Here is a 57,671-nt window from a genome sequence, read left to right as displayed (position 1 = left end):
GACAAATGATGTTAGGCGATTGAATGTTACCAATAAATCTTTTACATGCTTTTTCTATGATAAGGATATAGATAAAATATATATGGGTGGAGTCGATGAATTTGCCGTTCTATCGCCAGATATACAACAGGAGAATTTAGAGAATACACAACTTATACTTACTGCCCTTTATGTCAACGATGATCTATTTGAATCGAAATCAGATAACAGTATCCGTTATCTGGATGAAATAGAATTAAACTACGACCAGAATAATCTGACATTCGAATTCTCCGACCTCATATACTCCGAAGAGGAAGCCGGCAAATTTGTTTACAGGCTGGAAGGAGTTGATGCAGACTGGAATATACTTAGACACAACGCAAACCGCGTAAATTATACAAACCTGGAGTACGGGAAGTACAAGCTGATAATAAGCCGTCTGGATTCTTCGGGGAAACCGTCGGATATTTCACGTACTTTCTCCATACGGATAAATCCGCCGTGGTATTATACTATCTGGGCAAAATGTATATATGCGATTCTACTATTGGGTCTGATAGTGTGGATCATCAATTTCTTCAGGGTACGTCACAATCTGAGGATAGAACGGATAGAGAAAGAGAAGACTGTTGAACTGACAAACCTCAAAATAGATTTCTTCACTAATGTCTCCCACGAATTTAAGACACCGCTAAGTCTTATTATAGCACCTGTCAGTAAGTTGCTGTTGGAAACCAAAGACCCTTCGAAGAAACGATTGTTAGAGAATGTGCAGCACAATGCACTGAAGTTGAACTCCCTTATCCGACAGGTATTGGAATTTAACCGTACCGACAGTATTTCCAATGCCAGCCTGATGCTATCGAAAGTAGAGTTTGTCGAATTTGCCAAAAGTCTTTATTCTATCTATCAGGAAGGGTATAGAGACAAGAATCTGAACTTTTCTTTTCATGCTAACCAGGAGAAGATATTCGTTAGTATAGACGTTCTGAAAATAGAATCGGTGTTGAATAACCTGCTGTCCAATTCGTGTAAATACACAGAAGAAGGAGGCCATATAGATTTCATACTGAATTATAAAGAAGATGATAAGATATTGGATATCACTCTTTCCGATCAGGGAATCGGCATACCTGCTCACGAGATCCCATACATTTTCGAACGTTATTACCAGACAACCAAAACCGCGGGGAACAAGGAAGGAACAGGTATCGGCCTGTATCTGGCAAAAACCTATACCGAACAGCATGGCGGTAAAATACATATAGAGTCGGTAGAAGACAAAGGAACAAGCATTACCATTTCTTTGCCTGTTTTAGAAAAAGAAGAAAGCTATATCCGGGATGAGCAAGCCGGGAACTTTGTTGATGAGAGGAGTCCACTTATATTAATTGTAGACGATAATCCTGAGATAGCCGATTTTATCAGTCAGACATTATCCCGCAAATACAGATGCATAATTGCCCATAATGGTAAAATGGGACTGGAAATGGCAATAAGCAATACTCCCGACCTGATAGTCGCCGACATAATGATGCCGGTGATGGATGGTCTAGAAATGAGCCGGAGAATCCGAAAGAATGTACCGACCTCGACCATTCCTATTATCCTGCTGACCGCCAAAGATGATAAGAGTACCGAGCTGGAAAGTATAAACCTGAGTGTGGATGCATTCATCTCTAAACCGTTCGATCCTGAGTTATTACTTTCTCGTGTAGACCAGTTGCTGAGAAGCAAAGAACAGATAGAAACAAAATTAAGGATAGAATCGATAGATACCCCTAAAGCAATAGAAGCCACTTCTCCGGACGAAAGGTTCCTCTCTGAGATTATCCGGATAATTGAAAGTAAGATAGCCGACCCCGATTTGAATGTTAATGCCCTGAGTACGATTTCAGGAATCGGATCAAAGCAGATTTATCGTAAAATAAAACAACTTACAGGACTGTCACCGGTAGAATATATAAGGTCGATACGTCTGAAGAAAGCAGCCATGCTCCTGTCTCAAAATAAATTTACAGTGGCCGAAGTCATGTATATGGTAGGATTCTCCAATCACTCTTATTTCTCCAAATGTTTTCAGTCTGAGTTTGGCAAGACTCCACGGCAATTCATGGAAGATACTTAAACTCGACTGAATATCAGGTGAATAAATATGCAAAGTCCGATTTGTTAAACTTCTCGGATGTCTATTTTCTATCCATCTCTGTCCAATTTGTGCCATACATTTGGACTATTAATCGGTTAAATTTGTCTTATCCTTAATGATAGGAAAAACCAAATTAAACCGGAATCTGCCATGAGAGTTTTTATTACGACATTATGTTGTCTGTTGTTCACTTTTCCTATGTGGGCACAGAGATCACAAAATGTTCCCACTATCTATATTGACAAATCGGGCGTAATGCGCTGGTCGGACACAGGCCACGAAGCTTCTTTTTACGGAGTTAATTATACATTGCCGTTTGCTCATGCATACCGTGCGATGAATTATCTGGGAAAAGATCATAAAGAAGCCATAGATAAAGATGTATATCATATAGCACGTTTGGGATTCAACGCTTACCGTATCCATGTTTGGGATGTGGAAATATCGGATGGCAAAGGAAATCTGATAGAGAATGACCACCTCGATTTACTGGATTACCTTATAGCAAAGCTTAAAGAGCGCAATATAAGGGTATTGATAACCACTATGACCAACTTTGGGAATGGTTATCCCGAACGTAATCAGAATACAGGGGCGTTCTCCTATCTGTATGATAAATGTCAGGTAGATAGCGACGAGAATGCGATTGCCGCACAAGAAAATTATATCTCACAATTTGTAAAGCACACGAATCCTTATACACAGTTATCATATATTAACGATCCTTTTATTGTTGGCTTCGAAATCAATAACGAGCCGTGCCACGCCGATACACCTCAACAAACAGAAAGGTATATTAACCGGATGCTTGCCACCCTGAAAAAAGCAGGCAACTCTAAACCTGTATTCTATAATGTGAGCCATAATATGTGGCATGTACAGGCATATTTCAACACTACGGTACAAGGTACAACATATCAGTGGTATCCTATCGGGTTAGTTGCCGGACAAACACGCAAGGGTAATTTCCTGCCTTATGTCGATAATTACGATATCTCGTTTTCCAATGTGAAAGGTTTTGACAAAAAAGCAAAAGCTGTCTACGAATTCGATCCGGCCGACATCACTTATTCGTATATGTATCCGGCTATGGCTCGCACTTTCCGCTCGAATGGATTCCAGTGGATCACACAGTTTGCCTATGACCCGATAGATATGGCCTGGGCGAATACGGAATATCAGACGCACTACCTGAATCTGGCTTATACACCAAACAAAGCCATCAGCATGAAAATTGCAGCAGAAGTAGCCTACTCCGTGCCAATGAATAAACGACATCCTCAATATCCGAACGATACTATATTCGACAATTTCCGGGTAAGCTACACACAGGATTTAAGTGAACTGAATACTCCTGAAAAATTCTACTATTCAAATAATACATCAACAGTCCCGGTAAACGCTGACAAGCTACAATCTGTTGCCGGTTGCGGAAGTTCTCCAGTCGTTTCTTATGAAGGTACAGGAGCTTATTTTATTGACAGGCTTGAAACAGGATTATGGCGGCTCGAAGTAATGCCGGATGCCGTGCAGATAAACGATCCGTTTGCAAAGCCATCGTTAAGTAAAGAAGTGGTAACCATCGCATGGAACGAATGGAATATGAAGATAGACCTTCCCGGTTTAGGTGAAGATTTTATAATTAAAGCTACTAATAATGGGAACAGTCATAACGGGTTATCAAAAGGTATTGGCTTTCCTATAAAACCGGGAGTCTATCTTCTTTGTAACAAAGATTTTGAGCCAGCGAAAAACTGGGATGCATCAACAAAATGGGGCAATATCACACTAGGCGAATATGTGGCACCAAAAGCGCATGCTAACACATTTTCGGTGGTTCATCAACCTGCGAAAACAACGGAAAACAACCAGTCGCTTCAAATCGAAGCACAGATTGTAGGCCCTTCTTTTCCCGACTCTGTAATAATTTACACGGATAAGATATCTTTCTGGTCTCAGAGCAATCCTTATGTGAAAATGGAAAGGACACACGGCTACACTTATAAAGCCATAATTCCTGCTGATATGGTGAAAGAAGATAATTTGAGATACAATATCATTATATGCAAAGATGATAAAAACATTACATTCCCTGCGTCAATAGCTGGGAATCCACTGGATTGGGATTTTTACCAAAACAAATACTATGAAACTAAGGTCGTCAATCCCAAAACTCCTGTAGAACTGGTAAAAATAACAGATGGGTATAGCAATATTGAAACCTATGGTATACCGGAAAGCTCTTATGTAACCGGGAAACCAGCAGGAAATGATCTGATAGAAACTAACCGGATAAAATACTCTTTCTCTGTTAAAGATACTGATTCCCGTTTCTACTGGCGAAAATATATTAAAGATGAACTTATCTCTCGAAAAACGGCTTTACAGAATTCCAATGTCTTGTGTTTGAATATCAGAAACGCAGAAGGTATAAACAGGCTTAAAGCAGGCTTCGTAACTTCCGACGGCTTTACCTACACTTGTGTTCTAAACCTCAATGACAAAACAGATTTGTACAGAATATCATTAAAAGATCTTCAGCAGGATAAAACCGTATTGCTTCCTGCGCCCTATCCTGTATTTCTTGACCGTTACTTTACGCCGGAGATTCAAATTCCGTTCGATACAGGAAAAATAGAGATGATCATACTTTCTACACTGGATAACATGGATGAAAAAGCATCAGTCGAATTTGGAAATATGTGGCTGGAATAATACAATATTATATAAAAATAATTACCTTAATTAAATAATTTTAAGACATGGAAAAATACAAGAAGATTGTTCGATTCCCATTGTTGCTTTTACTGTTTCTTATTATGCCGTTGCTAGCAAACGCACAGTCCAGAAATGTAACGGGGATAGTAACAGATGAAACTGACGAGCCGATAATCGGAGCAGTAGTTAAAGTTCCCGACACGACCATAGGTATAACCACCGATCACGATGGACGATACACAATAGAAGTACCGGCTGGTAAGAATGAACTCGAGTTCTCGTTTCTGGGCTATGAGCCACAGCTTATCACTATCACCGGGAATGTCATCAATGTGAAACTGGTACCAACATCGATGGAACTCACCGATGTTGTGATCATCGGTTACGGAACACAGCGCAAAAGTGACCTGACAGGTTCTATAAGCAGTATCAGCAGTAAGGATTTCAACGAAGGACTTATCAGTTCGCCCGAACAGCTGATCAATGGTAAGGTGTCAGGAGTGCAGATCATGTCTAACAGCGGGTCGCCCACCGGAGGAAGTACAATCCGCATCCGTGGAGGTGCATCCCTCAACGCAAGTAACGATCCGCTCATCGTATTAGACGGTGTGCCATTGGAAAATGGTGGTATCAGCGGTAACAAAGACAATTTTCTCAGCCTTATCAATCCTTCGGATATAGAGAGTATGACAATCCTGAAAGATGCGTCATCTACCGCTATATATGGATCACGCGCATCTAACGGTGTTATAATCATCACCACAAAAAAAGGAACAGGGAGTGGGCTCAAAGTATCTTTCAGCACAACATCTTCGGTGCAGACCCGGACAAAGATGCCCGAAATGCTCAACCGCCAGGAATTCATCGATGTGATCAATTCCCAGGGAACAACAGCACAAAAAACTTTACTTGGTACAGCCTCTACCAATTGGAACGACCAGATATACCAGACAGCTTTCGGTACAGATAATAATTTTAGTGTAGCCGGCCGGATCGCTCCCAATTGGCCTATACGTGTATCGGTAGGATATTACGGACAAAACGGACTGTTAACCAGCGATTATTCAGAGCGTTTTACAGGAAATCTTTCGCTTACCCCGTCATTTTTCAACGATCATCTGAAAGTGAGCATCAATGGAAAAGGCTCTATCAACAATAATGATTTTGCCAACCATGATGCCATATGGGCAGCATCTACATTCAACCCTACACTTCCCGTATATTCCGGGAATGATCTCTATGGCGGATATTGGGAAGCAATCGACAGCGATGGCAAACCCGTGAACGCAGGCGTCCGCAATCCGAAAGGGCTAATTTACCAGAATACCTCGACAAGCAAGATCAAGCGTTTTATAGGTAATGCCGATGTAGACTATAAATTGCATTTCCTGCCCGATTTAAGGTTCCACCTCACACTCGGATATGATTATGCAGAAGGCAAAGGTACAGTGTACATACCTGCAGAAGCCGCCTCCAACTATACGACCGGAGGTGAGAATTATGCCTATGGCCCGCAAAAGAGTACAAACCGCCTTCTTACTACATATCTAAACTATAACAAGGATATCAAAAGTATTAAAAGCGTGATAGATGCTACTGCCGGATACGATTACCAGTTCTGGAAGAGCACAACTCCGGCATACAATGAATACAATACCAGAGGTGAAATACAATCGTCCATAGCGGCATACGACCAACGCCATGCATTGATTTCATATTATGCCCGTCTGAACTATACTTTCGACTCCCGTTATATGCTGACTGCGACAGTCCGTGGCGACGGTACTTCACGTTTCCACAAAGACAATCGCTGGGGCACATTCCCTTCAGTGGCTTTGGCATGGAGAATAAACGAAGAGGCATTCTTAAGGGATAGCCGTGTGTTAAGCAACCTGAAGCTACGCGCAAGTTATGGCGTTACAGGCCAGCAGGAAGGAATAGGCAACTATAACTACCTGCCTGTATATACTTTGAGTCAGGATGGCGCTAAGGTACAATTCGGGAATCAATGGTATAACTCTTACCGTCCCGAAGCTTATGTGGAAAACCTGAAATGGGAAACTACAACAGCATGGAATGCAGGATTGGATTTCGGATTCTTTAAAGACCGCATTAGCGGTTCGGTAGATTTCTATACCCGTAAGACAAAAGACTTGCTGGCTACCGTACCTTCACCTGCCGGATCAAACTTCGACAAGAATATACTTACCAATGTAGGTAATGTAGACAGCCATGGTATCGAATTCACATTGAACGCCACTCCGGTAGATTCGAAGGACTTCACATGGGATATAAGTTATAATATGACATGGCAAAAAATGAAAGTAAAGAACCTGTCGTTAGTAGACGGTGGCGCAGCTACTAATACCTTGGTCGGCCCGACTATCGATAGTTACCAGTTCCAGGTACTTTCGGAAGGTTATGCGCCATATATGTTCTATGTATATCATCAGCTTTATGACGAAAAGACAGGAAAACCTGTTGAAGGAGCTTACGCCGACCTGAATAACGATGGCGTTATCAATTCTTCCGACCTGTATCGTTACCATTCTCCTGCTCCCGATCTCATTTTCGGATTGAGTACTTCTCTTCGTTACAAAAAATGGAGTCTGGGTATGAGCTTCCGCGCCAATGTTGGCAATTATGTATATAATGGTACGGCAATGAATACAGGCGCATGGAATACAGTAAGCTACAATGACTTCCAGTTAAACAACCTGAATCGCAGTTATCTCGAAACAGGATTCAAATCACGCCAGTACCTCTCTGACTATTATGTAGAGAACGCTTCATTCCTGAAAATGGACAACCTGAGTTTGAGTTACAATTTCGGACGGATTGACGACTGGTTGGGTATCAATGTGAGCGCTATGGTACAGAATGTATTCTGTATCACCAAATATAAGGGAGTAGATCCTGAAGTGCCTGACGGAATGGATATGTCATTTTATCCGCGCCCGCGTATCTTCTCCATTGGTATAGGACTTGATTTCTAATAAACACTAAATAAGAACCACAATGAAAAAAATACTATATACACTCATTTGCGTAGGATTTATCTTGCTAAGTTCATGTCTCGATGATCTTGACCAGATGCCGCATGCCGAAGATACATCTAAAGATGTTTACGAAAGTGCTGCCAATTACAAGGCTGTACTGGCCAAACTCTATGCTGCTTTTTATACTGCCGGGCAGGAAAAAGGAGGGGATAAACCCGACCTGGACAGCAATAGTGGTCAGGACTATATGCGTTGTTACTTCAATCTGCAGGAGTGCGGGACTGACGAACTGGCTTCTACATGGCTCGAAGGAGATAAGGTAAGTGACCTGACATACCTTTCGTGGGATGCCAACGATCCGTGGGTATCGGATATGTATTACCGCATATTCTACAACATTGCCCTGTGCAATGAATTCCTTCGCAATGCCGGAGATGAACAGATAGCTAAATTTACAGAAAGTGAACAGGCCGATATACGTCATTATCGTGCAGAGGCACGTTTCCTACGTTCGTTTGCCTATTATCATGCAATGGATTTGTTCCGCAATATACCATTTGTTACAGAAAATGATCCGGTAGGGACATTTATACCTCCCAGATACGAAGCAAAACAGGTATTTGAGTTTATAGAAAACGAACTGGCACAGATTGATGACGATCTTCTATCGAGAAGTGAGTGTGAATACGGACGCGCGCCGAAAGCCGCCGCTTATGCCTTATTAGCTAAACTATACCTGAATGCAGATATATATATAAAAGAAGAACGTTATACCGATTGCATCACAAATTGTAAAAAAGTGATCGCTGAAGGCTATACGCTTGAAGATGAATATCAGAAACTATTCAATGCCGATAACGACAAACGCACCAATGAAATTATCTTTGCATTCCCTGTCGACGCTAAAGAAACAGTTACCTGGGGAACTACTACTTATATTGTCTGCGGCGCTGTCAGTAATACCTCCGACTATCAGAAACCTGGCGATTATGGTGTAACCAGCGGATGGGGATCGTTCCGTGTACGTGGCAATATACCTAAGCTTTTCAAGGCGGAAGATAAACGCGCATTGTTTTTCACAGAAGGTCAGACTCTTGAGGTAGAAGTTGTGGACAATCAGAGTAACGGTTATTTCGTAACAAAATGGACTAACCTGACCGATGCCGGAGAGCAGGCTTCCAACACTGCCGATGGAGGTGTAAATACCGATTATCCTGTTTTTCGTCTGGCGGATATATATCTGATGCTGGCAGAATCGGTAACACGGGGAGGCTCCGGCAGTTCTACAACTGAAGCTCTGAAATATGTGAATGAACTACGTGAGCGTGCTTTTGGAGATGCATATGAAACCAAAGGAAAAGTTAGCGAGAGCGAAATGGCGTTATCTGGGTTCTTCCTTGATGAACGTGCGATGGAACTATATTGGGAATGTACCCGTCGTACTGACCTTATACGCTTCGAAAGTTTTACGACTGCGGCATATCGTTGGGAATGGAAAGGCGGAGTGAAAGAAGGTAAAGCCGTGGATGCGAAATACGACATTTATCCTATTCCAACAACTGACCTTACGGCGAATCCGAATCTGTATAATGAAAATTACTAATTGACGTATAACTGTTTACATATGAAAGCAATAAACAATATATATAAAATTTTCTCATGGCTACTCTTATCGCTCATGCTGATGACCGCCTGTGAGAATGACGGGGATACCATGTATCTTTCCAGTATTGAAGGTAGCGATTTCGTTGTTACCGAAAGCAATGTGAAGCTATCCAAAGAGACTTCTACAGCTATCGTTCTTTCTTTGGCCTGGACTAAAAACTCATTTTTATCGACAAGTAACCCTTCCATGGGCACAACGGCCACAGTATCTTATTATATACAGATTTCGACGGATGCCGATTTCAAATACCGCTCGGATATTTATGAAGAATCCGCCAACGATTTCTCAAAAGCATACACAGGAGCAGAACTTAATACAATAGCTAAGACCCTGGGAATAGAGCCCGGCAATGAAACTCCGGTTTATTTCCGCATCAGATCTGTAACAGGTGCGAATATGGATGGCCCATACAGCAAAGTAGAGACTGTGAATATCACTTCTTATCTGATCGATATGTCTGTCGGTCATGTTCTCGATGCCGATAAAGTGGATACAGGAGTAACCCTATATTCTCCTGATACAGACGGTATATACAGAGGCTTTATGGGAGCTTCGGGATGGTATAACTACTATCTGCTCGAAGGAGACGGTACACTCTGGGGAAATGACGGAGTGAGCGGAACAGCTTTCCTTATGTCGTCAGAAAATGACAGTGACAAACGCTGGAACTTCTGGTTCCCTGGTATTACCGGATGTTACTATACAGAAGTGAATACAAACACAAAACAATGGTCTGCCTTATTGCTTCCTTCATTAACTGTAAGTGGCGATATCAATGCGGAAATGACTTTCGACCGTCCTAATGTAAAATGGACAGCTGTCTTTAACGCGACTAAAGCCACAACATTAACAGTAAAATTAAATACAGTCGGCAAGCAATATGATTATTCTACAGGCACGGATGACGCCGCTGCAAAAGATAGTCCTGTCACTTTCGCTCCGGATGGACAAAATATTGTACTTGCATCACAAGCCGGAGGTATAACCGTAACTGTACCCGAAGCAGGAACCTATACACTCGTTGTCGATCTCAGCAAGCCGGGCGCATGGACATGTACAGCTGTAAGCGGATCGGAAGAACCGGAACCTGTTATACAATATCTGTACCTGCCCGGAATAGATGATGGTATAACCGGTGGTGACTGGAACTTCAACCACTATATGAAACTTTATAATGAAGATGAACTCAGTTACGCAGGCGTATTCAATGTCAACTCTAAATGGGGATACAGTATCAATATAGAAAAAGACAATTGGGATGATAAATATACAATGGCCGAAGGAGGCACAGCATATGCCGGTTCACTGGAATTTAAAGGACAGAATAATATTCCCGCTCCTACGGCCGGATTATATCTGATTGAAACATCCCTGGTTCAATTTACATACAGCCTGACTTCTATAGGCAACCAGGTCTATGTGCTGGGATTGCATGATGTGTGGGACTTTAATACTCCACTGACTGCAACCGCCACAGCTGGTGTATATGAAGGGCCGATTACCATAAACAGTGCTTCGCCATGGGGCTTTGTTATCCATCTGGTAAACGGAGACTGGGATCGTAAATTCGGCGGTTCTGACGGGAAATTATATTATCGTGGAGAAAATATAAAAGACGATGCTTCCCTTGCTCCGGGTACTTACCAGTTGAAAGTAGATATCATCAATGAAACATATAGTATCACTCAATAACAGAATGACAATGAAACTGAAAAATATTATATTATCGATAGCAATAGCCTTATTTGGATTTACTTCATGTAGCGATGATGACGATAAGCCTGTGTTCCCCGAGCCACCTGTAGATGAATATGACATGACAGGTTTTGCGAAAGGTGCTGATGTAAGCTGGCTCACCGAAATGGAGAAAGCTGATAAGAAATTCTATAATGCGGACGGCGAAGAAATGGAATGTCTGACACTACTGCGTGATCTTGGTTTTAACTCTGTACGTCTACGTGTATGGGTCGATCCCACTGACGGTTGGTGTAATACGGGCGATATGCTTATAAAGGCATGGAGAGCAAAGAATCTGGGTATGCGTGTGATGGTCGATTTCCATTACAGCGATAGCTGGGCTGATCCGGGACAACAAACCAAACCAGCAGGATGGACAGACCTTAGCTTTGAAGACCTGAAAAAGGCACTGGCTAACCATACAACAGAAGTACTGACAGCTTTGAAAGAAATAGGCATTACCCCTGAATGGGTGCAAATAGGCAACGAAACGATGAATGGTATGCTTTGGGAAGACGGCAGTCTGCTTGCTAATGTGAAGAATTATGCTGAACTGAACAATGCGGGTTATGATGCTACCAAAGCTATTTTCCCCGAAGCCAAAGTAATCATCCACTTCGACCGTGGACACAGAAACGATATGTACCGCCCACGTTTCGATGCGCTGAAAAGTAATGATGCCAAATGGGATGTGATTGGCATGTCGCTTTACCCTACTGCTGACAATTGGGAAACGCTTGTAAACGATTGCTACAGCAATATGCTGGATATGGTAGAACGTTACGGGTCAGACGTAATGATATGCGAAATCGGTATGGACTGGGAGCAAGCCGAAGCAGCTAAATCGATGCTTACTGCACTGATAGAGAATACTAAAGCCGTGCCTAACAACAAAGGTCTGGGTGTTTTCTACTGGGAGCCACAATCGTATGGAAGCTGGAGCGGTTATACAATGGGCGCTTTCGATAATTCGGGAAAACCTACGGTTGCCCTAGATGCTTTTAAATAATTAATAGTTAAAACCTGCATTTTTATTTTGAAACTTTATCTATAAGAGAAACAGTGAACTAATGAGCCAATATGCCGATGTGGCAATGAAAGAAATGAAGAATATAGAAAATAAGATATGTAAGGTTTGTCAGATTTTAGTTAAGAGCCCCCGTAGGAGCAGGGGGCCAAAAAACTAAAATATGCGTCAACTTTGTCAACTTTTAACAATCGGTTGGCACAAATAATTTAAGTATGAAATATATTAAACACAGTATCTTTTTAATAATTACCTTTTTATATACTGGAATAGCCTATTCCCAGATTGTCCGGACTGAATTTCTGATAGAAAAGAACTGGAAATTCAGCAAAGGGGATTTCACGGATGCCATGCTGACTGATTTTAATGATTCGGGCTGGCAATCGGTAACTGTTCCGCACGATTGGGCGATATATGGCCCCTTCGACCGTAAATACGATTTACAGGAAGTAGCTGTAACCCAAAACGGAGAAGCTGTTGCTACCGTCAAAACCGGACGTACGGGAGGCCTCCCATATATAGGCACAGGGTGGTATAGAAATACGTTTGACATAAATAACTCCACGAAAGGAAATAACCGGGTGAACCTTCTCTTCGATGGAGCAATGAGCGAAGCACGCGTGTATGTGAACGGTAAGGAAGCTATATCCTGGCCTTTCGGTTACAATTCCTTCCATTGTGATGTGACGGATTTACTTAATGCTGATGGAAAAAGCAACACGCTTGCTGTTCGCCTCGAGAACAAACCTGAATCGTCGCGCTGGTATCCGGGAGCAGGTTTATACAGGAATGTACATGTTATTGTTACTAAAGATATACATGTGCCTGTCTGGGGGACATATATCACAACCCCTTTTGTTTCTAAAGAATACGCTTCGGTCAATCTGAAAACGGAGATTGAAAACAGTAACGGACAGGAAGTAAGAATTGTGACCGAGATACGCGATGCAAATAATAAGGTAGTTTCCACAAAAGATAACACACAGAAGATTAATCATGGAAAGCCTTTCGAGCAAAACTTCATTGTAGATAATCCACAATTATGGTCACCGGAGAGTCCTTATCTCTATAATGCCGCTTCAAAAATATATATTAAGGACCAGCTTGTAGATGAATTTACCACCCGTTTTGGTATCAGGGATATAAAACTGATAGCCGATAAAGGATTTTTCCTGAACGGGGAACGACGAAAATTCCAGGGTGTATGTAATCATCATGACCTGGGGCCTTTGGGTGCGGCGATTAATGTTGCGGCCTTGCGCCGGCAGCTTACCATGCTTAAAGATATGGGGTGTGATGCCATTCGCACGGCACATAATATGCCTGCTCCCGAACTTGTGGAGTTGTGCGACGAGATGGGCTTTATGATGATGGTCGAGCCTTTCGACGAGTGGGATATTGCCAAATGTAAGAATGGTTACCATCGCTTCTTCAACGAATGGGCCGAGAAAGATATGGTGAATATGCTCCGCAACTACCGTAACAATGCCAGTGTGGTGATGTGGAGTATCGGTAATGAAGTGCCTACCCAATGTAGCGATGAGGGATATAAAGTTGCTTCGTTCCTGCAGGATATTTGCCACCGGGAAGATCCTACCCGTCCTGTGACTTGTGGTATGGATCAGGTTACCTGTGTACTGAATAATGGTTTTGCCGCTATGATAGATGTACCGGGATTGAATTACAGGGCTCACCGATATCAGGAAGCATATGAGAAATTACCTCAGAATCTGGTTTTGGGTACAGAAACAGCATCAACTGTCAGCTCGCGCGGTGTCTATAAATTTCCTGCAGAGAAAAAAGCCGATGCGAAATATGAAGATCACCAATCGTCCTCTTATGACCTTGAATATTGCTACTGGTCGAATATTCCTGATGAAGACTTTGCTTTGGCTGACGATCATGACTGGACAATGGGACAGTTTGTATGGACGGGATTCGATTATCTGGGAGAACCCTCTCCTTACGACACCGATTCATGGCCAAACCATAGCTCTATGTTTGGCATTATCGATCTGGCCAGTATTCCCAAAGACCGCTATTACTTATATAGAAGTGTATGGAATAAGAATGAAAATACATTACATATTCTTCCTCACTGGAACTGGAAAGGGCGTGAAGGACAGAAAACACCTGTCTTTGTGTATACCAACCATCCTTCGGCAGAGCTTTTTATCAATGGAAAAAGTTATGGGAAGCAAAGGAAAAATAACTCAACATTACTCAATCGCTATCGCCTGATGTGGATGGACGCGATTTACGAACCGGGTGAGGTGAAGGTTGTTGCATATGACGAACAGGGAAAAGCGGTGATGGAAAAGGCAATCCGCACGGCGGGAAAACCTCATCATATAGAATTAATACCCGATCGTACGCAGCTTTCGGCTGATGGAAAAGATCTGGCTTACATCAATGTACGTGTTGTTGATAAAGATGGGAATCTGTGTCCCGATGATCAAAGGTTGATTACTTTCTCAGTGAAAGGAAACGGAAAATACAGGGCTTCGGCGAATGGCGATCCTACAAGCCTCGATCTGTTCCACTTACCGCAAATGCCTGCTTTTTACGGACAACTGACTTCAATCGTACAAGCAGGAGAAAGCGATGGCAAGATGTTTTTTGAAGCGAAAGCGAAAGGACTTAAGCCAGCGATTATCGAAATAGATGTGAAGAAATAATATCATAACAGGCAAACATACTATATTTCAGTTGATTATAAAAAAGGGGCTGTCCCAAAAGTAATATTACACTATCAAAGTGTTACTTTCTTTTGTCATTCTGAGTGTAACGAAGAATCTCAACTCTCAAAAGAAGATCCTTACTCCGTTCAGGATGACAGAAAGAAATCAAAAATTACTTTTGGGACAGCCCCTTCTGTATTAATCAGTTATCTTTCCAACCATTTTTACAGGATCAACCAGCCTGTCGAATTCCTCCTCTGTGATTTCTCCGGATTCAATTGCTGCCTGTTTCAGGGTTTTTCCTTCTTTAAATGCTTTTTGAGCTATTGATGCCGCTTTATAATAGCCGATCTTTGGATTGAGTGCGGTTACCAGCATCAGTGAGTCGTCCAGATGATTCTTTATATTATCGTAAATAGGCTCTATTCCAGTGGCGCATCTATCGTTGAAACTGATACATCCTTCTCCAATAAGGCGGGCACTGTGGAGGAAATTGTAGATCATCATCGGTTTAAAAACATTCAGTTCGAAATGCCCTGTTGCCCCACCAACAGAAATAGCGACATCGTTACCCATTACCTGAGCGGCAATCATCGTTAATGCTTCACATTGGGTAGGATTCACTTTCCCCGGCATAATGGATGATCCCGGTTCATTGTCGGGAATATGGATCTCTCCAATGCCACATCTTGGACCGGAACTCAGCATCCTTATATCGTTGGCTATCTTCATCAGGCTTACAGCAACGGTTTTTAATGCAGCATGCGTTTCCACTATAGCATCGTGACTGGCCAGCGCTTCAAATTTATTAGGGGCTGTAACGAATGGCAATCCTGTCAATGACGCGATCTTCTTAGCTACATTTTCAGCATAATTATCAGGAGTGTTTATTCCCGTACCTACTGCCGTTCCTCCCAAAGCCAGTTCCGACAAATGAACCTGTGCATTCCTGATCGCTCTGATGCCATTATCCAGTTGCGCCACATAGCCACTGAATTCCTGTCCCAAAGTGAGGGGTGTTGCATCCATGAAGTGAGTGCGTCCTATCTTCACCACCTTCATAAATTCCTTGCTCTTAGCAGCAAGTGTGTCCCGTAGCTTCTTTATACCCGGAATCGTTGTTTCTTCCAGCATTTTATATGCGGCAATATGCATGGCAGTAGGGAATGTATCGTTCGATGATTGCGATTTGTTTACATCATCATTAGGCAACAATGCTTTTTCCTTATCAGTCAGTTTGCCTCCGCTTAAGATATGTGCACGGTTTGCTATCACTTCATTCACATTCATATTGCTTTGTGTTCCGCTTCCTGTTTGCCATACTACTAAAGGAAAAGAATCGTTGAGCTTACCTTCCAGTATTTCATCACAGACTTTTTCTATCAGCCTGCATTTTTCCGCTGGCAATACTCCGGCTTCCAGGTTCGTTTGAGCAGCTGCTTTTTTCAGGTATGCAAAAGCATATATCACCTCCTTCGGCATACGGTTTATATCCTGTGCTATCTTGAAGTTATCGATACTCCGTTGTGTTTGTGCCCCGTAATAAGCATTAATGGGGACTTTCACTTCTCCTAATGTGTCTTTTTCTATTCTGTATTCCATGATTGTGATTTTATTGTTACTACTCTTAAAAGAAACAATAAAAAGGATGAATATGTTTCTACCTATACCCGGATTACAGTTTTATTAATAGATGCTTTTCACTTTAGGCTATGACCGATGACCGGTAACTGAACAGAAACAATATTTAAACAACTACATTCAAAAATGTATAAACCTTGTTTTATTTGACTGTAAGTTCTTATCTTTGCGCTACAAAAAGATATAAGATTAACTTACCATATATGACCAAGAAATTTAACAGGACACTTGTCACCACCGCCCTACCCTACGCCAACGGGCCAGTACATATTGGACATCTTGCCGGAGTATATGTTCCGGCGGATATTTATGTACGTTACCTCAGACTGAAAGGAGAAGAAGTAATACACATCGGAGGATCTGACGAACATGGTGTACCTATTACTATACGAGCTAAAAAGGAAGGAGTAACTCCGCAGGATATCGTTGACAAATACCATAATATTATCAAAAAATCGTTTACGGATTTTGGTATTACATTCGACATCTATTCCCGCACAAGTTCTGAAATACATAAGAAAACCGCTTCTGATTTTTTCCTGAAACTATATAATAAAGGTGAGTTTGAAGAAAAGACCAGTGAACAATATTACGATGAAGAAGCACAAATGTTCCTTGCCGATCGCTATATCATGGGAGAATGTCCTCATTGTGGCAACCCGAATGCTTACGGTGACCAATGCGAATCGTGCGGAACATCTTTAAGCCCGACTGACTTGATAAATCCAAGATCAACCATTTCAGGATCAACACCAGTCATGCGTGAGACCAAACATTGGTATCTGCCTTTGGATAAGCATGAAACATGGCTTCGCCAATGGATACTGGAAGATCATAAAGAATGGAAACCTAATGTTTACGGACAGTGCAAATCATGGCTCGATATGGGCTTGCAGCCGCGTGCCGTTAGCCGCGACTTGGACTGGGGCGTACCTGTACCTCTGCCTGACGCAAAAGGGAAAGTACTGTATGTCTGGTTTGATGCGCCTATCGGATATATATCGAATACAATTGAATTGCTTCCTGACAGTTGGGAAAAATGGTGGAAAGCAGAAGACACAAAGTTGCTGCACTTCATAGGCAAAGACAATATCGTTTTCCATTGCATTGTTTTTCCTGCCATGCTAAAAGCCGAAGGCTCATTTATCTTACCGGAGAACGTACCGGCAAATGAATTCCTGAACTTGGAAGGAGATAAGATTTCAACTTCACGTAACTGGGCTGTATGGCTACACGAATATCTGGAAGATTTTCCGGGACAGCAGGACATACTTCGTTACGTGCTTACAGCAAATGCTCCCGAAACGAAAGATAACGATTTCACCTGGAAAGATTTTCAGGCACGCAATAATAATGAGCTTGTTGCCATACTTGGCAACTTTATCAACCGGGCACTGGTACTTACTCAAAAATACTTTGATAATAAAGTACCTCAATTAAACGGGCTGACTGATTATGATAAAGAAACACTGAAAGAATTTGCAGATGTAAAATCAGTAGTGGAATCATACCTGGATACTTTTCGTTTCCGTGACGCACTGAAAGAGGCGATGAACCTTGCCCGTATCGGGAATAAGTATCTTGCCGATACAGAGCCTTGGAAAGTAGCTAAAACAGATATGGCCCGTGTGGAAACCATTCTGAATATAGCATTACAAATCACTGCGAATCTGGCTATTGCTTTCGAACCATTCTTACCATTCAGTGCAGAAAAGATAAGGAAGTTTATCAATAAAGATAACCTTACATGGGATCAACTGGGTCGTACTGATTTACTATCGGCAGGGCATCAGCTGAATATGCCGGAACTCTTATTCGCAAAAATAGAAGACGAAACGATAGAAAAACAAATACAGAAACTGCTGGATACCAAAAAGGCAAATGAAGAAGCTCTTGAAGTGAAAGTCACTCCGCAAAAAGAGAATGTAGCCTTTGAAGATTTCTCCAAGATGGATTTGCGTGTCGGTACGGTTCTGGAATGTACGAAAGTACCGAAAGCTGATAAATTGCTTCAGTTCCTTATCGACGACGGAATAGGCAAACGCACTATCGTATCAGGAATTGCTGCATGGTACAAACCCGAAGATCTGGCAGGCAAGCAAGTGTGTTTCATTGCAAACTTAGCTCCCCGCAAGATAAAAGGAGTAGAATCGCAGGGAATGTTGTTATCTGTTGAGGATAGTGACGGAAATTTATCTCTTATTCAGCCTTCCAAAGAAGTAAGTCCGGGAAGCCAGATAGGATAATAACACGTATATAAATAATATAATTATACATGAATGGGGCTATTTATCAATAGCTCCATTCATATTATAAAGAGTTTTCTCCAAACTCAAAACACCAAATCCAACTTTTTTACGACCATCTTGTGTTATCAGTTAGCAAACATAGGATAATAGGAGATATCTATATCTTTCTTCCTCAAACACATAAACTCTAAATATCAATAAAATATATTAATAATGCAGAGACACTAAACACCCCACATTTACACACAACAAAACGAAAAAGCCTAAAACATTCAACAATAACGCAAAACTTATTAAATATTTTTATTATATATGTTTTGAAATACAATATTTTTATTTAAATTTGCATTACATAAAATGAATTTTAATAATTCAATCTGATATATTATAATTGTTAAGCTTATGGACATTAGAGAAAGCACAAAATTGAAAAGAGATAAAACCATAAACCTAAATAAATACCTATCTCTATATTATAACGAGTTGACCAATAATGTAATTCCTTTTTGGGAGAATAACTCTCTGGACGCAGATTACGGAGGGTACTTCACATGTCTCGACCGAAAAGGAAAAGTATTTGACACTGACAAGTTTATGTGGTTGCAAGGACGCCAGATCTATATGTTTTCTCTCATCTATAATCAGATCGAAAAAAAACAGTCCTGGCTTGACACTGCCTTATTGGGTGCTGATTTCGTAAAGAAATATGGACGGGATAGTTCAGGAAATTGGTATTTCTCATTAACACGAGAGGGCAAACCTCTTATACAGCCATATAATATTTTTTCCGACTGTTTTATGGCGATGGGGTTCGGCGAACTATACAAAGCGACAGGCAATAAAGAACATAAAGAGATTGCGCTCAACACCTATTACAATATCATAAAACGCAAAGAGAACCCAAAAGGAATCTACTCTAAAATAATTCCAGAAACAAGACCAATAAAGAATTTCTCTCTGCCAATGATCCTTTCAAACCTGGCTCTGATACTTGAAGACATCATTGGAAATCAAGAAGTTGACAACTTGCTATACCCACTCATAAAGGAGATTACCGAATCATTCTATCAGCAAGATAAGGGTCTTATTTTTGAAAATATATTATCAGACGGAACTTTATCTGACAGTTTTGAAGGACGTCTGATCAATCCTGGACATGTAATTGAAGCCATGTGGTTCCTCATGGATATAGGCGAAAGATTCAGCAATAAGGAATTAATCGATTTTGCAGTAAAAAATACATTACATACTATTGAATACGGATGGGATAAAGAGCATGGGGGTATCTTTTACTTCCTTGATTATAAAGGCTATCCACCACAACAACTAGAATGGGACCAGAAGCTATGGTGGGTACATATCGAAACCCTTATAGCATTAGTAAAAGGATATTACTTAACTGAGAATCAAGAATGTGCAAAATGGTTTGAAATAATACACAATTATACATGGAAACACTTTAAAGATAACGAATACCCCGAATGGTATGGCTACCTTAATAGGCAGGGTGAAGTTTTATTAAACTTAAAAGGAGGGAAATGGAAAGGATGTTTCCATGTTCCCCGCGGACTATTTCAGATATACAAAACAATATCTGACAACCAGAATACTCTATAATTATTAAGATGAAACTAAATGGAAATTAAATGAAAAACAAAGACATTGCTAACATTTTAACATCGCCACTATGAAAATTAATTACGCTGAAAAGAAAAGGTGCACATCTCTAAAAAAAATCGGGATATTATTATGCACTTTTATGTGTCTTTCTAGTGCTTTCTCCCAGAAAACCATAACTGGGAAAGTAACTGATACCAACCAGGAATCATTACCTGGGGTCTCTGTTGTACTAAAAGGAGTGCATGGAACCGGAACATTTACAGATCTCGATGGTACTTATCAAATAAGTATACCTTCAGAAAGTTCAGTTCTTGAGTTTTCCTTCTTAGGTTTTACTTCCCAATCAGTTACAGTAGGAAATCGGCAGGTAATAAATATTACACTAGAAGAGGATCTTAAAGAACTGGATGAGGTTGTTGTAGTTGGGTATGGTGCCCAGAAACGAATACACATGACCGGAGCTGTTTCGCAAATAGGATCAAAAGATCTGATGAAAGCACCTATGCAGAATGTATCAAATATGTTGACCGGAAAAATACCCGGATTAACCAGTATACAAAGATCGGGAAAACCCGGTGATGATGGGACTGCATTATACATACGTGGTCTAAACTCTTTTACCGGGAAAAGTGATAATCCTATGGTAATTGTTGATGGTGTACCTCGCCCCATAGATTATGTGAACCCTAATGATATAGAATCCATATCCGTACTGAAAGATGCATCTGCTGCAATCTATGGTGTACAGGGAGCCAATGGGGTTATCGTGATAACAACGAAAGCAGGAGGTGAAGGACCTGCAAAAATTTCATACGACGGTTCTGTTACATTAACGCAGAATACTGCTATGCCCGAAATGCTGAATGCGGCGGATTATATGTATTGGCACAACAAAGCCCGCACAATGGACGGCCTCACCCCGATCTGGACTGCCGATATACAGAACAAAGTAATGAACAATGACCCCAATAGCATCTGGGGACAGACTGACTGGCTGGATAAAATCTTCAGAACCGGAATTATGCAACAGCATAATATCTCTGCATCTGGAGGTACTGACAAAACAAAATATTATGCAAGTATAGGTATAATGGATCAGGAAGGGACAATGAGGAATACCAGTTTCACCCGCTATAATATTCGTACGAATCTGGATGTTCAAGTTGCTAAAAACTTAAAATTCACAGCTAACTTAGCGGGATATCGCTCCGACAGAAAATGGCCGGGAACTGCTATAAGCAATCAAGGTGAGTTTAACCCTGTCAGACAGGCAATCAACTCTATACCTATTATTAAATCAGACTACAACGGTTATCCTGTTGCATGGAATGGTGCTACATATTATGTAAATGGCTATGCTGCATTAACAGAGTCCGGATATAAACGTCAGTCAAAATGGAACTTAGATTCCAATTTCAAATTGGAATACGATTTCTCTGATATAACCGGAGCTCTAAAAGGCCTGAAAATGTCGATATTCGGAGCTTATAATTATAGTAACACCATTGATTCAAGTTACGACCGCTACTATGAGTTGTACTATGTCAACCAATACTTAGATGAGGGTGTAGGTGGCGCAAATGGATTCAATCCTGAAAATTCTTACGAAAAATCAGCGTCATGGGGCGACACATGGCTGGTCCGCCCACAAATCGATTATTCACGTGAATTTGATAAACACTTTGTTGGGGCTACGTTAGCGTTCGAAGCGAAAAAGAGTTATTCGAACACCATGACCGGAAGAAAAACAGGTTATTACAGTGATGAACCAGTAGATTTATCACTAGGTTCTACGCTTCCCGAAACTCCAATTACAGGCTCTCATACATATTCAGGAGGACAGTTATCTTGGATAGGTCGTCTCAACTATGCTTATGGAGGAAAATACCTTGCTGAAGCTGCTTTCCGTTATGATGGTTCATATATATTTGCACCGGGCAATCGCTGGGGATTTTTCCCTTCCACATCGCTAGGATGGGTAATATCAGAAGAAGATTTCTTTAGAGACATTCTTCCGAATATAGATTATCTAAAACTTCGTGCCAGCTATGGAAAAACAGGTAACGATGCTGTAGATCCTTTCCAGCATAATTCTTTGTTTGCGATGGCAAATAACAGCATGGTACTGGGAAACAAGGCTATCGCTCAGTTCTATTCGACTAATGCTTATGTTTATAGTAATCTGACATGGGCTAGTACTCATAATTATAATTTAGGATTGGATTTCGACATGTGGAACAGAAAATTAGGCCTCGAACTGAACGTGTTCTATAAATTAACGAAAGACATTCTGGAAGAGCAAAGTGGCAACTATCCAACCTCTTTGGGTGGATATTATCCAAAATACCAAAACTCGGGAAAAGTCGAAAATAAAGGAATAGAGATTACCCTAAAACATCAAAACCAAATCAATTCAGATTGGAGTTATTCATTAAGAGGTGATTTTGCTTTTGCCCGAAATAAGGTCTTATCAAGAATTATCAGTGATAACAGACCAAATTATCGCGCTGTAGTAGGCCAATCCATTGGAGCAAGGTATGGATTCAATGCTCTCGGCCTATTCCAAAGTCAGGAAGAAATAGACAATTACCCAGCTGCTCCTTCAGGACAATTGAGATTAGGAGATATAAAATATCAGGATGTTAACGGTGACGGTATTATAAGCTCTACATATGACTATGTAAAAACTGGTTATGGCGCCATTCCTGAAATAAACTTTGCTCTAAATATGGAATTGTCCTATAAAAATTTCTACCTCACTATGCTATGGCAGGGTGTTACACATACTGATTACGAGCTCTCTGGTGTTTACGATAGTGGTACAACCTCATCTACTGTATATACAGCAACATTCCCGGAAAACGGAAATTCTCCTTACTATCGTATCCTGGATGCATGGACACCCGAAAACACCAATGCAAAATATCCACGCTTGAGTACGGTCAGCAATGGAAATAATGCCTGGCAGTCTACATGGTGGGTTGTTAATGGAGAATATCTTCGTCTGAAAAACGCTAACATCGGATATAACATTCCTGCAAAATTATTAAGAAAAACACCATTTAGCCACGTAAATATATATCTTGCAGGTACAAATCTACTTACACTCAGTCATTTTAAATACGTTGACCCTGAAAGTCCATCGGTAAGTAACGGATACTATCCGCAACAAAAAACATTTAGCTTCGGTGTTAATGTCACATTCTAATGTTAGGAGGAAAAAAAATGAAAAAAAGAACAATAATAATTTTAATAAGTATTGCTACATTAGGATTGTATATGCCTTCCTGTAGCGATGTACTGGACATAGATAATACAAAGGACTTGTCCGATCTGGCAATGTGGAGTACCGAGAGTGCTGCAGAAATGTACATTACAGCAGCATATAAAACCTTTACTGATGTTTCACAGGTAGCCAATAGCCGTAGCCAGTTCTATGACAGCTACTCAGATATTATGAAATCCACATCATGGGAAACTTACACTCATGCATACAATAAATCCCTGTTACAGGCCAGTGCTTTCACTACCGGAAGCGCCGGAGCTTTTGAATGCTGGGAAGATGTATATACACGCATTCGTCGGGCCAATGTTCTATTAGATGAAATCAAACGCTATGGCATTCCTAAATTTGGAGAGGACTGGTGCAATGTCCGCATTGCCGAAGTCCGTCTTTGCCGCGCATTCTCATATTACCGTCTGATCCGTGTTTATGGAGGTATCATAATTCGCACTGATGTATCAGGAGTAAACGGAGGAGTAGATGATGGCGCTTATGAAGAGGATATTCATAGAGCACGTGCGACAGAAGCTGAAAGCTGGGATTTTGTAATCAATGAATTAAAATGGGCAGCGGAATATCTGCCGGAATCTTGGTCTGACTCTTGGACGGGTCGTGCAACAAAGAAGACTGCCTATGGACTAATTTCCCGCATGGCTTTATTTGCCGAAAAATGGCAGGATGTTATAGATGCGGCAGACAAAGTAAAGGAACTTGGCGGAGAACTAGCACCTGATTACGCTAAAGTATTTCAGGTAGATGGAGGTCAGGACAATTCTTCTGAGATTCTTTTCGCATTATATTATTTAAGTGGAAGTGTAACACATAGTTTCGATAGATACAACCGACCGTTCGGCGATAAAGAAGTGTATACAACAGATGTATATGCAGAACATGTCCCTACTGGAGATCTGGCCGACCTTTACGAATTTTCGGATGGAACAGCATTCAATTGGAGTACATACGCGGCAGACCATGCTGATCCATATACAGATCGTGAACCTCGTTTTCATGCAACCGTAATGTACAACGGCTGCCAATGGGAAGGACGGGAAATTCAGACCTATGTAAACGGTACAGATGGTTTTATTGCGTTTGAACAATCGGCATCTACAGGAGGGCATACATGTACAGGCTACTATTTACGCAAATACTTACAGGAAGGAAATTCTGACTTTGTTACAAAAGACAGTTACCAATACGATGCAGTACTTCGTTATGCCGAAGTCTTACTGAATAAAGCAGAAGCATACGCTCAGTTGAATTACAGCAGTTACCAATCACAGGCTCTCGGTGCTCTGAATGAAGTACGCACTCGCGTAGGATTACCGGACAGAACAGCTACTGAAGCGTCTACAAAAGAAGCATTTATGACATTATTACGAAAAGAACGTTGCGTAGAACTGGCTGGTGAAGGGTTCCGTTACTGGGATTTGCGCCGATGGAAGTTAGCCCAAAGTGTTATTAACGGCAAGAACGCTTATGGTGTAAAAATCACAAAAAATACCGACAATACACTTTCTTATGAAAGGGTAGCTTGTGACGGTGGGTCTACACGGATTTTTCTCGAAAAATATTACTATTTCTCATTACCTACTGCCGAAACTGCAAATAACAAATTGTGTGAAAACAATCCTTATTGGTAACCAGAATAATTAAAAATGTCGAAGATGAAAATAATATATAAAATCGGAATATTGATTCTTAGTATCTCTATGACAATTTCATTATGGAATTGTGCAGGTACGAATGATGATTACATATTTGTACATGATACAAACACTATTTCACAGATGATTTGTAAAGCATCGCATAGCGGCAGCGATTTCCGAGGCGAAATTTACGAATTCAATGCAGATGGAGAAATGATTGAAGGCACCTTTACACAAGAAGATGTAGAGGGTGGCTATGGCCTGATCTTGTTTGCAATCTCTAAGTCACTGGAAAACGATGTGGATTTATCAAATATATATCTGGTGGCCACAGTAACCTATGATGAAATTATTACTCCATCATTATCAGGCAGACATGATATTACCGGTGACGGTATTATTATTACTGTAAAATCAGGTGTTGGCACAATTCGCCAGTACCGGGTGAGGGGTTATTATGAATAAAACAAGAGTCGAATTTGATAGATTCATTCTTGATTTGCACAAATAATATTAAATCAGTTTGCGATGAAAAAAATAAACATAAAATTATACATTGCGCTCGTTCTGGGGTTCATGGTACTGTTCAGTTCCTGTAGTGATGACGATCTGAGTAGTGAGGCTGCAATCATCAATTCTTTCACTGTCAAAAATGAGAATAACACAGTCTTCAGAGCAATAATAAACAACGACAATACTATTACGATAAAGGTTTCACCTTATCTTGATGCAGAAGAAGTGCTTGTCTCGGCCGTACCAACTTTCTTTCTTTCGAAAGGGGCAACAGTAGAACCTAATCCGGCAACCCCCCAGAACTTTGCTCAAAGTGGTGGCGTCAAATATACTGTAACATCTGAAGATCAGAAAAACAAACGTGAGTATACCGTATCATGGGGAGTCTCTGATCAGATGGCATATGGCGAAGGATTCAGCTATGCAGAAATAGGAACTATGAAAGATTTCACACAATTGGGATATCCGGGAGAACTGAAGAATTTTAATCTTGCCGATTCCAAACAATATGGAGATTTACAATTGTATCATGCATACTGTGGCGACTATATCGTAATGCTTTCGCGTGCATATGTCAATGCAGACCCCACATCTCCATATTGTATAAAAGTTGTAGATAAAACCTCTTTAAATGATGCAGGATCTTTCAATCTGGGTTCAATTTCAGTTGCCGACCTGAGAATAATCACATCCGATTATAAAGGAAACTGTGTGGGTGCCGTTACTAGTAATAATGAAACAGAATTTTTCTACTGGACTAAACCTACCGATTCACCTAAGTCTATCGGAAAAGCATCAGTTAACATGACTTCTACTACCGACGGCTCGACTAACATGCAGGTAGCAGGTGATATTACTGAAAATGCCTGGATCACTGCGATGGCTCCACGTGGATCTAAGGGAGAACATTACCGGATAAAAGTAACCAGCGGACAATTAGCTTCTAATTACTCCATCATAGAAACAGGCTACGCCAGCGATGATTGCGCCGGATTCCAGATGATTTCACCTCTCGATGATTCCGATCAGCCTAGTTTTATAGTAGGGGATACTGAAGGTACAGCCAATGCAGCAAATTCTACTCTCTGTTATGTTAATACATATGCAGGCTCAACCATCTCGGTAATGCCGGCAATATGGCAAACTCTGCAAGGATGGTATGTGGGAACAGGATTCGCTACGTCTCGTGTCGGAGGCCGTTCCCCTGTAGTTTCCGCACTCGTAATCAATGGAAAGAGCTATGTTATAGTTACCAGCGGTACATCATGGTATCATTCAGCAGCTGTCTTATTACCCGACCTGCAAACACTGGCACATGAAAATCTAAATATTGCCGATGGCGTAAACCGGGCCTGGAGTTTTGGTTCGTGGGTAGACTGGTATTGGGACGAAGATCAGAAAGAAGCTTATCTTGCAGTATGGTTTGGCAGACTTGGCTTATACACCTATAAATTAACTTGTTTCGAATAATTGACTTACTGAGGAAAGCCTCTATAATACAAAAGAGGCTTTCTTCTATAAAAATCAATTATTTATTGAAAATGAATTATATGAGGTATATATCTATTATATTATTCGCAGTACTTATTTCTACAGCTTGTTCTAGCAAGAAAGAAGAGTTCTCTAATGAAAAGCCCAAAATACTTTGGCTCGATGCAGAAGCCAATTTCAAACGTTTTTCGAGTCAGGACAGTATATGCTTCTATCTGGATCTAGCTAAAGCTACCGGTTTCAATGGAGTCGTTGTAGATGTACGCCCAATGCAAGGTGACGTATTATATAAAAGTAAGATTCTAAAACCATTAACTACTTTTGGTGATGGTTATGTATATGAACGAGACTGGGATTATCTGCAATTCTTTATTGACGAAGCCCGCAAACGGAATATGAAAGTAACTGTATCGGCAGGGATACTTCCTGCAGGACTGGGGAAAACAAAAAGTGGAACAGCCTACGAAGATCCTTCATGGGACGACAAAGTGTGTGTAGCTTATACTCCCGACGGATTAAAAAGCATGAAAGAGACGGATGAATATGCTATTTTCCTGAATCCTGCATTATCTTCTGTAAAAAAAGTTGTTTTAGAATATGTTTCAGAAATTGTTTCCAACTATGATTTTGATGCTTTCACACTGGATTATTGCCGTTACTGCAATGCCAGTTATGATTTTTCAGATTCTACCCGTGTGGCATTCGAAAAGTTCATTGATAAAAAAGTAGAACAGTTCCCTGAGGATATTTTTACTTTTGATAACGAAGGGAACCGGGTACCGGGTAAATATTATAAACAATGGTGGGAGTTCCGTTCAACAACTATTACAAATCTTATTACAGACATCCGGAAAACAATTAAATCCCATAAGTCTGATATGAAGCTCAATTACTGGGCAGCTTCATGGATACATTCGATATATCAGAATGGCCAAAACTGGGGTAGTAAAAAGCATTACGACCCATCTCAAATGTTTCCGGAATGGGCCTTAGAAACATACAAGAATACTGGTTTCGCCGATCAACTGGACGTATTTATGCTGGGATCATATTTATATGATGTATATGGCCTTGACAACAATGAGTCGATAGAATATGCCATCGACCGGGCATACAAACTTATCGGTGATGATTGCCTTATATATGGAACGGTTTATGGCGAAAATAATATCAAAAACATGGAGGATGCTGTATATGTTTGCCTCACACAAAGTGCAGGGCTCATGGTGTTCGACATTGTACAGGTAATTAAATATAATCTCTGGAATGATATTAAACAGGGAATTGACAGAGCAGAGACTGACAATAGCAAAAAATAATTATAATACTTTTAGCCTTAGGGCCAAATTTACTATGTATAAACATTTAATAATTTAGATATGAAAAACTATTTATTCTTACTATTAATTTTTTCATGTTCTCTCTTCGCTTGCTCGAGCGACGACGACAATAATAATTATGGTGATGGGAGCGAAATCCCAATAGATATAGATAGGCCGAGCGAAGATGTTAAGCCTATTCAAATGTGGATAGATGCTCATGCAAACTTTAGTCGTTTCGCTGAAAAAGCAAGTATCACCTCTTATCTGGAAAAGATGCAGGAAACAGGTTTCAATGAAGTTTATGTTGATGTAAAACCAGGCATAGGTTATGCTCTATATGACAGCGACATTCTACCACAATTAACGAAATGGGGTACCGAAACCGTGAACCGCGACTGGGATTATTTGGCTTATTGGATAGAAGAAGCCGAACGGCTGGACATGAAAGTCATAGCAAGCATTTCGACTCTTGGATTTGGAGCAACAAAAACCAAAGAGGGGCTAATTTATGACAGCAGCCAATGGGATGGAAAGACCCAAGTGGAAATGCCAGACAGTAGTAATCCGGAAAACCTTGTAGACATGCGTGATCAGACTGACGTTGATGCAGCTATGCTGAATCCGAGTATACCTGAAGTACAATCATTTGTTATTTCTATAATCGAAGAAATTGCAACAAAATATCCGAAATTAAAAGGGATCTGTTTGGATTATTGCCGCTGGTATGGAGGAAACTATGGATTTGGTGACACTACTATCTCTGCATTTGAAGCATATAGCGGGCAGAAAGTCACAAGTAATAATGATATAATAACAGATTCCGGAGGAATAGGTTCGTTATATAAATATTGGATTGAATTCCGTTCAATGACCATAACAAATTTGATCACAAACATCCGCTCCAAGATAAAATCTATAAATCCTGATTTAGAACTTCACTTGTGGGCATCGGCACATTGGACTTCTCGTTATAGTGTGGGACAAAACTGGGCAAGCAAGAATTATACACCAACCGGCAACTCATCTATATACACAGATACATACAACAAAACTGGTTTTGCTGACCAAATAGATGTATTTTCATTAGGTGCTTATGCCGATGCTGTATGGAAAACTGAAGCTCCAAACTCGGACTGGTCAGTAGAGAATTTTGTAACGACCTATTCAAACTATACAATGGGTGATTGTGATGTATATGGTTCTTTTGCTTCATATGCCTATGGAAATAAAGCCACATCTGTTTCTGATGCTGTTTACCTATGCTTGAAAAACACAGATGGCCTGATGGTATTTGAAATATCCCATGTAATCAATAACAGCCAATGGAATGCCATAAAAGATGGTATCGACCGTGTATATAAATAGTAAATACAAAAAAACAACTACTGTCATGCTGACCGAAAGAAAACATCTTACTATATAAACAGATATTTCGTTACGATCAGCATGACAAAAAATACGATACCTATTCTATTATTCAAAACATAAAAAATATAATGATAAAATATTTCTTTCTAATATTAACTCTTTCAGGCTTTATTGCTTCTTGTTCAACCAATAATATTAAAAGTGATAAGCAAGAGGAAAAAGTAGACAAACCAGTACAAATGTGGATTGATGCTCATGCAAATTTCACCCGATTTTCATCCAAAGCAAATATCACTCATTATCTGGAAAAAATGAAAGAAACCGGATTTAATGAAATTTATGTAGATGTAAAACCAGGTATCGGATACGCATTATACGACAGCGATATTCTACCGAAACTGACACACTGGGACAGAGATGTTGTAGAACGGGACTGGGATTATCTGGCATATTGGATTGAAGAAGCTGAGCGACTGAACATTAGTGTTATTGCCAGCATATCAACCTTAGGTTATGGTTATACCAGAGAGAAAAAAGGCCTTGTATATGATGACCATAGGTGGGATGGAAAAACACAAATGGAAATGCCCAATGGAGATCCGGATAAAATAATCGATATCAGGGATCAATACGGAGCAGATGCAGCCATGCTGAATCCATGCCTGCCCGAAGTACAGGACTTTGTTATATCCATTCTTAGTGAGATCGTCACAAAATATCCTAAACTAAAAGGTATCTGCATCGATTATTGCCGTTGGTATGGAGGTGAATACGGCTTTAGCGACAAGACAATATCCGCTTTCGAAGAATATAGCGGGTTGAATGTGAAAAATAAAAATGAACTACTGGCAAAAGGCGGTGGTGCAGGACCGTTATATAAAGAATGGATGGAATTCCGTTCGATGACAATAACCAATCTGATCACCAAGATCAGGGAAAATGTGAAATCCATTAATCCTGAGATAGAATTTCATCTATGGGCTGCAGCTGATTGGAATTCACGAGTAGGAGTAGGACAAAACTGGGCAAGCAAAAAATATAAACCAACGGGTTTCCAGTATACAGATGACTATAATAAAACCGGCTTTGCCGATCAACTGGATGTTTTCTCATTAGGTGCGTATACCGAATATCTTTGGAATTCGGAATACCCAAATTCGCCATGGACTATCGAAAACTTCGTTACTACTTATTCCGATTTTATAATGGGCGATTGTAAAGTCTATGGTTCTATTACATCCTATGGATATAAAAACGATCCAAAAAGGCTTTCTGATGCTGTGTATGCCTGCCTGACAAACACAGAAGGCCTCATGGTATTCGAATTATCTCACGTCATAAGGGATAACCAATGGGATGCATTCAGAGACGCAATTAACCGGGCATTTAAGAAATAGATATGATTTAATGATCAGTTTTTCGAATCAGAACTTCTTGCCATTATTTTACTAGCCCAAATAACCAATAGGTCTATGACCTTAAACAATTTTGAAAATGAATAAAATAATCGCTTCTATTATCCTTTTCTGCTTATTTGCCAACATTATACAGGCCAAAGACTATATTGTAACTTCTCCCGATGGGAAGATACAGGTGACTGTATCTGACGGAAAACAACTTATATGGCATATAACATTCAATGGCGAAACGATATTGAAACCGAGCCGGATAGCAATGACCGTAAAGGAAAGCAATACTGTTTTCGGAGTGAACGTATTGTCACAAAAAGTAAACAGGAGAACTGTTAACGAAACTTTCGAAGCGGTAGTACCTACTAAATTCCGGTATGTACATGATCATTATAATGAAATGACATTAAGTTTCAAAGATAACTATGCCGTAACATTCCGGGTTTATAATAATGGGACTGCGTACCGTTTCGAAACTTCAAAGGCTTCAAAGATACATGTCGAAAAAGAAAAGGTGGAATTTAATCTAGGTGGTAACTATAAAGCTTACTGGCCTAAAGAAACCAGCCCCAACTTTATCACACATTGTGAAGGTGATTTCGATTACATCCCTATATCGGATATACCAAATCAGAAGTATGCTTATCTACCAATTTATCTTGCGTCAGAGTCTGGAACAAAAATGGTAATAATGGAAGCTGATCTGTTCGACTATCCTAACCTGTTTTTAGCAGGAACGGCTGATCAGATGCTCAACGGAGTTTTCCCTCCCGTTGTTTTAGAAAAACAAATAAAAGAGGGCTCAGACCGCAACGAGAAGATTATTAAAAACGCTGATTACATTGCCGAGACCGATGGCAAAAGAAACTTTCCGTGGCGACTGCTCATAATAGAACCGGACGACAGATCGTTACTCGAGAACAATCTTGTATACCAGCTATCTACCCCAAGCATAAAAGAAGACAAAAGCTGGATAAAACCCGGACGTATTTCATGGGACTGGTGGAGTACTCTCAATGTTTACGATGTGGATTTTGAAGCGGGTGTAAACACTCAAACCTATAAGTATTTTATCGATTTCGCCTCGAAATACGGATTAGAGTATATACTTTTAGACGAAGGCTGGTCTGCCAGCACATGGAATATTCGTGAGCCGAACAAGAATGTAGATGTACAGGAATTAATCAGGTATGGCAAAGCCAAAGATGTCGGTCTGGTACTATGGGCTCTATGGAATCCATTATATGAAGATATAGAAGGTATTCTCGACCTGTATAAACAATGGGGCGTGAAAGGAGTGAAAATAGACTTTATGCAACGCAACGACCAGGATATGGTAAACTTCTATGAAAATGTGGGCAAAACTGCATTTGAAAGGCAACTACTTGTTGATTTTCACGGTTCGTTCAAACCTTCAGGCCTGCATCGAAAATACCCTAATGTAATGACCTATGAGGGCGTGTACGGATTGGAGCATAATAAGTCGTCCAATGATATTTCTCCCAATCATGATCTGATACTGCCTTTCACCCGCATGGTCGCAGGTCCAATGGATTATACTCCGGGAGCTACTTTAAATGCTTCGCAAAGCGATTTTCACATGAACTTTATTCATCCTATGAGCCAGGGAACAAGGGCACACCAGGGAGCATTGTTCATAGCATTTGAAAGTCCGTTGCAGATGTTTGCCGACAGTCCGTCCAATTATTACAAAACACCGGACTTCACTTCTTTTATCGCACAAGTCCCCACTGTATGGGATGAAACAAGGGCAATAGAGGCAGAAGCCGGAAAATATCTGACTATTGCACGCCGTAGTGGGAAAAAATGGTTTATTGCTTCACTCACCAATTGGGATCAGCGTAAGCTAACAGTGAATCTTGATTTCATAAGTGAAGGAAAATATAAGGCTGAAATATTACAAGACGGAGTGAATGCCAACAGATATGGTTCCGATTTCAAAATAGAGAACAAAGAGGTTTCCAAGGGCCAGACCTTAGATATAAACATGGCTAAAGGTGGAGGATGGGCTGCCATACTTACACCTGTGGAATAAATAATTTAAGGGTTCCCATTTATGATTTTAGCTTTATGGTCTGCACAAACAAAGTGGCAGATCATAAAGCATTTTCCGGAAAAGACTAAAAAAGACATGCTTACAAGAAAAATATTCTTTATATTGACTATATTAATTGCCCTGTCTGTAACAGATAGTGATGCACAAGTCAATTTGCAGACAATAGAATTCAATGGCAAGGTATACGAAAAAGGTAAAGGTATAAAGGGAATTCCTGTTACAGACGGCAATAATATAGTTCTGACAAACGAAAAAGGCGAATATAAATTGGTAAGCAACAGCACTGCCGAATATATCTATATTACCATTCCCTCAGGATATATTATACCTGTTGAAAATAAAGTACCTTGCTTTTTCAAAAAAGTAGAAAAGAACAATAATAAAAAACAGAAGATAGATTTCGAATTGCAAAAATCGAACCTCGATGATACGAAACATACATTTATAGTCTGGGCCGATCCGCAGGTAAATTTCGCCGATGAGTTACCTTTAGTAGAAAAAGCAGCCCTGGATGTAAACGGTTTGATAAAGGACAATTATTCTGACCAGCCTGTTTATGGAATGATATGTGGCGATATTATCCACGACACAGGCAAAGAACCCCGCTTTTACGAACCTATAAAAGAAATAGTAAGGCAAATGAATATTCCTTTCTTTTATGCTGTCGGCAATCACGACATCAATTTGGATGTAAGGTCTGACAATTATGCAAAAGAACTTTATAAAAGCCACTTCGGACCTACATACTATTCATTCAACAGGGGAAAAATTCATTATATCGTACTGGATGATGTCTTTTATGCAGGTAACAGTTTTTACTACATAGGATATCTTTATGAAAGGCAGTTCAACTGGCTACAACAGGATTTGGCACTCGTAGCCGAAGGCTCTACAGTCGTTGTTGCGATGCACATTCCGTCCTATTCGGTAGAAGCCCGCCATGGCGAGTATGCAAAAGAGCCTCCCACTAAAGTCCTGCAAAACAGGCAATCATTGTACAAAATATTAAAACCTTACAATGCCCATATATTTTCGGGACATGAGCATCAAAACGAAAATTATATAATTGCCGACAACATTTTTGAACATAACCATGCTGCCCTTTGCGGGCTATTCTGGCAGGCTCCATGGTGCCATGACGGAACAGCCTCGGGATACGGTGTATACGAATTCGACGGTGATAATGTAAAATGGTATTTCAAAACCATTGGGAAAGACAGAAATCACCAGTTCAATCTCTATCCAGCAGGATCCAGCAAAGAGAAACCGGAAGCTATTACAGCCAATGTATGGAACTATGATCCGTCATGGAAAATCTATTGGTATGAAGACAATATAAAAATGGGAGAAATGGAACGATTTACAGGATATGACCCCAATATCAGGGATTATGTAAAAGAAAACGGAAAGAATTTCAAATACAGCTGGATTTCTGTTAAGCAGACAGATCATATATTCTTTGCTATACCTAAAAATAAGGATGCTGAAATAAAGGTGGAAGTGACCGATCGTTTTGGAAACTCTTATATTGAAGAACTTAAAAAGTAACCGGATATGCATACTCACAAGTTATTATATTCACTGATCATTTTTATATTCTCAATAAATATAAATGCCCAGGTAGACTTACGGAATATAGAATTCTCAGGGAAAGTCCTCGATAAAAAAGGCACTGCTATTGAGGGAGTAGCTGTAACTGACGGTTATAATATTGTTATCACTAATCATAAAGGTGAATACAATCTGTTAAGCAATCCCACTGCCGAATTTGTCTATATATCTATACCCTCCGGATACGTAATTCCTATGCAAGAGAATGCACCTCATTATTTTCACCGGATAAGCGATAAATCGAAACCGAAACAAAGATTTGATTTTACACTGGAAAAATCAGGTCTTGATGAAAACAAGCATATACTGATAGCCTGTGCTGATCCGCAGGTCGGGTTCGATGAAGAAATACCCATGCTTCAGGAAGCAGTAAACGATATGAAAGCGCTGGTTAGCCGGGATTACATAGGTCTATCTGTTCATGGCGTGATCTGTGGTGATATTATTGCAGAGATAAGCAGGGAGCCGAAATTCTTCGAACCTATAAAAAGTATGTTCGCTGAAACAAATATTCCTTTTTTCTATGCCGTAGGAAATCACGACATAGATGTGAACGGGCGTTCTAACCATTATTCGAAAGAAACGTTCAGAAGAGCCGCTGGTCCAACCTACTATTCATACAACAGAGGAAAAGTTCATTACATTGTTCTCGACGATGTATTTTTTACGGCCAGAGGATATTCTTCGATAGGTTATCTATACGAAGAGCAGTTATGCTGGCTCGAACAAGACCTTGCCTTTATCCCCGAAGGCTCTACCGTAGTAGTTTCATTCCATATACCCACCTATTCGCCAGAAGCCCGGAAGGGTGAGTTTGCTAAAGAAGAGATGAATAAGGTACTTCAAAACAGGAATGCTTTATATAAAATGCTAAAGCCATATAAAGCACTTATTCTCTCAGGCCATGAGCATTATAATGAAAATTACCAGTTGGCGGATAATCTTTTTGAACATGTACACGCAGCTCTTTGTGGTATTTTCTGGCAGGCGCCATATAATAGTGACGGCACTCCGCTAGGCTATGCTGTGTACGAGTTCGACGGTGATAATGTAAAGTGGTTTTACAAATCGGTAGGCAAGAATAAAAATTACCAGTTCGACTCTTATCTGCCCGGAGTCGATAAACATAGACCTAATGCCATTATAGCCAATGTGTGGAACCACGACCCTCAATGGAAAGTATACTGGTACGAAAACGGTATAAGGATGGGAGAAATGGAACAATACAGAGGATGGGATCCCGGTGTCGTAAATTACGTAGACAAAAACAAACAAAATTTCCGCTATAAATATATAGGGGCAGGTCCTACCGAACACCTGTTCAAAGCAGAACCTTTAGACAAAAATGCTAAAATAAGGATAGAAGTAGTCGACCGTTTTAACAACATATATATAGGCATACCTCGTAAAATAGAATAAATGGTCTATTACGCAATAAACTAAAATCAAGAAATTGTTAATTATTGATTCATATTTCATTGTTTTTATTAACTTTGTTATAGCCATTAAAAAGAATTAATAAATAACAGTTATGACCTTAAAAGATCTTCTGGCAGACAGCCCCGATAATAGCCTCAGCGGAATTAAATGGCACACATTAAAACAATCTATAGTTAAATGCCTCCTATCTATAGGAGATGCCACAATTTTAGAGTTAAGCACTGAACTTCAATCCAGTATACCTACTATAACAAAAGCCGTAAATGAATTGCTGGGAGATGAATTGATTGTCGATTCCGGTAAGATATCAAATAGTGGAGGACGACGTCCGTCCTTATACAGTATGTCTTCGGACAAGACTTATTTTCTAGGTGTTGAAGCCAACAGGTCGAGCACTTCTTTCGGAATTCAGAACCTGAAGGAAGAATTTGTAAGTATTGAACTGAATACAGCATTTGTGTTAGAAAACACCTACGAATCGCTCATGGAGTTTTGTGGCTGCATCGACACATTTATATCCGATAGCCAGATAGATAAATCACTAATTATAGGTTTATGTGTAAACTTATCAGGACGTATCAATTCTAAAGAAGGATTCAGTTACAATTATTTCTTTACTGAAAACCGGCCATTGGTAGAAATCTTATCTGAAAAGATAGGCATGCCTGTATATCTGGAAAATGATACCCGGGCCATGACTTTGGGAGAATATGCGCAAGGAGTTGTAGAAGGAGAAAAGAACGTTGTCTTCCTCAATTACAGTTGGGGTATCGGTATCGGCATAATAACCGAAGGAGAACTCTATTACGGAAAATCAGGATATTCCGGCGAGTTCGGCCATAGCCCCCTATTCGACAACGAGATACTATGCCATTGCGGCAAAATAGGATGTCTGGAAACAGAAGCGTCGGGATGGGCCTTAGTCGAACAATTCAAGCAAGCATTAGCTGACGGACGTACATCAGCTATATCAATCGACAATAACTCTTCCAGCATACAGCAATATCACAAACTTTTATCCGGAGTCCTGATAAAAGAAGATAGCCTATGTATAGAACTTATAACCAAACAATGCGAAGTAATAGGCCGTGCGCTAGCCAGTCTTATCAATATATTAAACCCTGAATTACTGATTATTGGCGGAGATTTTTCTCAATTGGGGGATTTCGTTTTATTACCAATACAATCCAGCCTGAAGAAATATTCTCTCGGACTTGTAAACCGCGATGTAGCTCTAAAAAAATCTATTCTGGGGCGCAGAGCCGGAGTAATCGGTGCATGCCGGGTTGTAAAAGAGAAAATGTTGTCCCCATTGGCATAAAAAGTAATTAAAATATTTTATTAATAATCTTTATTTATTAAAATATTATTTATATATTTGCGTTATATAAAAAATATTTAGAATAATATATAACGCATATATTCTTTTATATAAATACCATTAAACACCTTACTATCCTACTAAGCCTTTTCGTACTGTTGTTCTGGTAGCTATTATTCTAAGTATTTTACAATGCAAGATTACAATGATCTTGCCTAAATAGTTAATAGTTTTTACTTAAACCTAATTTATATCTATGAATAAGGCCGTATTGCTTTCATACATTTTTATTCTGGTATTTTCCATATCTGTAATATCATGTAAAAATACTCAATCTAAAAAAGAAATTACGACAGACATACTCGTTATAGGAGGGACTACAAGCGGTACATCCGCCGGAATATCGGCAGCCCGGAAAGGAGTGAAAACACTCATTGTAGAAGAAACTCCATGGCTGGGAGGAATGTTTACAGCACAAGGCGTAGGAGCTTGCGACGGAAACCACAATCTGCATTCAGGCATATGGAACGAATTCAGGGAAAAGCTTCGTAACCATTACGGCGGTGCCGATAAGGTAAGAACAGGTTGGGTTAGCAGTACCCTTTTCGAACCTCATATAGGAGACAGTATCTTTAAATCGATGGCTGCGGCTGAAAAAGACTTAGAAGTCATGCATGGCTATTTTTTCGAGAACATACTGAAAGATGGGAACAATGTAAAAGGAGCTGTTTTCAGCAATGATAAGAATCAAAAACTAATTGTACATGCAAAGATTACAATAGACGCCACAGATATCGGTGAAAGCCTGAAGACAGCAGGAGCCGGTTACAGGTTAGGAATGGATTCGAAAAACGAAACCGGGGAAAAAGGCGCTCCCGAAAATGCAAACGATATAGTACAAGACCTTACATGGGTTGCTATACTGAAAGATTATGGTGAAAGAGCCGATAAAACAATTCCACAACCAGAAGGCTATAATCCTGAAGTTTTCCAGGGCTGCTGTAAAGAAACTGTCGACTCTGTAAAGATCGACTGCCAGCAAATGCTGGAATATGGTAAAATGCCTAATAATAAGTACATGATCAATTGGCCCAAATTTGGCAACGATATTTATCTGAATGTTATAGAACTTCCGCGCGAAGAAAGGGAAAAGGAGCTACAAAAGGCAAAAGATCATACGCTCTGCTTTATATATTTTATACAACATGAGCTAGGTTTTAAACATATCGGATTAGCTGACGATGAATTTGACACACCGGATAAACTGGCATATAAACCATACCACAGGGAAGGACGAAGACTGAAAGGACTTTCTTATCTTACATTCAATCATGTTGAAAACCCATACAATCAGAAAGAACTGTTATATAGGACAGGTATATCGGTAGGTGATTATCCGGTCGATCATCATCATGCAAAAAATCCTGATGCTCCTAAAATTGGGTTCGATCCGGTTCCGTCTTTTAATATTCCGTTGGGGTCACTTATTCCTGAATCGGTAGACGGACTGATCGTATCGGATAAGGCTATTTCCGTATCCAATCTGATCAATGGCTCTACCCGCCTGCAACCTGTTGTTTTACTTACCGGACAGGCTGCCGGCATTTTAGCAGCACTATCTGTAATAGAAGATAAACAGCCGCGGGAAGTGCTAATCAGGGATGTTCAGTCTGCCCTCTTAAAAGAAAAAGCATACATCATGCCGCTATTCGACATTCAGCCTTCCGATCCGGACTTTGAAGTAATACAGAAGATCAGTGCTACGGGTATACTCAATACTATAGGTGAGCCATGGGGATGGGCCAACCGCACATGGTTTTATCCTGATACGACCATTACGGTTACCGAATTCACTAAAGGCCTGAATTCCTTTAATCCTGAGTCAGAAATTGTAAATGATAATAAATTGCTTACGGAAGAAACTGCCGTTAAGTATATCAACCGGATTGCAGGACAAGAAAAGACCGGGGAGAAAATATATTCAAATAAACCAATAACAAAACGCGAACTGGCTAAGATATTGGATTCATCGCTCGATCCTTTCAATAAAGAAATAGTCTTCGACGGGCATTATAAATAACTACAAGAAACAGATATAATATACAGCGAAGTATGGAAAAAAACAGACGGGAATTTTTAAAGAAAATGGGAATGGGGGCAGCTGTAGCTGCCAGTGTACCTATACTCTCATCCTGCGGCAATAGCAGCCCCGATAATGCAAAAATCACATTATGCAATTCGGATGCAACATCAACGCTCATTGTTCCTCCGGCAAAAGGGTTACAGATCAGCGGAACTTTTCTGGATGAAATTTCACATGATATTCCTCATCAGAACTGGGGAGAAAAGGAATGGGATCAGGATTTTTGCCACATGAAAGCCATTGGTATTGATACTGTTATCATGATCCGGTCGGGATACCGTAAGTTTATCACCTATCCGTCAGAATATCTAATAAAAAAAGGATGCTACAAACCATCGGTCGATCTTCTGGATATGTATTTAAAGCTGGCAGATAAACATGGGATGAAATTCTATTTCGGTCTGTATGATTCAGGTCATTACTGGGCTACTGGTGATATGTCGCACGAAATAGAGGACAATAAATATGTAATAGATGAAGTATGGCAAAAATACGGACAAAAATATAAAAGTTTTCAGGGATGGTACCTTAGCGGGGAAATCAGTCGGGCAACAAAGGGAGCTATTGACTCTTTCCGCGCTATGGGCAAACAATGTAAAGATGTATCGGGAGGCCTGCCTACCTTTATCTCTCCATGGATTGACGGGAAAAAGGCCGTGATGGCCGCATCCGGACAATTATCGAAAGGCGATTCGGTTTCGGTTCAGCAACATGAAAAAGAATGGGGAGAAATATTCGATGGAATAAAAGGGACAGTAGACGCCTGTGCTTTTCAGGATGGGCATATCGACTATGACGAACTGGACGCGTTTTTTGAGGTTAATAAAAAACTCGCTGATAAATATGGATTGGAATGCTGGACAAATGCAGAATCGTTCGATCGTGATATGCCCATTAAATTTTTACCTATCAAGTTCGATAAACTTCGTCTAAAACTTGAAGCTGCAAAACGCGCAGGATATGACAAAGCCATCACTTTTGAATTCTCGCACTTTATGAGTCCGCAATCTGCATATCTGCAGGCCGGACATCTGTATAACCGATACAAAGAATACTTTAACTTATAAATAAACTCTTATGGCAGAACAAAAAAAAGGCAACTTTAAATACGTAATTTTCCTATCCGTAGTAGGCGCCATAGGAGGATTCCTATTTGGATATGATACGGCTGTTATCTCCGGAACAATACAGCAGGTTACCTACCTGTATATGCTAAACGATGTGGAAACAGGATGGTATGTAGGATGTGCACTGATTGGGTCTATCATCGGTGTTTCTTTTGCCGGCATCATCAGTGACAGGCTCGGCAGGCGGCTTTCGCTATGGGTTGCGGCAGCCTTGTTTACAGTCTCGGCTTTCGGCTGTATGGTGGCCTCCGATTTTTACATGCTTGTATTTGCACGTATGCTGGGAGGTATGGGAATAGGCGTTGCTTCTATCGTTTCGCCCTTATATATTTCAGAGGTTTCACCTTCACGCTACAGAGGGACACTGGTTACGCTCTATCAGTTGGCTGTGACCGTTGGGATTGTTGCTTCTTACATTGTCAATGCACGTGTACTGCATTGGTCACAAACAATAACCTTCGATCAACAATGGCTCAATTTTGTACTGAAAGAACAACCATGGAGGGGAATGCTGGGTATGCAAACCATACCTGCGGCTCTGTTTTTTCTCGTTCTGTTTCTGATACCTGAAAGCCCGAGATGGCAGATCGCACGGAATAAAGTTGATAAGGCCGTAAAAACAATGACCACTCTCTTTGGTGAGAGTGAAGCGAAATTACAGATAAAAGAAACACAGGATATGCTCAGTTCAGAGGAGAAAACAGACTGGCGCATTCTCTTCAAACCGGGTTACCGTATAGCTCTGTTTATCGGTGTTTGCCTGGCCATCCTCGGACAGTTTATGGGAGTGAACGCGATCTTTTATTATGGTCCGATCATCTTCTCCGAGGCCGGAATGGAAGCGCAGGGTTCACTCGATTTTCAGATAATAGTAGGTATAGTTAATGTACTCTCCACTATTCTGGGGATGTATCTGGTAGACCGTATCGGACGAAAAAAGCTTGTTTATATCGGTGTAAGCGGTATGTTTGTTATGCTAATCGCCATCGGTATATTCTTCAATATAGGAATCAATAATCCGGTAGTGTTGCTGGGTATGATCATGACCTACATTTTCTTCTCAGCTATCTCTATAAGTGTTGTCATATGGGTTTTGCTATCAGAAATGTACCCTGTAAAAGTCCGTGGAGTAGCCATGTCATGTGCCGGGTTCTCTTTATGGATAGGCACATATCTTATAGGCCAACTGACACCCGTTTTACTTAACGGTGTGGGAGCCTCTGTTACATTCTGGATATTCGCATGTATGTGCATCCCATATATCGCTATTACCTATTTCTTAGTTCCCGAAACAACAGGTAAGTCGCTGGAAGAAATAGAAAAAATGTGGCAGACAAAAGAAAAACAAACTAAATAAATATAAGATGAAAGATATAAGCAGACGTAAATTCTTAAAAGCAGGAGCTATTACTGCTGCGGGCCTAACTATTATTCCCGGCAAGGTTTTGGGTAAATCATTCGGTTATACGGCACCAAGCGATAAACTGAATATAGCCGGAATAGGTGTGGGTGGCATCGGACGTCGCAACCTAGCGAATATGAAAACCGAGAATATCGTTGCCCTTTGCGATGTGGACTGGAAATATGCCAACAAGACATTCAACGACTATCCGAAAGCCAAACAATTCAAGGACTGGCGGATTATGTTCGACGAAATAGGAGAATCGATAGACGCCATTATGGTGGCGACCCCTGATCACACTCATGCTGGAGTAGTTGCACATGGGATTACGCTGGGTAAACATTGCTACGTACAAAAGCCATTAACCCATTCGGTATACGAGTCGAGGTTATTGACAAAACTGGCAAAGAAATACAAAGTGGCTACCCAGATGGGAAATCAGGGAAATTCGTTTGACGACTGCCGGCGTGTAGCCGAATGGATACAAGCAGGGATCATAGGTGATGTGCGCGAAGTACATTGCTGGACAGACCGCCCTATCTGGCCACAAGGATTACAAGAACCTAAGGGGGTTGTCAAAGTGCCTAAAACACTGGACTGGGATCTGTTTATCGGTCCTGCAAAAAAACGTGCCTACAATCCAGTGTATACACCATGGAACTGGCGTGGCTGGTGGGACTTCGGAACAGGCGCATTGGGCGATATGGCTTGTCATATTATGGATCCTGTATATTGGGCGCTTAATTTAAGATATCCAGTGAGTGTTATCGGCAGTTCTACACTGAGCAACCTTTATTCTCCACCGCATGCACAAGTAGTAACCTATACATTCCCAGCACGCGACAACATGCCGAAGGTGGCAATGCCCGAAGTGAAAATACATTGGTATGACGGAGGACTGATGCCTCCACGTCCCGAAGAGCTGAATAACGGTGAAATGATGGGAGACTCTAATGGTGGAATCATATTTGTCGGTTCAAAAGGCAAAATAATGACTGGTTGCTATGGCCTCAACCCTACCCTACTGCCTAAATCAGAGATGGAACACTTTACCGAACCCAAACCTACTATTCCACGTATCAAAGGCGGAAATGGTGATATTTGGGATACAAATGCACACGAGCAGGACTGGATAAGGGCCTGTAAGGAATCTCCTGAAAACAGAACAGAAAGTACTTCCAACTTCCAGTTCTCCGGTCCGTTCAACGAGATGGTTGTAATGGGCGTTCTGGCAGTACGCTTATCAGGATTGTACGGATTGCATCGCGAACTGAAATGGGACGGAGAAAATATGAAGTTTACCAATATATCAGCAAATGATAAGATAAAGATAGTGACTGTCGACAACTTCGATGTAATAGATGGTGATCCTAAATTTGATCGGCAATTTGCTGATTTTTCCGCAATAGATATGGCTAATGAATGGATCAAGCATACTTACGAGAATGGATTTACCCTTCCCAGTATGCCAAAATAGAATCACTGAAAAATAAAGTTTATGAAACATTTATATTATATAGCATTGCTTAGCCTGATATATTTACTGCCGGCCTGTTCCGGTAAACAAAAAGGAACAGATTCTGAAAAGAGTTCAACAGAAAACGCACAATCGAAATCAAAAGAGTCTGGCTGGAGATTATCGATGCAATCATATTCTTTCCATAAATTCACATTTACTGAAGCCCTGGACAAAACAAAAGGACTGGGATTGAAATATATAGAAGTATTTCCCGGACATAAATTGGGTGGTAAATGGGGAGATAAGGCTTTTAGTACCGAGTTGACAGTTGAAGAACGTTCCGAGCTGAAGCAATATGCGAATGAAAAAGGAATAAAGATCATATCTACAGGAGTATATACAACGGATAATCCTGACGATTGGGAAAAAATGTTCATCCTGGCTAAAGACATGGAAATGGAATTTATTTCCTGTGAACCAGCTCTTAAAGATTGGGATCTAATAGAAAGCCTCGCTAATAAATACAATATTAAGGTATCTGTTCATAATCATCCGCAACCATCCGATTACTGGAATCCGGATCTGTTGCTGGCACAAATAGCCAACCGAAGCGACAAAACCGGAGCGTGCGCCGATGTAGGGCATTGGTGTCGCGAAGGTCTTGATCAGATTGAATGCCTGCATAAGTTGAAAGGCCGTATAATTTCCCTGCACTTCAAAGATATAGCAGAAAAACAGGAGGGAGAAACCGAACAACATGATGTTATATGGGGAACAGGGATACTAAATGTAGAGAAAATGCTCCAAACTCTGAAAGATCAGAACTTCAAAGGGGTATTTACTATAGAATATGAATATAATTGGGAAAATTCGGTTCCTGACATTAAGAAGTGTATAGATTATTATACCCGGATCACGAATAATATATTTTGATATATTCCAACAGAATAAACAACTTAATATCCGCTATAATCAATTGATATAGCGGATATTTTATTATAAGCTCTATATAAGATAAACACTATACAAATCAGTTGATGAACTTGCATTTTTTTACGGAAGCTTTATCTATAAATCAGAAGAGGTAATAGACAATGGTAAGTAGGACGAGGAAGTAGTCTTTGAAAAAATGATAAAAATTTGTCAGATGTGTCAGTTTTTTTAATGCAGAATACTGCAAAAGTGTAACTTTTGTAACTTTTTTATTAATCGATAACTATTGCAGAGAGCTAAAAAACATGTCAGATATGTCAGGTTTTAACATTCTCAATTATCTATTGGTATTAATAGATACATGACAGTAAATATTTTAGATTACTTAATATACTCTCTATTAAAGCAACATTAGAATTTATTAATTTGATTATTTTTCTCACAAAAACAGGATTCTTTTCAAAGCTTTTGCTATATCTTAGAAAAAAAATCTAATCATGTTTAACAATATGTAAGTCAAATGGAAAAGATAACCTCTGCAGAAGTCCTTAATTGGGCAAAAGATTTTCTTAATAAGGCTGAAAATGAATTGACTCCTGAGGAAGTAAAGGAGCAGAAGAAGTTTGCATCGCTGATACAAACCCCATCCAACAAAGTACTGTTATCTAAAATGCTCGACGAATCGTCGCAGGTAAGGGACAGTAAGAAAATGGCCCGAAGAATGAAGTTGCTGATCGACCAGTATGGTGTACCTGATTTCTTCAATTCATTCGACCAGTTCCAACTGAAGCTATTCACTTGCTTTGGTTATCTTTTCGATGGTATTGCGATGCCTTTATTCAAAAAAAGACTACGTCAGGAAACGAACAAAATAATAATCGGAGAAGAACGGCCGTATCTTACAGGACATCTTGCCGGAAGATGGAACAGCAATATCGGCCAGAATGTAAATCTTTTGGGTGAGGTTGTTTTAGGCGACGGCGAAGCTAATAATCGCTATCAGCACTATCTGGAAGCACTGAAAGAACCGGACATCAATTATATCTCTATAAAACTATCGGGAATATATGCGCAGATACATCCGTTAAGCTATGAACAAAACAAGAAAGAACTTTGCAAACTGGTAGCATCTGTTTATCAGCAAGCTATTGATTATCCATATACTGATCAGAACGGGGTGACCAAACCGAAATTTGTGAATCTGGATATGGAAGAATATAAAGATATGCACCTTACACTCGAGGTATTCGAAGAAGTAATGAGCATGCCTCAATTTAAGAATTATACAGCTGGTATCGTTGTACAGGCTTACCTGCCGGATGCAGGAATGCTTCAGGAACGAATATTGGCCCTTGCTAAAAAGCGGGTTGCCGAAGGAGGTGCTCCATTAAAGATGCGACTGGTGAAAGGAGCCAATCTACAGATGGAGAGCATCATTTCATCACTTCGCGGATGGGTCAATCCGGTTCTTTCGACCAAAGTAGAAGTGGATGCCAATTATCTCCATATTCTTGATGTGGCTTTACAACCCGAAAATGCAAAAGCATTACATATAGGAGTGGCTTCTCACAATTTCTTTAGCATCGGTTACGCATATCTGTTAGGAGAAAAGAATGGTGTATCTGAATACGTGACATTCGAGATGCTTGAAGGTATGGCAAACCACTTGCCTCGCGTTATGCGCCATCTGGATAAACAGATTATACTTTACACTCCGGTGGTGAAGAAAGAGCATTTCCTCAATGCGATCTCTTATCTGGTACGCCGTCTGGACGAAAATACAGGTAAGGACAACTTCCTTAGTTACTCATTCAATCTCAAACTCGATAGCCCTGAATGGCAATTCCTGACAAATCAATTCATAGAAGCATATAAGCTTAAAGACAGCATCGATTCAAAAGCAATCAGAACTCAGAACAGAAATGAAAAGCCTGTTCCGGTGAAGGATATAAATATTTTCCAAAATGAACCTGACACAGATCTCGACTTACCTCAGAATCGTCAGTGGGCACTGGATCATTTGAAGAAATGGGGAACAGAGGTAAACGAGAAGAACTTCATCGTACCTGTTCAGATTGGCGATAAGGAAGTAATAACCGAACATAAGAAAAAATATTACGACCGCAGCCGCAACGATGAAGTCTGTTTCTGCGAAGCTAATCTGTCCACATTGGATCAGATAAAAGAGATTGTTTCCATCGCCGAAGAAGATAAATCGGGCTGGAGAAAAACCGATGTAAATAAACGTAACGAAATATTGCATCAGGTAGCTGATAACCTGAGTGCCAAACGTGGCGACCTGATTGGCTGTATGTCATCAATCACAGGGAAAACCTTTATGGAGGGCGATGTGGAAGTATCGGAAGCAATAGACTTCTGCCGTTTCTATCCGATTACAATGAAGCATTTTGCAGAACTTGATACAGTATCTTATGCTCCCAAGGGAACTATTCTGGTTATCCCGCCATGGAACTTTCCTTTAGCTATTCCTGTGGGCGGTGTGGCTTCGGCTTTGGCAGGAGGTAACACGGTGATACTGAAACCCGCTACTGTGGCCCTTCCTATCGCATGGGAATTCGCTAAATGTTTCTGGGATGCAGGAGTACCTAAAGATACATTGCAGGTAGTGTGTAGCGCAGACCGTTCTTCACTGAACTACCTGACCGCTCATCCGTCTGTGAAACACATTATTCTGACAGGTGGTACCGATACCGCATTCCGTCTGTTGGAAAACAGCCCACGCACTCCGCTCTCCGCCGAAACAGGAGGTAAGAATGCTATTATCCTTACGGGCAATGGTGATCAGGATCATGCAATATTAAATATTGTGTCATCGGCCTTTAGTAACGCAGGACAAAAATGTTCGGCCTGTTCACTGTTATTAGTTGATAAAAAGACATATAACGATCCTTCATTCCAGTCGAAACTCAAAGATGCCGTGACTAGTATGCGTACAGGCAGTGTATGGGACACGATGAACATGGTGGGGCCAATGATAACCAACGATAACGATAAGTTATTGCATGCTATTGAGAACCTCGAGCCGGGTGAATCATGGCTGGTAGCACCTGAATTCCTCGATGAGAAGAAATACATACTGAAACCTACAGTAAAATGGGGTGTAAAACCAACCAGCTTTACGTTCAAGAATGAATTATTTGCACCTCTGCTTTCTGTAGTTTGTGTCGATGATCTGAAGCAGGCCGTAGAATACGCTAACTCCTCAGAATACGGGCTAACTTCGGGACTTCAAAGTCTGGATGAAGAAGAGCAAGCTTACTGGAAGAACCATATTGAAGCAGGTAACCTGTATATTAACAGAGGTATAACCGGAGCAATTGTGAACCGTCAGCCGTTTGGTGGAATGAAACGTTCCGCTTTCGGTGGAGGGATAAAAGCCGGAGGACCTAATTATGTTTCCTGTTTTGTCGAGTTTACCGAACAAGCTGTTCCTATGACATCAACCAAGCATCCTTTGGTTCACCTTGTACCCGAAGACCATTGTAAACTACGCATGAACTATGCTTACGAAAGTTATACAAAGGCCTGGAAAGAGGAATTCTCATTAGAGAAAGATGTGAATCACATTTATGGGGAAGAGAATACCTTCCGTTACCTTCCTTTGAAGCATGTAGGATTGCGGGTACAAGAGAATGACGAACTTTGCGATATACTGCTCGTACTGACAGCATCACATATGGCTAAAACTCCGATCACAGTGAGCGTCCCCGAAGGGGATCCCCGGTTGAAAGCAATCGAAACGGTAGTTGCTGAGATGACAAAAGTACATATCAATGTGCAGAGTGAAGCGAAGTTCATTGAGGAGATGGATCGTTACGAGCGTATACGCAGCTGTTCGCCAACCTTGTCTGATGCAGTTTATAACAAAGCAGCAAAACTGGGCTTGCATATTGCCTCCGACAAACCATTGGCAGAGGGCCGGATAGAACTGTTGAATTATCTGAAAGAGCAAAGCATCGCCTTCGAATACCACCGTTACGGTAGTATCTTCGGAGAAGATAAATAGAGTAATAGTTGAATGTAAAAGCCCTGTATTGTTCTAAGGTCAATACAGGGCTTAATCATTACGGAAAGGTTCACTAAACTATTTATTGTATGTCAATTGGTTTCCCCTGATAGAAGTCTAATATTTTGGAACGGAATATGAAGTCATACTTTGCCTGTATCTGATCCGATTGGCTGGTCAGCAGTTTCGTCTGCGCTTCATTATATTCAAAAACGGTAGATTTACCTATATCGTATCGTTCCCTTGCATATTTGAATGATTCTTCGGCCGCATCCAATGCTTTTTCTGTAGAATTGTATTTAGCCTGAGCTGATGTAGCACTCTGATATGCCTGTTGGATTTCTTTATACAGAGCCAGTTTGATATTATCCATCGCCAACGTCTGATTTTCGATATTCAGACGGGCAGTTCTCACCTGGTTCCGTACTCTGAAACGGTTGAAAATAGGGATGCTGAGTGAAAAACCTATATATTTGGTTTGATTACTACCTAATTGACTCGATATACTCGGGTTATCATATCCGCTTTTATATACATGATCGAAACCTGTACTATAACGCATATTCATGTCCAATGAAGGATAGTAATCAGCTTGTGCTATTTTTAATCCTTTTTTGCTGCTCTCTATTTTATATTCGGCTTCTTTTATTTGAGGTTTTGTACCCAGAGCCACCTGATAAACCTGATCTACAGGGATAATACTTGTTATGCTATTATCCAATGCATTGGCTATATCGGGTTCTACAACATCAAAAGATCCCTGTTGTTGCAAGTTGAGGGATTGTGACAGATTGAGCAATGACAAGTCCAGATCGTTTTTAGACATCGTTACATTCAGTTCGTCACGGGCAGCCTGTGCTTTCATGTCGAATAATTGTGAAGCAGGGACTTTTCCCGATTCCACCAGAATCTGTGTTTTCTCTACCTGTTGGTTACTTAATGTGAGCTGATCCTGATAGGCCTTCAATATCTCTTTCTTGAACAATACATCGAGGAAAAGTGAAACAACCTGTAGTTCCAGATTCTCCTGCGCTTTCTTCAAACCCTCTGTAGCAGCAAGTAGGTCGAACTCATCCTGTTTTATCTGATTAGGTATACGGAATCCCGTAAAAAGAGGAATAGAAGAAGATAGTCCTATAGAAGTAGAACCCACATTACCTGAACCTACAGTATTGGTACTTGTCCTGATAGACCTTCCGAAATTAAAATCCTGACCAGCACTTGCATTCAGGTTTGGCAACCTGCTGTTCTTACTTGTGCTTAAATCAACTTCGGCGCTTTTCACATTCAATGCCTGCTGGCGCAATTCTATATTGTTTTCAATGGCATGATCTACACATTCTCTCAATGTCCACTTCTGTTGAGCAAACGAGGATAGACATATAAGAAACAAACCACTCGTAAATATATATTTTTTCATAACAATCAATTATCAGTTTTGTCCCGGCGTTTTCGGCTTATCGGACATTTCATTACCTCTGATCTTATCCCCCACTTTCAGTCCTTCTTTTACTTCAACCTTTATACCATCGGATAGTCCTATCTTTATATTCTTTTTATCAAATGTCTGTTTCTGATCGATAGTGTCCTTCAGGATATAGACAAAAGAAGAATCATTGTTGAAAGTGATTGTGCTCTCTGGTATGGTTATTACTTTTTCAACTCTGGCCAGTACTATCTCAGCATTAGCGCTATATCCGGCTCTAACCAGCACCGTGTCCGGAATCTGGGCTGCAGCTTTTATTTCAAATAAGATTGCCCCGTTTTCTTCCACTCCCTTAGGTGCAATATATTCAAGCTTGGCATCGAATTTTTGATTCTCAATAGCTCCTATCGATAATTTGATAGGCATACCTGTATGCACACGGCCTACCTCTGTTTCGTCAATCTTACCTATAAAGATCATATCGTTCATATCAGCAACGGTAGCTATAGTAGTACCATCATTGAATGTGTTAGCCTGTATAACAGAGTTCCCGGCTTTGATAGGCACATCCAGTATCATACCTGTAATAGTCGAACGTATTTGCGTGTTGCTATATTGCGCCGTCTTTTTAGAGATACCTGTTTTTACGATATCCAGATTATCTTTTGAATTTTCCAGCTCTTCCTGAGCTTTTTTGTAATCAGCCTCCGATTTATCCATCTCCTCTTTAGCGATCACTCCTTTGGTAAACAGGTCTTTCTGTCGATTGTATTCAGCTTTTATCTGGTTGAGATTGATTTGCGCTACACTCACCCTCGATTCGGCTGAATTGAGTTGCGATACGTCAGGAACAACCTTTACGGTAGCAATCACATCTCCAACCTTCACATAATCACCAGCCTCTTTCAATACCTCGGATACAATACCCGATATCTGTGGCTTGATAAGAATTTCGTCACGGGGTGAAACTTTACCTGTGGCAACAGTTGTGTTTTCGACATCTCCGGTTTCTGCAGACGTAATTTCGTATACGACTTCTTTAGGCTGTCCTTTTTTCCAAAGGAATACGAATGTACCAAGAACTATTAATCCAAGGAATACAAACAATATAATTCTAAGAACCTTTTTCATATAATATTTAGTTTACAATTTTTATTCTAATTTTTCTATTCTTCCCTGATAGCATCGATTGCTTTTATCTTGAGAGCCCTCATTGCCGGCATAAATCCGGCCATAATTCCTGAAATAATAAGTATTCCCATAGCGACAATGGCAGTCCAGAAAGACACAAACGGTGGTATAAATATACTTCCTCCTTCTGTATCTCCACCCATAGTGTTGCTCATTGCCTGATATACAATTTCAAGGATTGATACTCCGAAAAGGAATCCGCCAAATCCGGCTATAGCCGTCAACACAAAACTTTCGCTCAATATTTGTATCATAATCGTCATAGGTTTTGCACCGATGGCTCGCCGTACACCTATTTCACGTGTACGTTCTTTCACCGTTACCAACATGATATTACTAATACCTATGATCCCCGAGAATAAAGCACCGAGACCGACGATCCAAATAAGGATATCAATTCCCATGAACAGATTCTGAAACATCATAAATTGTTTTTCGATATTTACACTACCCATTGCTTTTTCGTCGGTGGGTGATATGTCATGTGAAGCTTTTATAATGGCCTTTACTTCTTCTTCAACCATTGACGCCGGATAGCCAGGTTTAGCCGTACAAGCCATAAACCATATATTCTGTCCTTGATTAAAAGCAACCTGAGTGGTTGAAAATGGCAGATAAATGGATTGTTCTACATCTCCACCGATGGAAGCTCGTGATTTTGGGCGTATGACACCTATTACCTGAAAATAGATACCATTAACCCTTATATATTGCCCTTGAGGATCTTCTCCTTTTTGAAATAAAGTTTCATAAACTTCTTTTCCTATGACACACACTTTACGCTTGCCTGCCTCATCAAGTTCATTGAACAATCGTCCGGATAGTACATGTTGTCCTTCTATCATAAAATGCTCAGGAAGAATACCTCTAACATCGTATGTTCCCGATTTCGTTCCTCTTACTGCATTTTTTTCTCCACCGCCGATAAAGAGCATTGGAGATATATATTCTACCGATTCGGCTTTTCTTCTTATTAGCTCGATATCCCTCACATTCATAGACCACCAACGTCCCTTTCGGTAACCTTTATAAGCTTCACTGGTACGTCCTGTCCAGAAAAAGCAAGAGTTGGAAGCGAATCCTTCGAAATTCTTATAAATTCCTCCTTGCAAGGAATTTCCCGCACCGATCAGTATGATCAGCATAAATATTCCCCAAAAGACACCAAAGCCCGTTAAGAAGCTTCGAAGCTTATTTCGGGTGATTGTTGCCCATATTTCCTGCCAGTTATCTAAATCAAACATTCTATATATCAGTTATGAGTCATGAATCATAAGTTAAAAATGAAAGAACCTATAATTCATAATTTATAATTTATAACTCTTTACTCTGCTCTCATTGCTTCTATTGGTCTTACCCGGGTAGCTTTCAATGCCGGTATCAATCCGGCGATGACTCCGGCGATGACCAGTACGAATGTTGCTAAAGCTACAGTACTGAGGTCTACTGTCGGATCCTTAAATATGGTGGGACTATCCATTGAAGCTCTGGATGGTCCTCCTGACATAGCAGTACTGATACCTTCGGTCAAAAATATTCCAACGATCATACCTATGTATCCGGCTATTGTAGTTATCAGTATCGATTCGAATATAACCAGTCTGAGTACAGATGCCGGAGTTGCCCCGATTGCTTTGCGTACACCTATTTCCCGCGTACGTTCTTTTACTGTGATCAGCATAATATTTCCAACACCAACAATACCCGCCATTAGCGAAGCCAGCCCTATTATCCAGATAAAGATATTTATACCATTGAATATTTGATTCGTTTCAGCTACATCCTCCGCTGTATTGCGTACGTAAAGAGCCGATCTGTCATTAGGATCGAACATATGCAGCTGCGCCACTCTTTTCCGTACCCGTTCTATAAAGGCTTTATTGTCTTCCAGTTTTGTTAGCCCTTTTACAGTAAAATCTATCTGACGGAATCCCCAGCCTTTGTTATACAACATTTGAGCTGTAGTGAACGGTATATATGCCGGAGGATTATTATTAAACATATCAGTGTCATCGAATACTCCTATTACCTGATAAGCAATGCCATTAGCTATAACATATTTTCCAAGAGGATCTTCTGTTTTGAAAAGAACGCGCTTCATTTCGGGGCTGATAACAACTACTTTACGCTTGTTATCCACATCCATTTTATTAAGGAAACGTCCGTCTCCGCTTCTTACCTTTATATTGTTTATATGAGCTGCATCCTGCGAAACCCCGTCTAAGCGCCATGCTCCGTATTCATTTCCGTACGACATGGTTACGTTTTGTGATACCCGGGCAGAAACATATTCAACTTCCGGTATTTTATTCCTGATCAGGTCATAATCGCGGTCATCAAATTTAATATTCCTGTCCGAAGGCAGCCCTTTATAAGGCATTGATGTCCATCCCGGCCATAAGGTTACGGAATTCTGTGCCCTGTTGGAAAAATTTGATGTTACACCATTTTTCAGACCATTTCCGGATGCCAATAGGATTATAAGCATGAATATACCCCATGCAACGGCAAACCCTGTAAGAGCAGTCCGCATTTTGTTCTTACTGATGGTGGATAATATTTCTCGCAAGGAGTCGAAATCGAACATAGTATATTAGCGATTACATATTTATAACAGGATTCTCATTTATCTCTATCGAACCGATTATACCGTCCTTTATATGGATTACACGATCAGTAGCATCGGCTACAGCCTGTTCGTGTGTAACTACCAGCATGGTGATATTGTCATCGGCGTTTATCTGTCGCAGCAATTCCATTACTTCTTTAGACGTCTTACTGTCCAATGCCCCAGTCGGTTCATCGGCCAGAATTATTTGAGGCTGGGATATCAGGGCACGTGCAATGGCAACACGTTGTTTTTGTCCTCCTGATAATTCGTTCGGCATGTGGTTTGCATGAGAGGCAAGCCCCATCTTATCAAGGTACTCCATTGCTATAACATTTCTCTTCTTCCGGCTTACTCCCTGATAGTAAAGAGGCAGAGCAACATTTTCCAACGCATTCTTAAACGAGATAAGATTAAAAGACTGGAAAATGAAACCTATTTTCTGATTCCTGAGTTCTGCAGCCTTTGTTTCATTCTGGTTCTTGATAAGTACATTATCGAGATAATACTCGCCGGTATCATAATTGTCTAATATACCTAAGATATTAAGTAGTGTAGATTTTCCGGAACCGGATGCGCCCATTATGGAAACAAGCTCCCCTTTATCTACACTCAAATTAATTCCTTTTAATACATGCAGGGGTTCAGGCCCGTTGTAGTATGATTTATTTAGGTTTCTGATGTTTATCACGCTTGTTTAATGTTTAAATGTGACTGATATATTGTGGCCCACAAATTTATGCTTTATTCTAATATCTGGAGCTTAATTATTCGCATCTTTTACTTATATGTCGCAAAAAAAACAAAAAGGTTACAATGCTTTGATATTTTAACATTTTATAATACATTTTGTTATTGCAGCTACCTATGACCGGATAAGGATAAATAAAAAAAGGAAGAGCTTTTTTAGAACTCTTCCTTTTCTGTGCCTAGAGTGGAAAGACTTATTATAATAAGGTCTGTTTTAAACAAAATATTATGGTCTATCCTCTTTATCAACCCCAAAGGATGATGGTATACTTCCCATTACGAACTCCAATTTACCACCAGACACAATGTCTTTATGACTGATATACGACTTTGTGTACTGTTTCCCGTTTAGTTTAGCTTCTTGTATGTAAATGTTTTCACTGCTATTTTGGTGAGCAATGATTTCGAAAACCTTACCATCGCCCACTTGTACGGTAGCCTTATCAAACAATGGGCTACCAAGCACATATATACCTCCGGCAGGAGCTACCTGATAAAGGCCTAAAGCGGAAAGGATATACCACGATGACATTTGTCCCACATCCTCATTACCACTCAAACCGTCTATATTGTCAAAGTACAATGTTGCTAAAATCTTCCGTACCAACTCCGCCGTTTTCCATTGCTGACCTACATATGCATATAGGTATGCAATGTGGTGACTCGGCTCATTTCCATGTGCATATTGTCCTATGAGACCAGAGATATCGGGCGAAGCCTCCTCACCAAAATCACCTTCTACAATAAAGAGAGAATCCAATTTAGTAATGAATCGCTCTTCACCTCCAAAGAGTTCGATCAGTCCATGCACATCATGTGGAACAAGCCACGTATATTGCCATGCATTACCTTCGGTATAGTCATCAGCCATATGTGCCGAATGGAAGGGATCGAAAGGTTCGCGGAAAGCTCTTTCCGAAGAAATGCCCCGCATGAACTGTTGTTGCTTGTCGAAATAATATCGATACGATTTGCTACGATTAAGGAAATAGTTATAATCCTCCTTTTCATCCAGTTGGTTTGCAACCTGTGCCACACACCAATCCGCCAACGCATATTCAAGTCCTTTGGCTACTGTCTCGTTCGCATCATCTTTATCATAAGGAATGTAACCGTATTCTTTCAGCCACATCATACCCCTTTCATCCAACATGGCGGAGGTCTTCATGGCTTTTAAGGCCGCCTGCTTGTCTACATCAAATCCTTTAAGCACCATGTCAGCCAATACAGGAATACCGGGATTGCCTACCATACAGTCAGTTTCATTCCCTACCAAATGCCAGACGGGAAGTTTGCCTTGTCTATTATATATCGCCAGCATTGTGCGAGCATAATCGGAGATACGTTCGGGGTGGATAATAGTTGCCAGCGGATGTGCCGCCCTGTATGTATCCCATAGCGACAAAGTGGTATACTCCGTGAAGTCTGCATCGACATCGCTGAACACCGAAGGTGCAGTCATTGAGTGAAAAAGTGCAGTATAAAAAATACTTTTGTCTGTTTCGGACTGGCCTTCCACTGTTATTTTGTTTAGTTGTTTACTCCATGTGAGAGTTGCCGCATCTGCGACATCCTCAAATGTCCAACCGCTTAGCTGTTCCGCTTTCAAATTACGTTTAGCTGCATCTATGCTGGTTGGAGAAAGTCCAACTTTAGCACAAACAGTATTGTCGTCAGCCACATCAAATATAAGTTGGGCAAACGCCTCTTTTGTAACCACAGAAGGAGTGTCTGTATACTGTTTATCATCATTTGATACACAGAAAGTTTTTATTGGTCTGGAGAATATAGCTGTGAAGTAGATCCTCTGGTCTTTTGCCCAACCTGTGGAGTACCTGTAACCCGATACCACGGTGTCGTTTTCCTGAACGATAAAGCCTTCTACCGGCTCGTCCCAGCGAATACCTCGTTTCAAGTCGATAATAATTTGTGCCTGCCCTGTTTGAGGAAAGTGGTAACGATGAAATCCGGTGCGGGCAGTAGCGGTTAATTCTACTGTAATGTCAGCATCTTCAAGCCATACCGAGTAATAGCCCGGACGAACTGTTTCGTGCTTATGGTCAAACAAATGCTCACGGCGGTTGTTGGTAGTTGGAAAGAAAGTTATATCACCCAAGTCGCCGATACCAGTACCGCTCAGGTGCATGTGGCTAAATCCGACAAGAATAGAATCGCTGTAATGATAACCCGAACACCAGTCCCAGCCTCTGTCATGCTGGGTAGGGCCCAATTGTACCAGTCCAAAAGGGACATTAGCACCTAAGAACACATGCCCATGCCCACCTGTTCCGATATATGGATTTATATATGAAGTGAGTTCCTGTGCCGATTTTTCTTGTTTGAGGCTACAAGCATAAGTGAAAATGAGCAGGACACTACATATCGCAAAATACTTCCAGTATATTATTAATTTCATAATTCATTAGTATAAAAGGGATTTATTTCATTCTGTTATAACTATTTTCTCTGTCACCCTGATATCCTTGGAATGAGTTCCTACCATAAAGGTGAATTCCCCGGATTCCACCACCGCCTGCATATCTTTATTGATTATTGACAGGTCGTCTTTGGTGATGAAAAAGGATATACGCTTTTCCTCCCCTTTCTTCAGGTAAAGCCTTTTAAAATGCTTCAACTGTTTTAAAGGTTGTA

Annotated in this window: 34 protein-coding genes (1 of these 34 running past the window's edge); 26 read left to right on the top strand and 8 right to left on the bottom strand. The window is 40.5% G+C overall.

All coding sequences use genetic code 11. The features are described from left to right. The 7 genes from GGR21_RS19190 to galB form a co-directional block, all read left to right on the top strand. Positions 1-2,110, top strand: partial view of a hybrid sensor histidine kinase/response regulator transcription factor gene (locus GGR21_RS19190; RefSeq protein ID WP_183308887.1) — the 3' portion only. It extends 1,799 nt beyond the left edge of the window; 2,110 of the gene's 3,909 nt are visible here — the last part of the coding sequence; its start codon lies beyond the left edge, outside the window; its stop codon occupies positions 2,108-2,110. A gap of 171 nt (positions 2,111-2,281) precedes the next feature. After that, complete coding sequence (locus GGR21_RS19185; protein WP_183308886.1) at positions 2,282-4,846, top strand: hypothetical protein; 2,565 nt, start codon at positions 2,282-2,284, stop codon at positions 4,844-4,846. Positions 4,847-4,893: 47 nt separating this feature from the next. Continuing rightward, positions 4,894-7,845 carry a SusC/RagA family TonB-linked outer membrane protein gene (locus GGR21_RS19180; protein ID WP_394353497.1) on the top strand — a complete coding sequence of 984 codons (2,952 nt, stop codon included), beginning with the start codon at positions 4,894-4,896 and terminating at the stop codon, positions 7,843-7,845. A 22-nt stretch (positions 7,846-7,867) separates the two neighbouring features. Further along, positions 7,868-9,451 carry a RagB/SusD family nutrient uptake outer membrane protein gene (locus tag GGR21_RS19175; protein WP_183308885.1) on the top strand — a complete coding sequence of 528 codons (1,584 nt, stop codon included), beginning with the start codon at positions 7,868-7,870 and terminating at the stop codon, positions 9,449-9,451. A gap of 21 nt (positions 9,452-9,472) precedes the next feature. Then, on the top strand, positions 9,473-11,206 hold the full coding sequence (locus GGR21_RS19170) for a DUF5114 domain-containing protein (protein WP_183308884.1): 1,734 nt from the start codon (positions 9,473-9,475) through the stop codon (positions 11,204-11,206). Beyond that, a complete protein-coding gene (locus tag GGR21_RS19165) occupies positions 11,181-12,260 on the top strand; it encodes a glycoside hydrolase family 53 protein (RefSeq protein WP_246348125.1) in 1,080 nt (359 codons plus the stop codon). Before GGR21_RS19170 ends, GGR21_RS19165 begins: the two co-directional genes overlap by 26 nt. A gap of 233 nt (positions 12,261-12,493) precedes the next feature. Further along, the gene (gene galB / locus GGR21_RS19160; protein WP_183308883.1) at positions 12,494-14,956 is read left to right on the top strand and encodes a beta-galactosidase GalB; all 2,463 of its coding nucleotides are present in this window, start codon (positions 12,494-12,496) and stop codon (positions 14,954-14,956) included. Positions 14,957-15,157: 201 nt separating this feature from the next. Here galB and fumC read toward each other — a convergent pair whose 3' ends face one another. Then, positions 15,158-16,561, bottom strand: a complete 1,404-nt coding sequence (gene fumC / locus GGR21_RS19155) for a class II fumarate hydratase (RefSeq protein WP_183308882.1) — start codon at positions 16,559-16,561, stop codon at positions 15,158-15,160. Between the two features lie 242 nt (positions 16,562-16,803). On the opposite strand from fumC, the gene metG reads away from it, so the two are divergent. The 19 genes from metG to GGR21_RS19060 all read left to right on the top strand — a co-directional run bounded on the left by metG (position 16,804) and on the right by GGR21_RS19060 (position 49,044). Next, entirely contained in the window at positions 16,804-18,846 is a 2,043-nt protein-coding gene (gene metG / locus GGR21_RS19150; protein WP_183308881.1) for a methionine--tRNA ligase, read from the top strand. A 447-nt stretch (positions 18,847-19,293) separates the two neighbouring features. Then, positions 19,294-20,466: an AGE family epimerase/isomerase gene (locus GGR21_RS19145; protein ID WP_394353498.1), complete on the top strand. Its 1,173-nt coding sequence runs from the start codon at positions 19,294-19,296 to the stop codon at positions 20,464-20,466. Between the two features lie 142 nt (positions 20,467-20,608). Continuing rightward, a complete protein-coding gene (locus GGR21_RS19140) occupies positions 20,609-23,677 on the top strand; it encodes a SusC/RagA family TonB-linked outer membrane protein (protein WP_246348124.1) in 3,069 nt (1,022 codons plus the stop codon). A 17-nt stretch (positions 23,678-23,694) separates the two neighbouring features. Continuing rightward, on the top strand, positions 23,695-25,395 hold the full coding sequence (locus GGR21_RS19135) for a RagB/SusD family nutrient uptake outer membrane protein (RefSeq protein ID WP_183308878.1): 1,701 nt from the start codon (positions 23,695-23,697) through the stop codon (positions 25,393-25,395). A gap of 24 nt (positions 25,396-25,419) precedes the next feature. Then, complete coding sequence (locus GGR21_RS19130) at positions 25,420-25,866, top strand: hypothetical protein (protein ID WP_183308877.1); 447 nt, start codon at positions 25,420-25,422, stop codon at positions 25,864-25,866. Positions 25,867-25,929: 63 nt separating this feature from the next. Further along, complete coding sequence (locus GGR21_RS19125; RefSeq protein WP_183308876.1) at positions 25,930-27,384, top strand: DUF5018 domain-containing protein; 1,455 nt, start codon at positions 25,930-25,932, stop codon at positions 27,382-27,384. An 80-nt stretch (positions 27,385-27,464) separates the two neighbouring features. Next, a complete protein-coding gene (locus GGR21_RS19120) occupies positions 27,465-28,724 on the top strand; it encodes a family 10 glycosylhydrolase (RefSeq protein WP_183308875.1) in 1,260 nt (419 codons plus the stop codon). 60 nt (positions 28,725-28,784) lie between these two features. After that, positions 28,785-30,092: a family 10 glycosylhydrolase gene (locus GGR21_RS19115; RefSeq protein WP_183308874.1), complete on the top strand. Its 1,308-nt coding sequence runs from the start codon at positions 28,785-28,787 to the stop codon at positions 30,090-30,092. Positions 30,093-30,223: 131 nt separating this feature from the next. Further along, positions 30,224-31,492, top strand: a complete 1,269-nt coding sequence (locus GGR21_RS19110; protein WP_183308873.1) for a family 10 glycosylhydrolase — start codon at positions 30,224-30,226, stop codon at positions 31,490-31,492. A gap of 97 nt (positions 31,493-31,589) precedes the next feature. Then, the gene (locus tag GGR21_RS19105) at positions 31,590-33,560 is read left to right on the top strand and encodes a glycoside hydrolase family 97 protein (protein WP_183308872.1); all 1,971 of its coding nucleotides are present in this window, start codon (positions 31,590-31,592) and stop codon (positions 33,558-33,560) included. Positions 33,561-33,581: 21 nt separating this feature from the next. After that, complete coding sequence (locus GGR21_RS19100; RefSeq protein ID WP_246348123.1) at positions 33,582-35,129, top strand: calcineurin-like phosphoesterase C-terminal domain-containing protein; 1,548 nt, start codon at positions 33,582-33,584, stop codon at positions 35,127-35,129. A 6-nt stretch (positions 35,130-35,135) separates the two neighbouring features. Beyond that, complete coding sequence (locus GGR21_RS19095) at positions 35,136-36,611, top strand: calcineurin-like phosphoesterase C-terminal domain-containing protein (RefSeq protein ID WP_183308871.1); 1,476 nt, start codon at positions 35,136-35,138, stop codon at positions 36,609-36,611. A gap of 112 nt (positions 36,612-36,723) precedes the next feature. Next, the gene (locus tag GGR21_RS19090) at positions 36,724-37,953 is read left to right on the top strand and encodes an ROK family protein (protein ID WP_183308870.1); all 1,230 of its coding nucleotides are present in this window, start codon (positions 36,724-36,726) and stop codon (positions 37,951-37,953) included. A 256-nt stretch (positions 37,954-38,209) separates the two neighbouring features. Continuing rightward, positions 38,210-40,033, top strand: a complete 1,824-nt coding sequence (locus GGR21_RS19085) for an FAD-dependent oxidoreductase (protein WP_183308869.1) — start codon at positions 38,210-38,212, stop codon at positions 40,031-40,033. A gap of 32 nt (positions 40,034-40,065) precedes the next feature. Next, positions 40,066-41,163 (top strand): DUF4434 domain-containing protein, encoded by a 1,098-nt coding sequence (locus GGR21_RS19080; protein ID WP_183308868.1) that lies wholly within the window; start codon positions 40,066-40,068, stop codon positions 41,161-41,163. 10 nt (positions 41,164-41,173) lie between these two features. Next, entirely contained in the window at positions 41,174-42,580 is a 1,407-nt protein-coding gene (locus GGR21_RS19075; protein WP_183308867.1) for a sugar porter family MFS transporter, read from the top strand. A gap of 7 nt (positions 42,581-42,587) precedes the next feature. Next, entirely contained in the window at positions 42,588-44,102 is a 1,515-nt protein-coding gene (locus tag GGR21_RS19070; RefSeq protein WP_183308866.1) for a Gfo/Idh/MocA family protein, read from the top strand. A gap of 21 nt (positions 44,103-44,123) precedes the next feature. Next, positions 44,124-45,017, top strand: coding sequence for a sugar phosphate isomerase/epimerase family protein (locus GGR21_RS19065; protein ID WP_221233045.1), 894 nt, complete (start codon positions 44,124-44,126; stop codon positions 45,015-45,017). A 520-nt stretch (positions 45,018-45,537) separates the two neighbouring features. Then, on the top strand, positions 45,538-49,044 hold the full coding sequence (locus tag GGR21_RS19060) for a bifunctional proline dehydrogenase/L-glutamate gamma-semialdehyde dehydrogenase (protein WP_183308865.1): 3,507 nt from the start codon (positions 45,538-45,540) through the stop codon (positions 49,042-49,044). Positions 49,045-49,126: 82 nt separating this feature from the next. Here GGR21_RS19060 and GGR21_RS19055 read toward each other — a convergent pair whose 3' ends face one another. From GGR21_RS19055 to GGR21_RS19025, 7 genes are all read right to left on the bottom strand, one after another. After that, on the bottom strand, positions 49,127-50,464 hold the full coding sequence (locus tag GGR21_RS19055; RefSeq protein WP_183308864.1) for a TolC family protein: 1,338 nt from the start codon (positions 50,462-50,464) through the stop codon (positions 49,127-49,129). Positions 50,465-50,476: 12 nt separating this feature from the next. Then, positions 50,477-51,601: an efflux RND transporter periplasmic adaptor subunit gene (locus GGR21_RS19050; protein WP_183308863.1), complete on the bottom strand. Its 1,125-nt coding sequence runs from the start codon at positions 51,599-51,601 to the stop codon at positions 50,477-50,479. 35 nt (positions 51,602-51,636) lie between these two features. Then, on the bottom strand, positions 51,637-52,905 hold the full coding sequence (locus tag GGR21_RS19045; protein WP_183308862.1) for an ABC transporter permease: 1,269 nt from the start codon (positions 52,903-52,905) through the stop codon (positions 51,637-51,639). Between the two features lie 80 nt (positions 52,906-52,985). Then, a complete protein-coding gene (locus GGR21_RS19040) occupies positions 52,986-54,248 on the bottom strand; it encodes an ABC transporter permease (protein ID WP_183308861.1) in 1,263 nt (420 codons plus the stop codon). A gap of 13 nt (positions 54,249-54,261) precedes the next feature. Continuing rightward, positions 54,262-54,960 carry an ABC transporter ATP-binding protein gene (locus tag GGR21_RS19035; protein ID WP_183308860.1) on the bottom strand — a complete coding sequence of 233 codons (699 nt, stop codon included), beginning with the start codon at positions 54,958-54,960 and terminating at the stop codon, positions 54,262-54,264. A gap of 285 nt (positions 54,961-55,245) precedes the next feature. Beyond that, positions 55,246-57,435: a GH92 family glycosyl hydrolase gene (locus GGR21_RS19030; RefSeq protein ID WP_183308859.1), complete on the bottom strand. Its 2,190-nt coding sequence runs from the start codon at positions 57,433-57,435 to the stop codon at positions 55,246-55,248. Between the two features lie 27 nt (positions 57,436-57,462). Further along, a partial coding sequence (locus tag GGR21_RS19025) for a fibronectin type III-like domain-contianing protein (protein ID WP_183308858.1) occupies positions 57,463-57,671 on the bottom strand: 209 nt, incomplete at its 5' end.

This window comes from Dysgonomonas hofstadii (genome assembly GCF_014196915.1).
In the GTDB taxonomy this organism is placed as follows: domain Bacteria; phylum Bacteroidota; class Bacteroidia; order Bacteroidales; family Dysgonomonadaceae; genus Dysgonomonas; species Dysgonomonas hofstadii.
The sequence above is the reverse complement of the archived record's forward strand: the minus strand, read 5'-3'. Positions and strand labels throughout refer to the sequence as shown.

Coding starts and splice junctions, on each gene's coding strand:
- GGR21_RS19185 (WP_183308886.1), top strand. CDS start 2,282: ATGAGAGTTTTTATTACGACATTATGTTGTCTGTTGTTCACTTTTCCT.
- GGR21_RS19180 (WP_394353497.1), top strand. CDS start 4,894: ATGGAAAAATACAAGAAGATTGTTCGATTCCCATTGTTGCTTTTACTG.
- GGR21_RS19175 (WP_183308885.1), top strand. CDS start 7,868: ATGAAAAAAATACTATATACACTCATTTGCGTAGGATTTATCTTGCTA.
- GGR21_RS19170 (WP_183308884.1), top strand. CDS start 9,473: ATGAAAGCAATAAACAATATATATAAAATTTTCTCATGGCTACTCTTA.
- GGR21_RS19165 (WP_246348125.1), top strand. CDS start 11,181: ATGAAACATATAGTATCACTCAATAACAGAATGACAATGAAACTGAAA.
- galB (WP_183308883.1), top strand. CDS start 12,494: ATGAAATATATTAAACACAGTATCTTTTTAATAATTACCTTTTTATAT.
- fumC (WP_183308882.1), bottom strand. CDS start 16,561: ATGGAATACAGAATAGAAAAAGACACATTAGGAGAAGTGAAAGTCCCC.
- metG (WP_183308881.1), top strand. CDS start 16,804: ATGACCAAGAAATTTAACAGGACACTTGTCACCACCGCCCTACCCTAC.
- GGR21_RS19140 (WP_246348124.1), top strand. CDS start 20,609: ATGTGTCTTTCTAGTGCTTTCTCCCAGAAAACCATAACTGGGAAAGTA.
- GGR21_RS19135 (WP_183308878.1), top strand. CDS start 23,695: ATGAAAAAAAGAACAATAATAATTTTAATAAGTATTGCTACATTAGGA.
- GGR21_RS19130 (WP_183308877.1), top strand. CDS start 25,420: ATGAAAATAATATATAAAATCGGAATATTGATTCTTAGTATCTCTATG.
- GGR21_RS19125 (WP_183308876.1), top strand. CDS start 25,930: ATGAAAAAAATAAACATAAAATTATACATTGCGCTCGTTCTGGGGTTC.
- GGR21_RS19120 (WP_183308875.1), top strand. CDS start 27,465: ATGAGGTATATATCTATTATATTATTCGCAGTACTTATTTCTACAGCT.
- GGR21_RS19115 (WP_183308874.1), top strand. CDS start 28,785: ATGAAAAACTATTTATTCTTACTATTAATTTTTTCATGTTCTCTCTTC.
- GGR21_RS19110 (WP_183308873.1), top strand. CDS start 30,224: ATGATAAAATATTTCTTTCTAATATTAACTCTTTCAGGCTTTATTGCT.
- GGR21_RS19105 (WP_183308872.1), top strand. CDS start 31,590: ATGAATAAAATAATCGCTTCTATTATCCTTTTCTGCTTATTTGCCAAC.
- GGR21_RS19100 (WP_246348123.1), top strand. CDS start 33,582: ATGATTTTAGCTTTATGGTCTGCACAAACAAAGTGGCAGATCATAAAG.
- GGR21_RS19095 (WP_183308871.1), top strand. CDS start 35,136: ATGCATACTCACAAGTTATTATATTCACTGATCATTTTTATATTCTCA.
- GGR21_RS19090 (WP_183308870.1), top strand. CDS start 36,724: ATGACCTTAAAAGATCTTCTGGCAGACAGCCCCGATAATAGCCTCAGC.
- GGR21_RS19085 (WP_183308869.1), top strand. CDS start 38,210: ATGAATAAGGCCGTATTGCTTTCATACATTTTTATTCTGGTATTTTCC.
- GGR21_RS19080 (WP_183308868.1), top strand. CDS start 40,066: ATGGAAAAAAACAGACGGGAATTTTTAAAGAAAATGGGAATGGGGGCA.
- GGR21_RS19075 (WP_183308867.1), top strand. CDS start 41,174: ATGGCAGAACAAAAAAAAGGCAACTTTAAATACGTAATTTTCCTATCC.
- GGR21_RS19070 (WP_183308866.1), top strand. CDS start 42,588: ATGAAAGATATAAGCAGACGTAAATTCTTAAAAGCAGGAGCTATTACT.
- GGR21_RS19065 (WP_221233045.1), top strand. CDS start 44,124: ATGAAACATTTATATTATATAGCATTGCTTAGCCTGATATATTTACTG.
- GGR21_RS19060 (WP_183308865.1), top strand. CDS start 45,538: ATGGAAAAGATAACCTCTGCAGAAGTCCTTAATTGGGCAAAAGATTTT.
- GGR21_RS19055 (WP_183308864.1), bottom strand. CDS start 50,464: ATGAAAAAATATATATTTACGAGTGGTTTGTTTCTTATATGTCTATCC.
- GGR21_RS19050 (WP_183308863.1), bottom strand. CDS start 51,601: ATGAAAAAGGTTCTTAGAATTATATTGTTTGTATTCCTTGGATTAATA.
- GGR21_RS19045 (WP_183308862.1), bottom strand. CDS start 52,905: ATGTTTGATTTAGATAACTGGCAGGAAATATGGGCAACAATCACCCGA.
- GGR21_RS19040 (WP_183308861.1), bottom strand. CDS start 54,248: ATGTTCGATTTCGACTCCTTGCGAGAAATATTATCCACCATCAGTAAG.
- GGR21_RS19030 (WP_183308859.1), bottom strand. CDS start 57,435: ATGAAATTAATAATATACTGGAAGTATTTTGCGATATGTAGTGTCCTG.